Origin of the sequence: Allobosea sp. TAB14 (assembly GCF_052113865.1) — a bacterium.
GTDB classification, from domain to species: domain Bacteria; phylum Pseudomonadota; class Alphaproteobacteria; order Rhizobiales; family Beijerinckiaceae; genus Allobosea; species Allobosea spartocytisi.
In genome coordinates this window covers 1-51,897 of sequence record NZ_JBFRDQ010000036.1, presented here as the reverse complement: position 1 = coordinate 51,897, position 51,897 = coordinate 1, and the positions used below count along the sequence as shown (strand labels likewise).

The window sequence follows — 51,897 nt, the reverse complement described above, 5'->3', positions numbered from 1 at the left end:
GCATCCGGCACGGCGCATTCAAGCTTGACGGTCGCGCGAAAGCGCTCGCCCGTCGGCTGGGCGCTGATTTCGTGGCCGAGGGCCCGGCAGCGAACGCGTTTGCTTCCGGCGATGATGAATTTCGCCATCAGCCGTCTGATCTCGGGGGCCGACGGGTCTCCCCGAGCGCTCAAGCTTGCGATTCGCCTGAGTTGCCATGCGGCGGGATCGGCGATCATCCCGAGATCGACGAGATCCCGTCCGCCGGTTTCCGGGCGCAGCGCCGTGTTGAGCTGAACGGCAGCGGCGCGGTCGTAGTTGAGCCAGGCGCGGTAATAGAGCTCCGCCACTTGCTCGGGTGTCCGGTCGGAGGCCTGTGCAGGCAAGGATCCGAGGACGAGAACGGCAAGGGTTGAAAGAATCGAAACCAGACGCGTCTTGGTCATCTCGGAGATCTCGGCGCTCGGATGCGGCGATGCTGGGTTGCGGCCAGAGACATCTCTGCCGATTCTCAAACGGCCGTCTCGGCCGCATCCGGCTTGCGCCTGTACCCCGTTGCCAGCACGTAGAGCTCCGAGGAATCGGCGCGGCTGGCCGCCGGCTTGACGTTGCGCACGAGCGTGAAGTCGCGCTTCAGGCCCGCGAGCAGTTCGGCGCTGTCGCCGCCCTGGAACAGCTTGGCGAGGAAGAAGCCGCCCGGTGCCAGCACGTCATGCGCGAATTCGAGCGCAGCCTCGGCCAGCGCGATGATCTTGAGATGGTCGGTCTTCTTGTGGCCGGTGGTGTTGGCGGCCATGTCCGACATCACGCCGTCGGCCCGCCCGCCGAGCCGTTCGGTCAGCAGGGCCGGGGCCTCCTCGGCCATGAAATCCATCTGGATCAGGTCGACGGCCGGGATCGGGTCGACCGGCAGCAGGTCGATGCCGACGATATGGCCCTTGCCCTGTTCCAGCCCGATGCGCTTGGCCGCGATCTGGCACCAGCCGCCCGGCGCGCAGCCGAGATCGACCAGGCGCTGGCCGGTTTTGAGGAATTTGTAGCGGTCGTCCATCTCCTCGAGCTTGAAGGCCGCGCGCGAGCGATAGCCCAGCTCTCTCGCCCGCTTCACATAGGGGTCGTTGAGCTGGCGCTCGAGCCAGAGCTGCGAGGAATGCTTGAGCTTGCCGGCCTTCTTGACCTTGACGCGCATGTCGCGCGCGCCTGCCGACGCCTTGCCACCGGCGCCGCCTCCCGATTTTCCGCTGCTCATCGCCGTCCAAGCCTATCTGCGCCGCCACCAGGCGCGATCCTCATGCATCATCCGCAGCAGGATGCCTTCGCGCAGGCCGCGATCGGCGATCCGGACCCGCTCGCTCGGAAAGGCGCGGCGGATCGCCTCGAAGATCGCGCAGCCGGCCAGCACGAGATCGGCGCGCTCGCGGCCGATGCAGGCATTCGCTGCCCGTGCGGCATAGTCCATCGCGATCAGCCGGTCGATGACCGCGAGGATATCGTCCTGGCGCATCCACAGCCCGTCGACCTCGCGCCGGTCGTAGCGGAGCAGGCCGAGATGGATGCCGGCGACGGTGGTGACCGTGCCGGAGGTGCCGAGCAGATGGAAGGCGCGCGCCTGACGGGCGGGCGCGGCCCGCTTCACGAAGGGCTCGAGCGCCTGCGCGCAATCATCGACCATGCGCTCGAACAGCTCGCGGCTGACCTCGACGCCGCCATAGCGTTCCGCCACCGTGACGACGCCGATCGGCAGCGAGGCCCATTCGCGGATCCGGGCGGCGGGGTCGCGCGCCTCGCTGCGGTTGCCGAGCCAGACGATCTCAGTGGAGCCGCCGCCGATGTCGAAGACGATGACCCCTTCGGCCGCCGGGTCCGCCAGCGCGGCGCAGCCCGAGACGGCCAGGGAGGCCTCGGTACGCTGGTCGATGATCTCCAGCGCCAATTCGGCCTCGGCCGCGACGCGGCGGACGAAGTCGAGCCCGTTCGTGGCGGCGCGGCAGGCTTCCGTGGTGACGAGCCGGGCGCGGGTGACGCCGCGATTCGCCATCTTGCCCCGGCAGATCTTCAGCGCCTCGACGGCCCGGTCCATGGCGGCATCGCCGAGGCGGCTGCTCGCCGCCAGCCCTTCGCCCAGGCGCACGATCCGCGAGAAGGCGTCGACGACCCGGAAACCGTGCTGGGCCGGGCGGGCGATCAGCAGCCGGCAATTGTTCGTGCCGAGATCGAGGGCCGCATAGGTCGCGGGCGCGGGGAAGAGCCGATGTCCGTTATGGGAACGGGCGGTGGCACCAACGGCGGCGCCGCCGGCCCTGAGCGGATCGGCGTCATGTCGATGTGGCGGCGCCGCGGATGCGACGCCTCCCTGCTGCCGGTCCTCGACCGCCGCCATTCCAATCCCCCGACCTGCCGCACCCGCATGAAGCGATCCGGCAGGGGCCGCGCAAGGCGCAGCCATCTGCTTCGTCAGCAAGCTAACTACAGCGCAAGCCGCGTGCCAAGCAGAACCTTGCCATGGGGACAGGCAAACAGGCCCTCGCGCGGCAGGCCGGGAGCCGAAATCAGGGCCATGCCCTTGCGCGGAAGCCGCGGCTTCGGCAAGTCTCCGCCCGCTGCGCCGCAGAGCGCGGGATGGGTTATCGCATCGGCTTCTTCCGGAAAGGGGATTCCGCTTTTCGGTCCGATGCTCATGGGACAGGGCAGGAAGCAGAGCATGGCCGCCAGACATCTCCTCGCGATCGACCAGGGCACGACCTCCTCGCGGGCGATCCTGTTCGATGCTTCGCTCGCTCCGGTGGCCAGCGCGCAAAGGGAGTTCCCGCAGCATTTTCCAGCCTCCGGCTGGGTCGAGCACGAGCCGGAGGATATCTGGGACACCGTGCTTGAGACGGCGCGCGAGGCTCTCGCCAAGGCCGGGCTCGGTGCGCGGGACATCGCCGGAATCGGCATCACCAACCAGCGCGAGACCACGCTGATCTGGGACCGCCAGACGGGCAGGGCGATCCACCGCGCCATCGTCTGGCAGGACAGGCGCACCGCCGAGGCCTGCGCGCAGCTCGTCGCCGCCGGCCATGAGGAGCTCGTCGCCAGCCGCACCGGCCTGCGCATCGACCCCTATTTCTCCGGCACCAAGATCGCCTGGCTGCTCGATAATGTTCCCGGTGCCCGCCGCCGTGCGGAAGCGGGCGAGCTCGCCTTCGGCACCGTCGATTCCTTCCTGCTCTGGCGGCTGACGGGCGGTGCGGTGCATGCGACCGACGCGACCAATGCGGCGCGCACCATGCTGTTCGATATCGGCCGTGGCGTCTGGGACAAGGACCTGCTCGCGCTGCTCGACATTCCCGAGGCGATCCTGCCGGAGGTCCGTGATTGCGCGGCCTATTTCGGCGACACCGCGCCGGAGCTGTTCGGCGGGCCGATTGCGGTGCGTGGCATCGCCGGCGACCAGCAGGCCGCGACGATCGGGCAGGCCTGCTTCGACCCCGGCATGGTGAAATCGACCTACGGCACGGGCTGCTTCGCGCTGCTCAACACCGGCGACACGCCGGTCCGCTCCAGGAACCGGCTGCTCGGCACCATCGCCTACCAGCTCGGCGGCAAGCGCTCCTACGCGCTGGAGGGCTCGATCTTCATCGCGGGCGCCGCGGTGCAATGGCTGCGCGACGGTCTCGGCATCATCGAGAAGGCGAGCGATACCGGCCCGCTCGCGGAAGCGGCCGACCCGGCGCAGGACGTCTATCTCGTGCCGGCCTTCGTCGGGCTCGGCGCCCCGCATTGGGATGCCAATGCGCGCGGCGCCCTGTTCGGGCTGACGCGCGGCACCGGGCCGCGCGAGTTCGCCCGCGCCACGCTGGAAAGCGTCTGCTACCAGACGCTCGACCTGATCGAGGCCATGCATGCCGACTGGCCCGAAGCCGGGCAGGGCGGCCGCTCGGTCCTGCGCGTCGATGGCGGCATGGTCGCCTCCGACTGGACGATGCAGCGCCTCGCCGACATCCTCGACCTGCCCGTCGACCGCCCGACCGTGCTGGAGACGACGGCGCTGGGCGCGGCCTATCTCGCCGGGCTCGATGCCGGGCTGCTGCCCGAGCCCGACCGCTTCGCCGATCTCTGGCGGCTGGAGCGGCGCTTCCTGCCGGCGATGGCGGCGAGCCAGCGCACGCGCAAGGTCGCGGGCTGGCGCGACGCCGTGCGGCGGACGCTGAGCGACGCATAGAGCCTGCCGATTTCGCACGGCTCCACCTCGGTCATCCCGGGCCTGACCCGGGATCCATGCCGGAGCGCTTCGGATCGACGTTCGGGCATGGATCCCGGATCTCCGCTTCGCTCCGTCCGGGATGACCCGCGTTTCCGTGGAAATGCAGCAAACTTTCGAAGAGCCTTCCGTGGGGCTTCGGAAGGCAAGCGCCGCTGTCACCGTCGCTCGGGACGTGGCGCGTCATCGACGAGACCGGCCTCCATCCGTTCGAGAGCCGCGAGCAGGGGCGCGGCATGCGGGCCGAGCTCGGCCAGAAGAGCAGCCTCGAAGGCGAGTGCGCGCGGCACGATCTCGGCATAGCTGCGCAGGCCCGCTGCCGTGAGCGTGAGGCCCTCTTCCCGACGATCGAGCTCGCTCCGGCTACGCACCAGCCAGCGCCGCTCCTCCAGCGCCCGCACGGCCCGGCTGACCTTGGTCTTGTGCATGGCCGAATGGGCACCGATGGCCTTCGCGGTCATCGTCCCGAATTGCGCGAGCGTCGCCAGCACGCGCCATTCCGGCACGGTCAGATCGTGATGCGGGCCGTAGACCGTGCGGAATTTCAGCAAAACCACCGAAGCGAGCCGGTTGAGGCGATAGGGCAGGAAGCTTTCGAGGGCGAGAGTGGTCATGCCTTGTTAGTTACAAAATGGACAGTTACCAAAGCAACTATCCTGTGGCGCGTCCGCGCCCCCTGGCGCGCCGCGCGTTTCGACCGGCTTGCTGGGGCAGGGCAGTTTGGTGTGCGGCCGGCGCGGGCCGGGCGCGTCCGCGGAAAGGCTCCAGATCATGAACGTTCAGAAACCGGGCGGCGCCAAGACGAATGATGGCAAGACCAACGACGGCAAGCTCCGGAGCGCGATCGCGGCCGGTTACATGTCCGGTTTCGGGAATGGCTTCGAGACCGAGGCGCTGCCGGGCGCGCTGCCGCTCGGGCGCAATTCGCCGCAGAAATGCGCCTATGGCCTCTATGCCGAGCAGCTCTCCGGCTCGCCCTTCACCGCGCCGCGCACCACCAATGAGCGCTCCTGGCTCTACCGCATCCGGCCGACCGTGGCGCATTGGAATACGTTCCGGAAGGTCGATGCCGGGTTCTGGCGCACCGCGCCGGCGCGGGAGGTCGACATGCCGATCGCGCCGCTACGCTGGAGCCCGCTCCCGATTCCCGCAGAGCCGCTCTCCTTCATCGAGGGCATCCGCAGCATGACCACCGCCGGCGATGCCGGCAGCCAGGGCGGCATGGGCGCGCATGTCTACCTGATCACGCGCTCGATGGTGGACGCGTATTTCTACAATGCCGATGGCGAGATGCTGTTCGTGCCGCAGCAGGGCAGCCTCAGGCTCTGGACCGAGTTCGGGATCATCGACATCGAGCCGGGCGAGATCGCGGTGATCCCGCGCGGCGTGAAGATCCGCGTCGAGCTCCGCGACGGCCCGGCCCGCGGCTATATCTGCGAGAACTATGGCGGCGCCTTCACCCTGCCGGAACGCGGGCCGATCGGCGCGAACTGCCTCGCCAATCCCCGCGATTTCCTCACCCCCGTCGCGGCCTATGAGGACCGCGACGCGCCCTCGAAGATGTATGTGAAATGGGGCGGCAACCTCTGGGTTGCCGATATCGCGCATTCGCCGCTCGACGTCGTCGCCTGGCACGGCAATTACGCGCCCTACAAATACGATCTCAGGCGCTTCTCGCCGGTCGGCCCGGTGCTCTACGACCACGCCGACCCCTCGATCTTCACGGTGCTGACCTCGCCTTCAGAAACGCCCGGCACCGCCAATGTCGATTTCGTCGTCTTCTCCGATCGCTGGCTGGTGGCGGAGAACACCTTCCGGCCGCCCTGGTACCACATGAACGTGATGAGCGAGTTCATGGGGCTGGTCTACGGCGTCTACGACGCCAAGACGGGTGGCGGCTTCGTGCCCGGCGGCATCTCGCTGCATAATTCGATGCTGCCGCACGGCCCCGATGTCGACGCTTTCGAGAGGGCCTCCACTGTCGAGCTGAAGCCGCACAAGCTCGAGGGCACGCTCGCCTTCATGTTCGAGACGCGCTTTCCTCAAGCCGTCACGGCCTTCGCCGCGCGGACGGAGGCGCTGCAGAGCGACTATGGCGGCTATGGCCACAAGCTGACGAAGCACTTCGATCCGACCAGGCCCTGATCTCTCGCGGCCAGTTCCTGCTGCTTGCGCGTTCCGGCGGCGAGGGCTCGCGCGATAGGCGGGCGGCGGGCGTGGCGAGGGCGTTGCGCCCGAGCGCGCAGGAGGGGAGCTGAACGACGGCGCCGCGACATTGCGGCGTCATCACATCATGAGAGCTTCCACCGCTCTTGCGCATTTCTGCTCTTGCCAAGGCGAGAAGCATTGATTAGACCGCCGCTCACCAACGCGAACGCACAGGCCGCGCCGTTGGGGGATCGTCTAACGGTAGGACCCCAGACTCTGACTCTGGTTGTCTAGGTTCGAATCCTAGTCCCCCAGCCACTCCTCGGTGGCGCTGCAAAACAAGCTCAATCATCGACAGAGAGTAGAGGTCGCTCCCGTAGCCCAGCGGCGGTGCATTTTGGTGTCCATCCTCTGGGAAGGAAACCGATAGGCGCCTGTCTTGGGATGCTTGAACGGACGCGTCATCGAAAAGACCATTCGGATTACCCGTCGCATCGTACGGGAATCTTCAGGCCTCTGATCTTGCTGATTTCTTTGGCTGATCGACCGCTTAGCGGAAGAATGGTGCCCAGGGGCGGAATCGAACCACCGACACTGCGATTTTCAGTCGCATGCTCTACCAACTGAGCTACCTGGGCGCCCCGGTGGCGCGCGGCGCCTTCCGTGTTGGTCGGGGCGATATAGAGGCTGGCGCCAAGCCTGTCCAGTCACTTCAGCCGGCTTTCTACAACTCGCCTCGTCATGTCCCGCGATAGGCCGCCAAGAGGCGCGTTTAACGGTCTATGGCGCCGCTGCCATCGCTCGATCGCCACCGTCCTGCCGGACGCGGCGATGGTGATCGATGGATGTCGCATCGCATCGGAGGGGTCCGAAGAGGGGATTCCGCTGTCGGGCCGACGCTGGAGAGCTGGGTGCGATCCGGCTGATTCGACCTGATCGGGTCATGCGTGCTCCGGCCTCGCCCGGGCGAGGAGCTGCGCCAGCCGGTCGATGCTTGCCAGGGCCTGCCGCCGGGCCGCTTCCAGTTCGGCGATCGGGGCCTGGCCATAGAGCGACCGCGCGAAGGCGATGATGCTGGTGAGCGTCTGAAACGAGGCCTCGTCGAGCTCCGGCGAGGGCGGCAGGACGCAGCCGAGATTCGCGACATGGTTCTCGGCGCTTGCCTGCAGCGCCTTGGCGTTCAGCACGCCGGCCTTCAGGACGTCGCTTCGCAGCGTTTCGATGTCGTCGAAAGGCCGGAATTCTGCCGATTCAACCATGTTCTTCTCGAGGGCGAGGCGAGGTCTCCGATCTGAGAAAGACTATCTCCGAACAGGATCGAAGGCAGCATGGTCATCGCATCGTGGTTACGCAGGCGTCTACGTGAGGGAGTGCTACATGTCTCAGCGGAAGGCGGCGGTTCTCATTCCTCCGTATCCTGCTCGATCGGTGTATCGGCAGGCCGGAATTGCTGGCCGCTGAGAGAACGCACCAAGGTCCTGACCAAAGCCGCGACGACCACGACCAGAGGCAAGGCCATGACGGCATTGCCATCCAGCGCCATCCAGATCGCCAGGCCGCAGCTGATGGCGATCCCCAGGACGAGCAGCAGCTTCATGCCGCGATGCTGACGCCGACGGGCGCTTTCGGCAAGGGTCGGCTGCTGATGCGGCTGATCTTTCATCGCCGGCTTTCCTGGCCGGCAGCCTGCTGCTCACAAAAACGCGCATTGACGGCAGGAGAGTGGCGGGAAAGGATGCGGACGTGCTCGCCATGGTTGCTCCCGAGTTTCGGGGCGCATCAGGATCGGTTCGGGGGCCGAAGCGCCGTCTTCGGGCGCTGGCGGTCGGGCTGGTTCTCGCTCTTCTGCCCGGCGCCGGCAGAGCCGGTGACCTCCAGCCCTGGTCCAGCCCCGCTCCGCCGGAGCTGGCGCTCACGCGCCTCGATGCGGCAGCGCTCGATCTTGCCGATATGCGCGGCGAGCCCGTCATCGTCCACTTCTTCGCGACCTGGTGCGGCCCCTGCATCGAGGAGATGGCTTCGCTGAACGCGCTGGCGCAGCGTCGCGACCCGGCCGTCGCGATCCTCGCGGTCAATGTCGGCGAGGTTCCGGCGCGGCTGCGCAGCTTCTTCAAGGCGCGTCCTGTCGATTTCCCGGTGCTGCTCGACGAGGACCGTGCGGCGATGAAGCGCTGGCAGGTGCTCGGCCTGCCGACGAGCTTCGTGCTCGACGGGCAACTGCGCCCGGCGTTCAAGACGGAGGAACCGCTCGACTGGACGAGCCCGGCCGTTCTGCGCGCCCTCGCCGCCGTCGCGAAACCGGGTGAAGAGAACCCTTCGGAAGAACGCCCCGAGGAAGAAAGACCCAAGCAAGACCTGTCCAGGACAACCGCTGACAAAAACGAGGGAGGAGCCATCCAATGATCAATCGCCGCGACATGCTCAAGACAGGGGCCGCCGCTGCCGGCGCGGCCCTGCTGATGCCGCATCAGGCTCTCGCGCAGGCTCCGGCCTTCGCGCCGAAGCCCGGCAAATGGCGGGATTTCGAAGTGGTGACGCGGCTCGACCTGGCCGGGCAGGGCAAGGCGCAGGCCTGGATTCCGCTGCCCTCCGTCGATCAGCCGGAATGGATCAGGCCCGGCAAGAGCGACTGGACGACCAACGCGGCATCGGCGGAGATGGTGCGCGATCCGAAATACGGCGCGCAGATGCTGCATGTCGTCTTCAAGGAGGGTGAGGCCGCGCCTTCGGTCGAGCTCCGCAGCCGCTTTTCGTTGCGCGACCGGGCGGAGGATTTTGCGGCGGGCGGCAAGCCCGTCCTCGGCGAGGCCGAGCGCAAGCTCTATCTCGAGGCGACCGAATTGATGCCGACCGATGGCATCGTCCGGGAGACCGCCGAGAAGGCGGCCGCCGGCAAGACCGGCGACGTCGAAAAGGCCCGTGCCATCTATGAGTGGGTGGTGGCCAACACCTTCCGCGATGCCAAGACGCGCGGCTGCGGCACGGGCGATGTCGCCTCGATGCTGCGCACCGGCAATCTCGGCGGCAAATGCGCCGATCTCAATGCCCTCTATGTCGCGCTGGTGCGCTCCGTCGGCATTCCCGCGCGCGACATCTACGGCATCCGCGTCGCGCCCTCGCAATTCGGCTATGCCAGCCTCGGCGCCGGCTCGGCGACGATCACCAAGTCGCAGCATTGCCGCGCGGAGGTCTGGCTCGAAGGCCATGGCTGGGTCGCGACCGACCCCGCGGATGTCCGCAAGGTCGTGCTCGAGGAGCCGCCCGGCAACAACGCCATCGACAACCCCAAGGTGGTCGCGGCGCGCGAGACGCTGTTCGGCGCCTGGGAGGGCAACTGGCTCGGCTACAACATGGCGCATGACCTCGAATTGCCGGGCTCGCGGCACAAGGTCGGCTTCCTGATGTATCCGCAGGCCGAGGTCGCCGGCGCGCTGCTCGACTGCCTCGACCCGGACACGTTCCGATACATGATCAGGTCCGCCGAGATCACGGCCTGATCCAGATGGCCGGGCAGGGAGCCCGGCCGCCGCTTTCCGGAGATGAGACGATGAGCGAGACAATCGAGCGCGAGGCCCCGGCGCGGGCGGCCGCTCCGCGCCTGACCAGCCTCGCCCATGGCGGCGGCTGCGGCTGCAAGCTTGCCCCTTCGGTGCTCCAGCAATTGCTGGCCGAGCACCCGGCGGCGGGGCCGTACAAACAATTGCTGGTGGGAACCGAAACCGGCGACGACGCCGCCGTCTGGCAGATCGACGACGAGACCTGCGTCGTCGCCACGACCGATTTCTTCATGCCGATGGTCGATGATCCCAGCGATTTCGGCCGCATTGCCGCGACCAACGCGATCTCCGACGTCTACGCCATGGGGGGCAAGCCCATCATGGCGCTCGCCATCCTTGGCATGCCGCTCGACAAGCTGCCGGTGGAGATGACCCGCGAGATCCTGAAGGGTGGCGCCTCGATCTGCGCCGAGGCCGGCATTCCCGTCGCCGGCGGCCATTCCATCGACGCGCCCGAGCCGATCTACGGGCTTGCCGTCATCGGCCTGCTCAACCCGAAGACCCTGCGGCGCAACAGCGGCGCGCGGCCGGGCGACGCGCTGATCCTGACCAAGGCGCTCGGCGTCGGCATCTATTCGGCCGCCTTCAAGAAGGGCGAGCTTTCGCCGGCCGCCTATGACGAGATGATCGCCTCGGTGACGCTGCTCAACCGCGTCGGTGCCGAATTGGCGAAGGACGAGGACGTGCACGCCATCACCGACGTCACCGGCTTCGGCATCCTCGGCCATGGGCTGGAAATGGCGCGCGGCTCCGGCGCGACRCTGAAGCTTCGCCTTGCCGACCTGCCGTTCCTGTCGCAGGCGGAAAGGCTGGTGCAGGCAGGCCGGGTGACCGGAGCCTCCCATCGCAACTGGGCGAGCTATGGCGAGGGCGTCGTTCTGCCGGCCGGCCTGCCGGAGTGGCGCCGGCACCTGCTCACCGATCCGCAGACCTCTGGCGGGTTGCTGGTCTCCTGCAAGGCGGAACGGGCAGGAGATGTGCTCGCGCAGACCAAGGCGGCGGGCTGCCCGGCCGCGCGGATCATCGGCGCCGTGGAGGCAGGGCCGGGGCGGGTGGCAGTGGTTTGATGCGCCTCACGCCGCCTCGACCTTGAGGTTACGGCCCCAGACGTCGAAGAAGGCGCCTTCGTTCAGCACCAGCCGGTTCTCCTTGAGCGCGCTTTCCAGGTCCCGCAGCCGGACGCGGGCGGTTTCGTCGGGCACGAGCCCGCCATCCGCGTCGCGGGTGGGGAAGAAGGCGGCGCCGTCCCAGCTCGTGCCCGCGCCGCGCAGCATCAGCACGATGTCGCCCCAGTCGATCTCGTCGCCGACGACATGGACGAAGGTCGAGCGCAGCGGCTCCACCTTCGGTGGGGCGATCCTGACGAGCACGATCAGCGCCGTGAACGGGCCCTTGCGGAAGAGCTTGCCGAGCCAGCGATCGAAATCGGTGCCGAGCCCTCTAGAAGTCGACACGCGGCGTCTCTGGCATGTAGCGCTCGAACAGCGCGTAGAAGTCGCTGCCGATCTCGGCGCGATACCAATCCTCGAAGCCGCGCAGCGCCTCCGCGGCGCTTTCGGTGGTGGAGGCGGCTTCCGTCGACAATTCGGTCCGTAGCGCTTCGAAAAAAGGCGTCAATCGATCGAGGACGAGCTCCTGCCGGGGCCCGATCTCCTCCCAGCCGAGCGCTTGCGCGATGACGAAGCGGGCGCGTGCGACGGCTTTCTCGGGCTCGTCGGCTTCGGCAAGGGCCTTGACGGCGCCGCGCACGAGATTGAGCCGCCGGAAGGCCGTGGCGCGTTCGAGAGCGAGCGCGGCGATCCGTGCCGCCGCCTCCTTGCGATAGGCGTCCTCGGCCTCCCCAGCGGCTTCGGCGGCGTGTTCGAAGCCGGCGATCAGATCGAGGGCGGGGGCTTCGCTGTCGGTCATGCGGCCTCTCGAGCTTTGCCCGGACAATGACTTTCGATACTCAGAAAATATAATAAAAACAAATCATTGCGGCATCGGCTTGAATCAGGAACTCAGTTCGATGCCGTAAAAACTGGCGGAAGAGAATGGGAGTCGAACCCACCAGAGACCGTCTGACGGCCCCTCCCGGATTTGAAGTCCGGACGCCCCACCGGGGACGTTTCTCCTCCATCGGGCACCCCCAGTGGCGGCCCGAACAGGTCGAGCCGCTGCCGGTTGATGCGCCGGAGATCGCCGCGGCGGATGGTGACGCCGTGGCGGTCGAAGAATTCGAGAATCTGGATAGCGACCTTTCGGCCGTTGTCGAGCCTGTCGCGGAATTGCGCGGCGTTGAAGCCGGCCGGATGCTGGGCGGCAAGCGCGCTCGCGATGCCGACCATCTCGACCAGCGTGTCGCGCTGGAAGAAGTGATCGAGCGCGATTTCGTGCACGTCGCCGCGCCGTCCGATCAGCCGGAACAGCCGACGGATTTCCTCCTCGCGCCGGCCGAGCATCTGGCCGATGTCGCGCACGCGCGGCGGGCGGAAGCGCTCATCGCCGCCGACCAGCGGTGCGATGCGGGTCCACAGGGTCTCGTCCTCCGGCGAGAGCCGGACTTCATGACCGGGCCGCCTGATCCAGGAGCCGGAGGCGGCGACCACGCCGTCCTCCGTGAGCCGCGCCAGCGCCTGGCGGAACAAGGGCGCCGGCTGGCGCGGCGCCACAGCGAGCCGCAAACGCTCCAGCCCCATGCCGGGCAGGTCGGGATGCTCAGCGTGATAGGCAACGAGCGTGTCGGCCACGGCTTTAGCCAGCGCCTGCCAATGCTCGGGCAGCATCGCAAGCGCGCCGATCCTGACGAGGTGGAGCCGTGCGGTCAGTTGCTCCGCGGCGTCAGCACCCAGCGCGCGGTCGCGGACGAAGCTGTCGATCTCGACATGGTAGGGCGCGACCCCCAGCAGGGCACGCAAAGCCTCATCCGGATCGGCGAGGCCGAGGGCGGCAAGCTGCGCCAGCCGCTCCGGGCTGCGGCGCCTGCGCTCCGGAGCGCGCAAATCGAGGAAGCGACCGCCGCCGATGCTGCGCGAGGCCGAGATGTCGCGCAGCACGAAGCGGTCGAGCGCCGCCGCGGCGAGCGGGCTGTCGAGAACGAGCTGGACCGGGGCGGTCGCGCCCGGCGCGATCTCCTCGCCCAGCAGCACGATGCGGGCGCCGACTTCCGCCGCGGCGTGATGGAGCCGCACCGGCTGCCACATGGCGAGGGGCTTGGTTTCAGAGGCGAGCAGCGTGATCTCGGCGTCGATCCGGCTTGCCGGTGCGTGCAGGGTCGGCACCAGAACCATGTCGCCATGCCGGATCGCCTCCTTCGCGATGCCCGGTCCGGCAAGGTTGAGCGCGCAGCGGTCACCGGCATGGCCGGTCTCGGCCGGACGGTTCTGGGCATGGATCGAGCGGATGCGTGCCGGCAGGCCGGCCGGCGAGACGACGACGCTGTCGCCGACGCGGACGGAGCCCGACAGCACCGTGCCCGTCACCACCGTGCCCGTGCCCTGCAAGGTGAAGCAGCGATCGACAGCGAGGCGGAAGGCGCCGTCACCCCGCCTGCCTTGCGCCTGACGCGCCTTGGCCGCGAGCAATTCGCTCAATTCCGGGAGCCCGTCGCCGGTCACGGTCGAGACCGGCAGCGTCGGTGCGTCGGCGAAGGGCGTGCCCGCGAGCAGGTTGGCGACCTCGTTGCGCACGGTGGCGATCCGCTCCGCACCGACGAGATCGGTCTTGGTGAGCGCGACCACGGCRTCGCGGATGCCGAGCAGGCGGGCGATGGCGACATGCTCGCGCGTCTGCGGCATGACGCCGTCATCGGCCGCGACGACGAGCAGGATGAGGTCGATGCCGGAAGCGCCGGCCAGCATCGTATGGACCAGCTTCTCATGGCCGGGAACGTCGATGAAGCCGATCACGGAGCCGTCGGCCTGCGGCCAATAGGCGAAGCCGAGCGCGATCGAGATRCCGCGCGCCTTCTCCTCCTTCAGCCGGTCGGTATCGACGCCGGTGAGGCGCTTCACCAGCGAGGTCTTGCCATGGTCGATATGTCCGGCCGTGCCGATGATCATGGCGCGGCCTCAAGCGGGGAGGCGGCGCGCGCGGCCTTGATGAAGGGCGCGGCGAGGCGGCTGCCCTTGGCTTCGGCCGAGAGCAGCAGGGAAAGCGCGCGCTCGGAATCCTGAGCCACGCCCTGGCCGAGCAGGGTCGCTGCGCCGAGCATGGCTTCGGAATCGGGATCGCCGGCCGCCATGCCGCGCCGCCACCATTCGGCCGCCGCAGCCGGATCGCGCTCCACGCCAAGAGCGTCATGGAACATCATSCCGAGCCGGGTCATGCTGGYMGMGATSCCGGCCYCGGCSGCGGCTTYCGCCCAGCGCAAGGCTTCCGCCCGTGCCTCGGGCAGGCCGCTTTCGAGCAGCATCCAGGACAGCATGTCCTGTGCCGGGGCATCGCCCTGTTCTGCCGCCAGCCGGTAGAGCCGCATCGCTTCTTCGTCGCTCTGCGCGACGCCGTCGCCCCTGAAATGGAGCGCTGCGAGATTGCGCTGCCCGACCGGATCACCGCCATCCGCCGCAAGCGTCAACCAACGCAGCGCCAGCGCCAGATCGCGCTCCACCCCAAGCCCTTCGGCGAAACAGGCGCCGATATTGTTCTGGGCCCGCGCGATGCCGGCATGGGCGAGCGGCCCCCAGAGCGCCAGCGCGGCACGATGGTCGCCGCGCTCGACGGCATCAGTGGCGTGCGCCATGGCGGCAGCCACATCCTCCGCGCCGGAGTTGTCCTTGCGGCGCAGCCGGTCAAGCCAGCCCATCGCCGCCTCCGGGCGTCAACGCCGCGAGCTGTGCGGCGAAGAGCGCTTCGTCTTCGAGGCAACGCAGATCGAGGACGAGCGCGCCTTGTGCGATGCGCCCGATCACCGGCACCGGCACGGCCCGGAAGGCGGCGGCCAAGGCCTCGACGGCGCCGCCGCTGGCCTTGCCGGCCGGCGCGATCGCCAGCCCCGCGCTCGGCAGCGTCTCCAGCGGCAACGCGCCGGAGCCGATCTGGCTGGCGCAGTCGATCGTCTCGACCTCCCAGCCGGCACCGAGCGCGGCCGCTACCTGTGGCCGCAGCCGCTCGGCCAGCGCGCGCAGCTCCGCGGCCTTGCGCGTGAACAGGCGCAGCGTCGGCAGGCGCTCGGCCAGCCGGCCGGGATCGCGATAGAGCCGGAGCGTCGCCTCCAGCGCCGCGAGGCGCAGCTTGTCGAGCCGGAGCGCGCGCTTCAGCGGATTCCTGGCGAGCCTGGCGATCAGATCCTTCCGCCCGGCGACGATGCCGGCCTGCGGCCCGCCGAGCAGCTTATCGCCGGAGAAGGTGACGAGATCGGCGCCGCCCTTCAGCGCGTCCTGCACGGTCTTTTCGTGCCGCAGCCCCCAGCGGGCGAGATCTATCAGCGTGCCCGAGCCGAGATCGTCGACGAAAGGCAGGTCGTGGGTGCGGGCGAGCTTCGCCAGCTCCGCCGGCTCGACCTCCGCCGTGAAGCCCTGCACGACATAGTTCGAGGTGTGGACCTTCAGCAGCAATCCGGTCTCAGGGCCGATGGCCTCGGCATRGTCCTTGAGATGCGTGCGATTGGTGGTGCCGACCTCGCGCAGGATCGCGCCGGCGCGGCCCATGATATCCGGCATGCGGAAGGCGCCGCCGATCTCGATCAGTTCGCCGCGCGAGACGATGGCCTCGCGATCCCGGGCGAGGGTGTTGAGCACGAGCAGAACCGCCGAGGCATTGTTGTTGACCAGCACCGCATCCTCGGCGCCGGTCAATTCCCGGATCAGGCCGCGCACATGCGCGTCACGCTCGCCGCGCTGCCCGGCCTCGATCTCATATTCGAGATTGGTCGGTGCGCGCATCGCGGTGACGACGGCTTGAACCGCCTCCTCGGCCAGCAGGGCGCGGCCGAGATTGGTGTGCAGCACCGTGCCGGTGAGGTTGATCACCGGGCGCTGCGACGGCCGCCCGCGCTCCTCCAGCACATCGAGCGCCATGCGCGCGATGGCATCGGCCGAGGCGGAGTGAGAGGTCTCGCTCTGCCGCATCCGCTCCAGCACCTGCCGCACGGCCTGCGTCGTCTCGCTGCGGCCATGGCGGGCGATGGCGAGGGCGCCTTCGCCGCTGCGCAGGATCTCGTCGACCGAAGGGGGGCGGAAGCGTTCGGGTCTGTTCATCAGGCTCCCTCCGGGAGACGCATGATCGTCAATAGCCGAGCAGGAACGGATTCACCCCCGCCCGTTTCCAGCCGGCCTCCGTCACCAGCAGATCGAGGCCGAGGCTCGCGATATCGTCCGCGACGGGTTCCAGCTCCGTATCCTTGCGGCGGTTCAGGATCTTCASRTAGGTCCGGCAYTCGTCGCAGGTCTCKGCCTTGATCGTGTCRGCGATSCCYTCGATSGCCTGATAGGCGATGCCCTTGGTCGAGCCGCAGGTGACGCATTTCACCCGGACATGGTTCCATTGCGCCGCGCAGAGCGAGCACTGGACATAGCGCACACCCTCGACATTGACGTCGGCGACGATCGAACTCGTTACCGGCGGCCCGCCGCAACAAGGGCAGACGCCATCCGCGACCGGCTGCGGCAGCAGCGGGTCGAGCTGCGCCACGCAGCGGGCCGCGACGACCTGCAAGGCCGCGGCGGCGAAGATGTGCTCGGCCACCGCCTCGACCGGGATCGCATCGGCCAGCACCGCGGCGAACATCGCGCGGCGGCCTTCGTCATCCACCGCCATGGCCCGTTCGAGGGCCGCGCGGGCGAGGTCCGGCATGGCGACGCCTTCCAGCAGCTTCGCCAGCCCGTCGAGCGCGGCCGAGGCGGCCGGATCGTCGGCAAGATCTTCGCGGGGCAGGAGCGGCATGGCATTGGCGGCTCGCATCCGAAGCTCGCCCAAGGCGGGAAGGGTGGGGAGCGGCAGTGCGCGCGCGAGCTCGTCCTGCGCCTTCGACAAGGCCGCCAGGAAGCTCAGATAGGGCTCGAGCTGGTGGCCGGGCGCGAGCGCGGCGAAGCGCATGGCGCGCAGCCCGAACAGCGTTTCCGGCAAGGGCAGGCGGATGAAGGGCGGCTTGTCGCGCTCGGCGATGCCGACTTCCTCGAAGGGCGCGAAGCCCGGAGCATCACTCATTCTGGTCCTCTCGAACCGCACGGGTCACGGGAGGCGGAGCGGCCGGGCCGCCCCGCATGCAAGGATATTGCTACTCGGCCGGGCCGACAGTGTGGCGGCGCGGTGGTGTCTGGCGTTCGTCGACGACGCCCTCGCGCGCCTCCTGGCGCAGCCAGAGCCGATGATGGCGGAAAGCCCAGCCGCCCGTCACCTTGCCCTCCGTCATCGCGCCCATCGTGCCGCGCACATAGAAGCCGGCATAGATATGGACGATGACGACCAGCAGCATCGCGACCGCCGCCAGCGCGTGGATGATATGGCCGAAGCGCTGCTGCTCGATGGTGAAGCTCGCGCCGAAATACTCGTACCAGATCATGATCCCCGTGCCGAACAGGACGAGGATCAGCAGCGTCATCAGCCAGAAGACGATCTTCTGGGCGCCGTTGTACTTGCCGATCTCGGGCAGGTTCTCCTCATGGCCCGACATCACCTCGCCGATATGGCGCATCCATTGCGTGTCGACCTTCTGCCAGAAATTGTATCTGACCATCTGGACGAAGAGGATGGCGAAGCTCGCCAGCAGCACGACGCCCATCCAGGGATGCAGGGCGCGGGTGTTCGCGCCGCCGCCGAACAGGCCCGACAGGAAGAACAGCGAGGGATGGAACAGCGCCGCCCCGCTGAGAGCGAGCAGGATCAGCGAGATCGCGGTGACCCAGTGATTGACGCGCACGCGGCCGGGATAACGGTCGACGGTCGTGCGCTCCTCTTCACGCCTGACGACCACGGGCTGCCTCCTCGTCGATCACATGCTCGGCCTCGCGGTCCTCGGCGCGGCTGACATCGTTGCGCCGCGCCACGATGCCATGGACGAAGGCGAAGGCGGCGGCGAAGCCGATCGCCGCCATGCCGGCATATTTGGTCAGGCCCTTCCACAATTCGACGACCTGGCTGATCCGCGGATTGTTGGGCAGCCCGGCATAGAGCTGCGGCTGGTCGGCATGGTGGAGCACATACATCACATGCGTGCCGCCGACGCCCGGCGGGTCGTAGATGCCGGCATTCTGGAAGCCGCGCGACTTGAGATCCGCCACACGCGTCTGCGCGAAGGTGAGCTGCGCCTGCTTGGTGCCGAAGGTGATCGCCCCCGTCGGGCAGGCCTTGGCGCAGGCCGGCGCCTGGCCGACCGAGACCCGGTCCGAGCAGAGCGTGCACTTATAGGCCTTGTGATCGGTCTGGCTGATGCGCGGGATGTTGAAGGGGCAGCCCTTCACGCAATAGCCGCAGCCGATGCAGTTCTCCGAGACGAAATCGACGATGCCGTTGTTGTACTGCACGATCGCGCCCGGCGAGGGGCAGGCCTTGAGGCAGCCCGGATCGGCGCAATGCATGCAGCCATCCTTGCGGATCAGCCATTCGAGATTGCCGCTCTGCGGGTTCTCCCATTCGGTGAACCGCATCAGCGTCCAGCTGTTCGGCGTCAGATCGTGCGGATTGTCATAGGAGCCGGTGTTGAAGCCGACCTCCTCGCGCAGATTGTTCCATTCCAGGCAGGCCGACTGGCAAGCCTTGCAGCCGATGCATTTCGAGACGTCGATGAGCTTCGCCACCTCGAAATCGTGGCGGACATCCGGCGGCCGCATATTGGTCGCCGAGATGCGGGCGAAGTCCTGGCTCTGCAATCCCATGGTCTTCGCCTCCCTAGCTCGTCGCCGGCCCGTTCGACGGCTCGACATTCACGAGGAACGCCTTGAACTCGGGCGTCTCGATATTGGCGTCGCCGACGAACGGGGTGAGGCTGTTCGGGCCGAAGCCCTTGCGCGCCGCACCGGTGAAGCCCCAATGGAGCGGGATGCCGACGATATGGACGGTCTTGCCGTCGCAGATCAGCGGCTTGATGCGCTTGGTCACCATCGCCTTGGCATAGACCGAGCCGCGGTTGGACGAGACCTTCACCCAGCCGCCCTTCTGGATGTTCTTCTCCGCGGCGAGCTGCTCGCTGATCTCGACGAAGAACTCCGGCTGCAGCACCGCATTGACCCAGACATGCTTGGTCCAGAAGTGRAARTGCTCGGTCAGGCGGTAGGAKGTCGCSGCATARGGGAACTTGTCCGAGGTTCCGAGCGCCGCAAGATCGTCCTTGAAGATGCGCGCGGCCGGGTTGCCGCGGATCTTCGGGGCGAGCACGTTGGCGACCGGGCTCTCGAAGGGCTCGTAATGGGCCGGGAAGGGGCCGTCCTTCATCATCGCCCGGGCGAAGAGCCGTGCGGTCCCCTCCGGATTCATGATGAAGGGGCCGACATCCTGCGGCTTGGCGCCGGGCGCGATGTCCGGCACGTCGAAGCCCGCCCAGGCCGTGCCGTTCCACTCGATCAGCTTGCGCTTCGGATCCCAGGCCTTGCCGTCGAGATCGGCCGAGGCGCGGTTGTAGAGAATCCGGCGGTTCGCCGGCCAGGAGAAGGCCCAGTTCGAATAGGCGCCGGTATTGCCGGGGTCGCTGGTGTCCCGGCGGGCCATCATATTGCCCTTCTCGGTCCAGCAGCCGGAATAGATCCAGCAGCCGCAGGCGGTCGAGCCGTCGTCGCGCAATTGCCCGAAGGTGTCGACCTGCTTGCCCTTCTCGAGGATGACCTTGCTCGGGTCGACCGGGTCGGTCACCGTCGAGACGACATAGCCGTTCATCTCCTTGGCCATCTCGTCCGGCTCGGGCTCGCCCGGATCGCGATAGGGCCAGTGGAGATTGACGATCGGATCGGGGAAGGCCCCGCCCTCCTTCTGGTAGAGCGCGCGCAGGCGCATATGGAGCTGCGCCATGATCCAGTTGTCGTGCTTGGCCTCGCCCGGAGGCTCGGCGCCCGGCCAGTGCCATTGCAGCCAGCGGCCGGAATTGACCAGCGAGCCCTCGTCCTCGGCGAAGCAGCTCGTCGGCAGCTCGAAGACCTCGGTCTTGATGTCCTCGGGCTTGACGTCGTTATGGACGCCCTCGTCCTTCCAGAACCGCGCCGTCTCGGTCTGCAGCGGGTCCATCACCACGAGGAATTTCAGCTTCGACAGCGAGGCCGTGACCTTGCCCCGGTTGGGGAAGGAGAGCAGCGGGTTGAAGCCCTGGCAGAAATAGCCGTTGACCTTGCCCTGGCTCATCAGCTCGAAGGTGCGCAGYACGTCGTAGCCGGGCACGTCGAGCTTCGGCAGCCACTGATAGGCGAAGTCGTTCTCCGCCGTCGCCGCCGGGCCCCACATCGACTTCAGGAAGCTCACCATGAACTTCTTGTAGTTCTGCCAGTAGCTCATCTGGTTGGGCCTGAGCGGCTTGAAGCCGCGCGTCGACATATAGGTCGAAAAATCGACCTCCTTGTCGGTCCCGAGCGTCAGATAGCCCGGGATCAGGTTCGACATCAGGCCGATGTCGGTGAGCCCCTGGATGTTGGAGTGCCCGCGCAACGCATTCATGCCGCCGCCGCGCATGCCGATATTGCCGAGCATGAGCTGCAGCATCGCCATGGAGCGGATGTTCTGCGAGCCCTTGGAGTGCTGCGTCCAGCCGAGCGCGTACATCGAGGTCATGACCTTGTCGCGCGCCGAGGTCTCCGCGATCATCTTGCAGATCGTGAGGTATTTGTCCTTTGGCGTGCCGCAGATGCGCTCGACCATCTCCGGCGTGTAGACCGCGATATGCTTCTTCAGGAGCTGGTAGACGCAGCGCGGATGCTGCAGCGTCTCGTCGATCTGSACRTARCCGTCCGGMCCGAGCTCGTATTCCCAGCTCGAGCGGTCATAGTCGCGCTTGGCCTCGTCGTARCCGGTGAACAAACCGTCCTGATAGCCGAAGCCCTCCTTCACGATATAGGGCGCGTTGGTGAAGGCGCGCACATAGTCGTGTTGGATCTTGTCGTTATCGATGCAGTACTTGATCACCCCGAGCAGGAAAGCGATGTCGGTGCCTTGCCGGATCGGCGCGTAGAAATCCGCGACCGAGGCCGTGCGCGTGAAGCGCGGATCGACGACGATCAGCTTGGCGCCGCGCTGGGCCTTCGCCTCAGTGACCCATTTGAAGCCGCAAGGATGCGCTTCGGCGGCGTTGCCGCCCATGACGACGATGAGGTCGGTGTTCTTGATGTCCGTCCAGGAGTTGGTCATCGCACCGCGACCGAATGTTGGGGCCAGACTGGCCACCGTYGGTCCGTGTCARACRCGCGCCTGGTTGTCGAACGCCAATATCCCGAGACTTCGGACGACCTTGTAGGTCAGGAACGCCGTTTCGTTGGTGGTCGCCGATGCCGCGAGGAAGCCCGTCGTCAGCCAGCGATTGACCGTGACGCCGTCCTGGTTCGTCTTGATGAAGTTCTTGTCGCGATCGTCCTTCATCAGTCGCGCGATGCGGTCGAGCGCCTCGCCCCAGCTGATCTGCCGGAATTCGCGCTCGCCCGGCCCCCGATATTGCGGGACCTTGGTGCGCGTCTCGGAATGGACGAAGTCGAGAAGGGCGGAACCCTTCGGGCAGAGCGTGCCGCGATTGGTCGGATGGTCGGGGTCGCCCTCGATATGGATGATCGCGGGATGGGCGTTCTTGGACCCGTCGCCGAGGCCGTACATGATGACGCCACAGGCGACCGAGCAGTACGGACAGGTGTTTCGGGTTTCCGTCGTGCCCGTCAGCTTGAAAGGTCGCACGGCCTGGGCGAGGGCTTCCTCAGCCCCGCCGAATCCGAGCGCGGCGACGGCAGATCCGCCGATCCCCGCCCCTGCGGCTTTCATGAACTGGCGGCGCGAGAGCTCATGCAGCATCTCAACCTCCCAGGCGAACAATCACGTATCGTTCAATTTGGAATAGTGAAACTCTGGCCAGGGGGCGTCAAGCTGCCTCTTGCTTGGGCATTGCGTCGCATGGCTAGACTTTTGTCGTAGTCCGTTGCCGGCGAAACCTGCGGTTCGCGCTCGCGGTGAAGGCCCGTCGCGACGGGGCGCGTTATGCCGATTCCCTGCGTTTGGCCGGCTGCCTCGCTCCGCCCGATGGGATGGCCGTGCTGGTGCGCCGCGCCCGCTGCCAGGCGGCGGGCGTCTCGCCGGCGATGCGGCGGAAGACGCGGGTGAAATGCGCCTGATCGGAAAAGCCGATCTCGGCCGCGATCTCCGTCAGGGTGCGGTCGCCGGCCGCCAGCATCTCCTGGCCCTTCCGCACGCGCGCCTGCAATTGCCATTGGTGCGGCGGCAGGCCGGTCGCCGCCTTGAAGGCATGGCTGAAATGCGATTGCGAGAGGTCGACCAGCGCCGCCAGCTCCTGCAGGCGGATGTTGTCGCCGCAATGATCGGCGATGAAATCGGTGACGCGCCGCAATTGCTCGCCTGTCAGCGACGAGCGCCGGCGCGGCTCGCGGCGCCGGACCTGGAAGAGATCGATCAGCAGGGCGAGCACGAGCCCGTCGCCATAGAGGTCGTGCCGCCGCTCCGGCTCCGCGCATTCGGCCGCGATCATCCGCGCCAGCGCCATGATGCGCTCGTCGCTGAACATGATGCGGGGGCGCGCGAGGATGGCCCGGTCGAGCGGCTCGGCGAGCCGTTCCGCGATCTCCTGCGCGTCGAAATGCAGGTCGAGATGCTTCAGCCGCAGCCGCTCGTCGATGCGTGTCCAGACCGGCATCCCGGCCGGCATGTAGCTGATCGATGATCCCCCGGGAGCGCTCGCAATGCCGGGCCCGCCGGGCGAGAGCCGCGTCTCGAACGATCCGCCCTCCGTCTCGAGCACGATGAACAGCCGCGGATGCTGCGAGACATATTCGCCGCGCGCGCCCTTTTCGCAGCGCGCCTGCCAGAGATCGGCGATCACGCCGTTGAAGGCGCGCCATTTCAGCGTGCCGATGACGCTGATGCCCTCCCGGACGGAATTCATGCGCGGCTGGAACGACATCGACTTCTTCCGTCGGTGGCGATGGAAAGGTGGCGAGAATGCAACACCGTGGCCGCATGATACGGGACAGAACAAAAACGTTCAATGCATAGCAGAAACGATCAATCCGGCTGTTGGTGTGAATGTTAGGGAAAATCGTCCCGAGATAAGCGTCGTTTTGAATTATTCTAAATCTCGAATATTCGAATACGGCATCATTCATTCTGGTAGAAGCGAATTATGCGTTATACTGATCGCATGAAGATTGGATTTATTCTTGGATCGGCCACTTCGCTTCTGGCGATCGCTGGCCCGGCCTTTGCCCAGGGTCAGCAGGCCCAGGCTCAGCCGGCAACGGTGCAGCTCGACACGATCACGGTCGAAGGCCAGGCCGAGACCGCGACCGGCCCGGTCAACGGCTACGTGCCGCAGCGCACGGGGACGGGCTCGAAGACCAATACGCCGATCACGGCGATCCCCCAGGCCGTCTCGGTGATCGGCCGGCGGGAGCTCGAGGACCGCAACGTCCAGAAGGTCGACGAAGCCCTGCGCTACACCGCCGGCGTCACGGCCCAGCCCTTCGGCCCGGACCCGGACACTGACTGGGTCTTCATCCGCGGCTTCCAGGCGACGCAGACCGGCATGYATCTCGACGGGCTGTCGAACTATGCCTTCGGCTTCGGCGGCTTCCAGATCGACCCGTTCCAGCTCGAGCGCGTCGAGGTGCTGAAGGGACCGGCCTCTGTCCTCTACGGCGGCGGCAATCCCGGCGGCATCGTCAACATGATCAGCAAGCGCCCGAACGGCAGGAATTTCGGCCTGGTCGAGACCGGCATCAACAATTTCGGCAACGCCTACACCAACATCGACATTGGGGTCAGCGACAAGCAGGGCATCTGGAGCACGCGCCTCACGGGGCGCATCTCCGGCGGCGACCAGTACACCGACGTCGCCAAGGATTTCCGCGGCTTCATCCTGCCGCAGATCACCTACAAGCCGAACGGGGCGACCAGCTTCACGGCCTATGGCTATTATTCGGCGCTTGACCAGATCCATGTCGGCGGCGGCTTCCTGCCCTGTGTCGGCACGGTGGTGAACGCGCCCTTCGGCCGCATCCCGCGCAAGGCCTTTCTCGGCGAGCCGGATATCGACAGCCAGAAGCGCGTCCAGACCATGCTGGGCTGGGAGTTCAAGCACGAGTTCGACAATGGCTGGACCTTCAGCCAGAACGCCCGCTACGGCCATATGCGCGGCTCGCAGCTCGGCCCCTATGGCTACGGCTATTACGGCGCGGACGCGCTGTTCGGGAACCGCTTTCAGCCGCTGGCGCCCGATTACCAGCTCTACCGCATCGGCTTCCAGGAACGCACGCAGGTCAACACTTTCCTGCTCGATAACCGGCTGGAGCGGAGCTTCCGTACCGGGCCGGTCGAGCATTCGCTGCTGCTCGGCGCCGACTACAAATACTTCAACATCGACCAGACGCAGGCATCGGGCGGCGCGACGCCGATCAGCGTGACCAACCCGGTCTACGGCGCGCCGCAGGGCGTGCCCTCGGTCTATCTGAACCAGGAGCTGGATCATCACCAGTTCGGGCTCTATCTCCAGGATCAGCTCCGCTTCGGCGATGGCTGGCTCGTCACGCTGAACGGCCGCTACGACTACACCAAGAAGAAATCCGTCAGCGCGCCCGGCCTGCTGTTCTCGCCGAGCTACAGCAAGAACGAGGCGGCCTTCTCCGGCCGCGCCGGCCTGGCCTATGAGTTCGCCAACGGCTTGACGCCCTATGTCAGCGCCGCGACCTTCTTCAACCCGGTCTTCGATGCCGTGCCCAACCTGACGGGCGGCCCGGCGACGCCGTTCCAGCCGGAGAAGGGCCATCAATACGAGGCCGGCGTGAAGTACAAGCCGGGCTTCATGGACGCGCTGATCACGGCCTCGGTCTTCCGGCTGGTGAAGCAGAACGTCGTCACCCCGTCGCCGACAGCGCTCAACCCCTTCGCCTCGACCCAACTCGGCGAGGTCACCTCGACCGGCTTCGAGCTCGAGGCCAAGGCGAATATCGACGAGAACTGGAAGGTGCTGGCGAGCTTCACCGCCTTCGACCTCAAGACGACGAAGGACACCCGCGCTGCCTATATCGGCAAGACGCCCTTCATCRTGCCGGAGGTGACCGCCTCGGGCTGGCTCGACTACACCGTCACCGAGGGGCCGCTGAGGGGCCTCGGCCTCGGCGCCGGCCTGCGCTATGTCGGCAAGTCCTGGGCCGACAACGAGAACACGCTGAAGGTGCCGGCCGTGACGCTGGTCGATGCCGCGATCCGCTACAAGATCGACGACTGGTCCTTCGCGGTGAACGTCACCAATCTCCTCGACAAGGTCTATGTGAAGAGCTGCCAGGGTTATTCCGGCTGCGGCTATGGCGATGCCCGCACCGTCACGGTCTCGGCCAGCTACAAATGGTAGGTCGCGCGCGGCGAGAGCATCGGCCCAAAAAAGCGGAATGCGGTTTTCGGAAAAAACCGATGCAATGAACCAAATATCGCATGATGCGAGGCCGGGGCAAAAGCCGCGGCCTCTTCGCCGTTCCCGAGCACTGGACCACATATCGTCTTGCCGTCAACCCTATCCAGCGAACAGGCCATTCGAGCCGCCGGCATGACCCGGCGCGCGATGCTTGCTCTGCCCGCGCTGCTCGGCCTGGCATCGCCGGCGCGGGGGCAGGCGCCGCTGCGTGTCGCGACGATCGACTGGGCGGTGCTGGAGACGTTGCTGGCGCTCGGCCGCCCGCCGGTGGCCGCGACCGAGCTCGTCCAGTTCCGCGAGGTCGCGGTCGAGCCGCCGGTGCCGGAGAGCGTTGCCGATCTCGGCTTGCGCGGCACGGTCAATTTCGAGGTGCTGCAGCTCGCCCGGCCGGAGCTGATCTACATCTCTCATTTCTATGAATCCTCAGTGCCGCGCCTGCGCCTGATCGCGCCGGTGGAGAGCTTCACGCTCTATGCACCGCGCGTCGATCCGTTCCCGGCGGCGGAGGCGATGATGCGCGCGATCGGCGAGCGCCTCGGCATCGCCGAACGGGCCGGGCGCTATATCGCCGAGACCCATGCCGAGCTCGATGCCTGCCGGCAGCGGCTCCAGGCGCTCGACGGCCTGCCGGTCATCCCGATCAATCTCGGCGATGCCCGCCATTTCSGCGTCTTCGGCGCCGACAGCATGTTCGGCGCGGTGCTGGCCCGGCTCGGCATCGCCAATGCCTGGACCGAGCCGACCAATTATTCCGCCATGGCGCCGGTGGGGCTGGAGGAACTGGCGCGAGTGCCCGAGGCCTGGATCGTGATGATCCCGCCCGTGCCGGCCGATGCCTCGCGCCTGCTCGGCCGCAGCGCCTTCTGGAACGCCCTGCCGAATGTCCGGGCCGGGCGCGTCCTGACGCTGGGCTCGATCGACCCCTATGGCGGTCTGCCGGCGGCGCGTCGCTTCGCCCGCCTGCTGACGGCGGCCCTCGAACAGGCGGGAGCGGCGAAGCGTGATTAGGCCGCTCTTCCTGCATCGGCCCTTCGCGGCCGCGCTGGCGGCGCTCGCGCTCGTCGCGCTGCCCTTCGCCGCCGTGCTCGTCACCCGCGCGCCGCTGCCGGGCGATCCGGCCATCGTCGCGCCGCTGGAGCAGATCCTGCTCTGGCACAGCTTGCTGCCGCGCTTCGCGCTGGGCGCGGCCGTGGTGCTGGCCAAGGGCGATTATCTCTTCTCCCTCTTCATCTGGGGCGCAGGCTCCCTCAACCAGCAGAGCTGGGACGTGCCACTCGCGCTGGCTCCACGTCTCCTCCTCGGCTTTGCCGCTTCCTTCGCCCTGCTGCGGCCCCTGACCCTGCTCGCGCTCGACGATGCCAGCGCCCGCAGTCTCGGCGTCGCGCTGCTGGCGGCGCGGCTGGCCGTCCTCGTCGTCGCGGTCTGGCTCGCGGCGACGGTGGTCGCGCAAATCGGCATCATCGGTTTCGTCGGACTCGCCGCCCCGATCCTGGCGCGGGCGCTCGGGGCGCGGCGCCTGCGCGATCGCCTGATAGCGGCGCCCTTGGCCGGTGCCGTCCTGGTCTCCTTCACCGACAGCGCCGTGCAGATCCTCGGTTCGGCCACGGCCGATCTCGCCCCGACCGGTGCGGCAACAGCGCTGCTCGGTGGCCCGCTGCTGCTTTGGATGCTCGGGCGCATCCCGCCGACCGTGCCGCCGCAGATGACATCCGGCTGGCGCGAGTCGAGCCGCGTCCGCCGGCCCGTGCTGGCCGTGTCCACCCTCATGGCCGTGGCGGCCATCGTCACCCTCGGCGCGCTCGTGCTCGGGCGCGGTCCGAATGGCTGGAGCCTCGCGACAGGCCAGCTTTTCGCCGATCTTTTGCCCTTCAGGGGCCCGCGCATCGTCGCCGCGGGCTTCGCCGGCGCGATGCTGGCGGCGGCCGGCACGCTGATGCAGCGCCTCACCGCCAATCCGCTCGCCGGGCCGGACGTGCTCGGCGTCAGCGCGGGCGGCGGCGTCGGTCTGGCGCTGGTGCTGTTCCTGAGCAGCACCGTCACGCCATGGACGATGGCGCTCGGGGCCGGCGGCGGCTCGCTCGCCGTGCTCCTCGCCATGCTGCTGATCGCCGGCCGGGCCGGGACGGGGCCGTCGCGCCTGCTGCTGGCCGGTATCGCGCTGGGCGCGCTGTCGATGGCGGTCGTCTCGACGGTGCTCGCCCAGGGCGATAGGCGCGGCTACCTGCTGCTGGTCTGGATGTCCGGCTCGACCAACCGGGTCGGCGCCGCCGAGGCCTGGATCGCGGTCGCGAGCTGCGTCGCCCTCTGCCTGCCGCTGTTCCTGTTCTCGCGCTGGCTCGACATCCTGCCGCTGGGGGAGGGGGTGAGCCTTGCGGTCGGCCTGCCGCGCCGCGTTGGAAGGCTGACGCTGGCGACCTTCGCCGCCTTGCTCACCGGCCTCGCCTCGCTGCTGATCGGGCCCTTGAGCCTGATCGGCCTCGTCGCGCCGCATCTGGCGCGGCTCTCCGGCTTCGCCCAGGGCCGTCATCAGCTTGCCGCGGCGATGGCGCTGGGCGCAGGCGTCATGGTGCTGGCCGACTGGCTGTCGCGCGTCGTCATCTACCCCTACCAGATCCCGGTCGGGCTCTTCGCCGCCCTGATCGGCGGCCCCTACCTGATCTGGCTCTTGAGCCGCGGAGCGGAAAGCCATGACTGAGACGATCCTTTTCACCGCATCGACCTCGATCGCGCTGCCCGATCCGCATGCGCTGCTGGATCGTCTCTGCGAGCGTCTCACGGAGCGCGGAACCGTGACGCGGGACGGACCCCGCGGCCGCTTCGAGAGCCGGATGGGCTCCGTCGAGATGGAGGCCGGGGCGCAGGCGCTGCACCTGCATGCCGCGTCGGATCAACTGAATTACCTGTTCATCGCCCGCTCCTTGCTGGCCGAACACATCGCCGAATGCACTGAAGGGTCGGCACCCGCTTTCCTCTGGAGCGGCGATGGCTGCGACCTCACCGCGATTCCGTATTTCCATCAGGCGACCGTGCGTGCGAGCCGCCCGGTCACCCCACGCATGCAGCGCGTCACGCTTGCGGTCGCGGATGTCGGCCAGCTCGAGACGGGCGGCCTGCATGTCCGGGTGCTGATCCCGCCGCAGGGCAGGGCGCCCGTCTGGCCGTCGCTGGCGCCCGATGGCCGCGTGCTCTGGCCGAAGGGCGAGGACGAGCTGACGACGCGCGTCTACACCATCCGCAGCCTCGACCATGCCCGCGGCGAGGTCGATATCGATGTCGTGCTGCATGAGGACACGCCCGGCTCCGTCTGGGCGCGTACGGCCGGGCCGGGCGACACCGTCGGCCTGATGGGGCCGGGCGGCGGCGAGATCGTCCCGGCCGATTGCTACCTGCTCGGCGGCGACGAAACTGCGCTTCCGGTGATCGCGCGTTTCGCGGAAAGCCTGCCGGCTGGTGCGAAGGCGATCTTGCGTATCGAGGTCGCCGATGCGCGGGAGGAGCAACCGATCGCTTCCGCCGCCACGCTCGATCTGCGCTGGCTGCATCGCAACGGCGCCGAAGCCGGCTCGACCGATCTGCTCGAACGGGCCATCCGGGCGGTGGAATGGCCGCAAGGCGGGGCGCATTATGCCCTGATCGGCAGCGAGCAGGCCTCCGCCCGTGCGATCAGGACCTATCTGCGCAAGGAGCGCGGCATGGCCAGGGATCGCCACCTCGTCGCGGCGTATTGGCGCCGGGGCCACGCCGCGGTCGAGCGCGAGCGCGACTGAACCGGGTTCGACCGCCTACGGATCGGACCGAATATCGTATTCAGTCCGATGCCGTAGCTCTTTGTTTTTGCATCGGCTTTTTTCCGAAAACCGCATGCCACTTTTCGGGCCGATGCTCTAGAAGGAACGATGATGCACATGCTCGAGACAGCCTCTCCTTCCGCCGCGCTCCAGCCGGCCGTGCCGCAGCCGCTCTTTGCGCTGGACGCGGTGAGCTTCGCGATCCCCGGCCGCGTGCTGCTGGAGCCGCTGAGCCTGACCTTGCCCGGCCACCGCGTCGTCGGGCTCATCGGTCACAACGGCTCGGGCAAATCGACCCTGCTCAAGCTTCTGGCCCGCCAGCAGCCGGTGTCCGGCGGAACCATCCGCTTCGAGGGCAGGGCGCTGCCGGAATGGGGCGACCGCGCCTTCGCCCGCAAGGTCGCTTATCTGCCGCAGCAGACGCCGCCGGCTTCCGGCATGCTGGTGAAGGAGCTCGTCGCGCTCGGCCGCTATCCCTGGCACGGCGCGCTCGGCCGGTTCGGTGAGCGGGACCGCGATAAGGTCAGGGAGGCGATGGCGCTGACCGATGTCGCGCGCTTCGCCGACCGGCTGGTCGACACCTTGTCGGGCGGCGAGCGCCAGCGCGTCTGGCTCGCCATGCTGGTGGCGCAGGATGCGGAATATCTCCTGCTCGACGAGCCGATCTCGGCGCTCGATGTCGCGCATCAGATCGAGGTGCTCGCGCTGGTGCGGCGCCTCTCGCAGGAGCGCAATATCGGCGTGGTCGTCGTGCTGCACGACGTCAACATGGCGGCGAATTATTGCGACGAGATCGTCGCCCTGCATTCGGGGCGGATGATCGCGCGCGGAGCGCCCGACGCGATCATGCGTCCTGCCGAGCTCGAGGCGATCTACGGCGTGCGGATGACGGTGCTGCAGCATCCGCAGACGGGCCGCCCGCTTGCCTTCGCGCCCTGAGAGCGCTGTCGGCGGCGCGAGCTGGCGTAAGTGAGTGCAGGATGATTTCAGATGGAATCACAAGTGTTTCCATCTGAAATCTGAATCCGTCTCTCATCAAAAAGTAAGAGCAGGATGCACGCTGTCATTCCGGACCAGGCGCGAGAGCTGCGCCCGGAATGACGGAGCGGTTTCGACCAAGGGCAGAGCCTCAGGCCGCCGTCTCGGCTTCCTTGGTATCCTTGCCCTGACCGCGCAGCCGCCGGACGAGGCGGACCACGGCGACATAGAGCAACGGCACGAAGAAGACGCCGATGGCGGTGGCCGCGATCATGCCGCCCATCACGCCGATGCCGATCGCGTTCTGGCTGCCGGAGCCGGCGCCGGTCGCAACCGCGAGCGGCAGCACGCCGAGGATGAAGGCGAAGGAGGTCATCAGGATCGGGCGCAGGCGCTGGCGCGCCGCTTCGAGCGTCGCCTCGATCAGCCCCTTGCCGGACGCCTCCTGCTCGATCGCGAACTCGACGATCAGGATGGCGTTCTTCGCCGCCAGCCCGATCGTGGTGAGCAGGCCGACCTTGAAGTAGACGTCGTTGCTCTGGCCGAACAGCGTCGCCGCCGCGAGCGCGCCGAAGATGCCGATCGGCACGCACAGCATCACCGCGAAGGGAATCGACCAGCTCTCATAGAGCGCGGCGAGACACAGGAAGACGACGAGCATCGACAGCGCATAGAGCGCGACGGCCTGGCTGCCCGACAGCCGCTCCTGATAGGACAACCCCGTCCATTCATGCCCGAAGCCGGTCGGAAGCTGGCTCGCGATCCGGTCGATCTCGTCCATCGCCGCGCCCGAGCTGACGCCGGCCGCGGCCGCCCCCTGGATCTCGACCGCCGAGGCGCCGTTATAGCGTTCGAGGCGTGGCGAGCCGTAGCTCCATTGGCCGGAGGCGAAGGCCGAGAACGGCACCATGCCTCCCTCCTGGTTGCGGACATACCAGCGCCCGACATCCAGAGGCTGCATGCGGAAGGGCGCATCCGACTGGACATAGACCGATTTGACGCGGCCGCGATCGATGAAGTCGTTGACATAGGCCGAACCCCAGGCCGCCGAGAGCGTCGTGTTGACGTCCGCGAGCGAGAGGGTCAGCGCGCTCGCCTTCTCCTGGTCGATGGTGACGGAGTATTGCGGCTGGTCCTCCTGCCCGTTCGGCCGGGTGCCGGTGAGCAGCTTGCTCTGCCCGGCGAGGCCGAGGAGCTGGTTGCGGACCTGCATCAGCCGCTCATGGCCGGCGCCGGCGACGTCCTGCAGGTAGAAATCGAAGCCCGACGTGTTGCCGAAGCCCTGCAGGGCGGGCGGTGCCAGCGCGAAGGCGAAGCCGTCCTTGAGCGTGCGGAACGCGCCCATCGCGCGCCCGGCGATGGCCTGCGCCGTCGCCTGCTTGCCGGGCCGCTGCTCGAAGGGCTTGAGCCGCACGAAGGCGAGGCCGACATTCTGCCCCTGGCCGCTGAAGCTGAAGCCGCCGACCGTCAGGACGCCCTCGACCAGATCCTTCTCCTTGGTCAGGTAGTGCTCGCGCACCTCGTCGAGCACCTTGAGCGTCCGGTCCTGTGTCGCTCCGACCGGAAGCTGCACGAGCGTGAACAGCACGCCCTGGTCTTCGTCGGGCAGGAAGGAGCTGGGCAGCCGCGCGAACAGATAGCCCATGCCGCCGCCGATCAGCAGGAAGACGAGCAGGAAGCGCATCGGGCGCTTGATCATCCCGCCGACACCGTTGCGGTAGCCATTGGTGGTGCGGTCGAAATTGCGGTTGAACCAGGCGAAGGGAGCCCATGTCTTGCTGTGCTCGCCGGGCGCCTTGAGGAGCGTGGCGCAGAGCGCGGGCGTCAGGATCATCGCGACGAGGACCGACAGGATCATGGCGGTGACGATCGTCACCGAGAACTGCCGGTAGATCACGCCGACCGACCCGCCGAAGAAGGCCATCGGCACGAACACCGCCGAGAGCACCGTGGCGATGCCGACGAGCGCGCCGGTGATCTCGCCCATCGAGCGGATCGTCGCTTCCTTGGGGCCGAGCTTTTCCTCGTGCATCACGCGCTCGACATTCTCGACCACGACGATCGCGTCGTCGACGAGCAGGCCGATCGCCAGCACCATGGCGAACATGGTGAGGGTGTTCACCGAATAGCCGGCGGCGGCGAGCACGCCGAAGGTGCCGAGCAGGACGACCGGCACGGCGAGCATCGGGATCACCGTCGCGCGCAGGCTCTGCAGGAAGACGAACATCACCACGAAGACGAGCAGGATCGCCTCGAACAGCGTGTGCACCACCTTCTCGATGGAAAGCTGGACGAAGGGCGTGGTGTCGTAGGGATAGACGACCTCGACCCCCTCCGGCAGCGTCGGCGCCAGCCGCTCGATGGTGGCCTTGACCTTGGCCGCCGTGTCGAGCGCGTTCGCGCCGGTGGCGAGGCTGATCGCGAGGCCGGTCGTCGGCTTGCCGTTGTAGAAGCTGACCGTGTCGTAGCTCTTGGCGCCGAGCTCGACGCGCGCGACGTCGTTGATCCGGACGATCGAGCCCGAGGTGCCGCTCTTGAGGATGATGTTCTCGAACTGCTGCGGCGTCTGCAGGCGGCTGAGCGCGGTCACGGTCGCGTTGAGCTGCTGGCCCTTGACCTGCGGCAGCCCGCCGAGCTGGCCGGCCGAGATCTGCACGTTCTGGGCCTGGATCGCGTTGATCACGTCGCCCGGCATCAGCGCGTATTTCTGCAGCTTGTCGGGGTCGAGCCAGATGCGCATCGCGTAGCCGGCGCCGAAGAGCTGGGTCGTGCCGACGCCTTCGACGCGCTTCAGCGTGTCGTTGAGCGTCGAGTCGACATAGTCGGCGAGGTCCGTGGTCGAGAGCCGCCCGTCGCTGGAGACGAAGGCTGCGACCATGAGGAAGCCGGTCGCGGCCTTGGCGACGGTGACGCCGGTGCTCTGCACGACCTGGGGCAACTGGCGCGTCACGAGCGCGAGCTTGTTCTGCACCTGCATCTGCGCCACGTCCGGATCGGCCGCGTTCGTGAAGGTCAGCGTGATCGTGGCGTTGCCGGTCGAGGTCGAGGTCGCCGTCATGTATTGCAGGTTGTCGACGCCGGTCATGCCCTGCTCGATGACCTTGGTCACCGAGTTCTCGACGGTCTGGGCGTCGGCGCCCGGATAATTGGCGCTGATCTGCACGGTTGTCGGCGCGATCTGCGGATATTGCGAGACCGGCAGGGTCCGCAGGGCGAGCACGCCCGCCAGCATGATCACGATGGCGACGACCCAGGCGAAGATCGGCCTCTCGATGAAGAAGCGCGACATGGTCAGTTCTTGACCGTGCTGGGGCTGGCTTCCGCCCGCCGGTTGGCCGATTTGAGCTCACCCGTCGCTTCGTCGATGGAGACCTCGCTGACGGTCACGGTCTGGCCCGACCGGACGAGCTGGCCGCCCTCGACGATGAGCTGCTCGCCGTCCTTGACGCCGCTGTCCACCAGCCAGTTGTTGCCGATGTTGCGGCGGGTGGCCAGCACGCGCTCCTCGACCTTGCCGTCCGGCCCGACGAACTTGCCCGTCGCCTCGCCCTTGGTGTTGCGGCCCACGCCGCGCTGCGGCAGCAGGAAGCTGTTCTCGGCGACGCCTTCCTGGATCACGGCCCGCACGAACATGCCCGGCAGCAGGATGCGGTCGGGATTGGGGAACTCGGCGCGCACCGAGAACGTCCCGGTCGTCGGGTCGATATTGGCCTCGGCGAATTCGAGCTTGCCGGACTGGTTGTATTCGGTGCCGGTGTCGAGCTTCAGCTTCACCGCCACGTTGAGGCCCGTGAAGCGCAGCTTCCCCGAAGCGATGTCGTCGCGGAAGCGCAGCAGGTTGGTGCTCGACTGCGTAACGTCGACATTGATCGGCTCGAGCTTCCGGATCGTCGTCAATGCGGTGGCCTGGTTTGCGGTGACGAGCGCGCCGGGCGTCAGCGCCGACTTGTCGATGCGTCCGTCGATCGGCGCCGTGACCTTCGTGTAGGCGAGATTGATCCGGGCGGTCTCCACATTCGCCTTGGCGGAGGCGACATCGGCCTGGGCCTGCGCCAGCGTGGCGTTGGCGTCGTCCATGTCCTGGCGGCTGCCGGCGTTGCGCTGGAACAGCTCCTGATAGCGGTTGGCCCGGATCTGGGCGTTGGCGACGGCCGCTTCCGCCTTCTGCTGGGCCGCGACCGCGCTGTCGAGGGTGGCCTGGTAGGGCGCGGGGTCGATCTCGTAGAGGACGTCCCCGGTCTTGACCTCGCTGCCCTCCTTGAAGAGGCGCGATTTGATGATGCCGTTGACCTGCGGCCTGACCTCGGCGACGAGATTGGCCGAGACGCGTCCGGGCAGCTCCGCGGTGATCGCGACCGGCTGCGGATGCAGCACGACGACGCTGACCTGGACCTGAGGCTGCACCGGAGGCGCCGCCTTTTCCTGATTGCAGCCGGCCAGGGCCGTGGCGCACAGCAGAAGACCGGGCAGGGCGAAACGCGACGGGGAGCGGGCGCGCTGGGCCGACATGGACAGTCCTTCTTGCAGGCGGTCGATAACGTTCAATTCCCGATTGCGCCTATCGCGTCAATACGGCGGAATACGGGTGAGACGATACGACCCGCCCCTTGCGGAGAGGCCAGCGCCTCACGCAAAGCGAGCCTGGAGCGCGACAGAACGCGCCCAGTGCCGCTGGGGCCCGAGGCAAGCCGATCGTGATGGATTGATCCCGTTCCGGCTTCGGAACCATCGCCCGGACTGGACCGTTCCTTCCTCGCAATCATTGCTCTGATGCCGAGGCTGGAGACATGGCGCCGCGCGCAATCTGGAAGGGCGTCTTCAAAGTCGCCGAAATCACCTGCCCGGTGGCGCTCTACACGGCGGCCTCGACCAGTGAGCGCATCTCCTTCCATATGTTGAACCGCAAGACCGGGAACAGGGTCCACCGCCAGTTCGTCGACGAGGTCTCGGGAAAGCCGGTCGAGAAGGAAGACCAGGTCAAGGGCTATGACCGCGGCGACGGCGACTACATCGTCCTGGAGCCGGAGGAGATCGCCGAGGCCATTCCCGACAGCGACAAGGTTCTCGACGTCGCGACCTTCCTGCCTTGCGACGAGATCGACGATTTGTACCTCGATCGGCCCTATTACGTGACGCCGAGTACGCCGGTCGCCGCCGAGGCCTTCAGCCTGATCCGCGACGCCATGGCGCGCCGGGATGCGGCCGCCCTGGCGCGCACCGTGATCTTCCGGCGCATGCGATCGATCCTCATCCGGCCGCATGAGGCCGGCATGGTCGCGACGACCCTTCATTTCGACTATGAGGTCCGGCCGGCGCAGAGCGCCTTCGACGACATTCCGAAGCTGAAGATCGAGGGCGAGATGCTGGAGCTCGCCGAGCACATCATCCGCACCAAGGCAGGTCGCTTCGACCCCAAGGCCTTCGACGATCGCTACGAAAGCGCGCTGGCCGAGCTGGTCAAGGCGAAGATCGAGGGGCGGACAATCAAGCCGGCGAAGCGCCCCGAGCCGGCGAAGGTCGTCAACCTGCTCGACGCCCTCCGGCGGAGCGCCAAGGCCGGCCAGACATCCGGCGTCAAATCGACCGCGAAACGCAAACCCGCCAAAGCCGAGCCGCGGCGCAAGGCAAGCTGATCACTTCCGCGGTTCGAGGCTTCGCTTGAGCGCATCCATGATGCTGACGACGTTGCCCTCGCTGGCCACCGGCGTGGCTTTCCGGGCCGGCCTGCGGCCCTTCTGCTTGGCCTTGATGATGCTCAACAATTCGTCCTGGACAGGATCCTGCACCAGATCGGGCGACCAGTCCCTGGTGCGCGACGTGATCAGCTTTTCCATGAGCGCGCGCATGTCGGGCTCGGGCTTGGCTGTCTTCACATCGGCGAAATACTCCTTCTCGTCGCGGACCTCGTCGCCATAGCGCAGCGTCCACAGCACGATGCCTTTGTCGCGCGGCTCCAGCAGCACGGCCCGCTCGCGCCGATAGAGCACGACGCGGGAGATGCCGACGGTCTTGGTCGCCTTCATCGCCTCGCGGATGACCGAGAAAGCCTCATCGCCGATCTTGCCGTCGGGCACGAGGTAATGCGGCGTGTCGTACCAGATCCAGCCGACGGAAGAGCGCGGCGCGAAAACCTCGATATCGATGGTGCGCGTGCTCTCCAGCGCGACGGCGTCGAGCTCGTCATCCTCCAGCATGACATAGTCGTCATCGCCCTTGGGATAGCCCTTGACCTCGTCGTCCTCGGCAACCGGCTTGCCGGTGACGGCGTCGACGAAGCGGCTCTGGATGCGATGCCCGGTCTTGCGGTTGAGCGTGTGAAAGCGGACCTTCTCGCTCTCCGAATGCGCCGGCATCATCGCGACCGGGCAGGTCACGAGCGAGAGCTTGAGATAGCCTTTCCAGAATGTCCGCTGGGCYATGTTTGCTCACTCCAGTCCGACGCGAAACGCATCGTCTCCCGATCCGTTCCGCCCGGCATCAGGAGCGACCGAGCTTCCTGATCGCCTCGGCGAGAGGCCGCTCGGATTCGTCGTAATCGTCCCAGGCCTTGCTCGTGGTCAGGAGCTTCGGAACCGTGCGGATCGTGTAGCGGGCGGGGGCGAGCCCCGCCTTCACTTGCGCCCAGGTCAATGGCATCGAGACATGGGCGCCGGGCCTTGCGCGCGGCGAGAGCGGCGCCACCGCCGTCGCCATGCGATCGTTGCGGAGATAATCGAGGAAGATCCGCCCCTTGCGCAGGCGCTTGGCCATGTTGACGACATAGCGCTCCGGCTCATCGGCAGCGATCGCCGCGCAGAGGCGGCGGGCGAAGTCCTTGGCGGCCGGCCAGTCCAGGCCTCCGCGACCGGGCTTCGCCAGCGGCGTCACGACATGCAGCCCCTTGCCGCCGGTGGTCTTGCAGAAGCTGACGAGGCCGAGCGCTTCGAGCCGTTCCTTCATGGTCCTGGCCGCCGCGATCACCGCATCGAAGGAAACGCCCGGCCCCGGGTCGAGATCGAAGACCAGCCGCCCCGGCACCTCCGGCTCGCCCGGCCGGCAATTCCAGGGATGCAGTTCGATTCCGCCGATCTGGGCGGTCGCGATCAAGGCCTCGATCCGGTCGATCTGGAGATAGGATTTCTTGTCTCCGAAGATCTTCACCAGCTCGAACAGGTTCGATGTGCCGAGGCCCGCGTGGCGCTGGAAGAACACCTCGCCCTCGATCCCGTCGGGCGCCCGCAGCAGCGAGCACGGCCGGCCCTGGATATGCGGCAGCAGCCAGGCGCCGACAGCCTCGAAATAACGGGCGAGGTCGAGCTTCGTGACGGGCCTGCCGTCCTCGGCATCCGGCCAGAGCGGCTTGTCGGGCTTGGACAGCGGCACGCCGAGAATATCGACCCGCCCGCCGCGTCCCGATACGGGCTTTGGCGGCGCGGTTTCCGTGGGCGGCGCCGGCAATTCGGTCTCCACCTCCGCCGCCGGCTTGTCCTCGCGCAGCCCCTTGAAGGCAGCTTGCCGGACCATGCCGTCGCCGGTCCAGCCCGCGAACTCGATCTCGGCGACGAGGACCGGCTCGACCCAATGCACGCCCGGAGCCCGTCGCGGTGCGCCCTTGCCGGTGAAGGGCGAGCTCTTGGCCGCGTGCTGCTTCAGCCGCGGCAGCAGCGCGTCGACCTTGGCTGCGCCATAGCCGGTGCCAACCCGGCCGATATAGATGAAATGCGGACCGCGATGGACGCCGACGAGCAGCGAGCGGAACTGGCCTGCCGTCGTCGCCCAGCCGCCGATGACGACCTCGTGGCCGGCCCGGCATTTCGCCTTGGCCCAGCTGTCGCTACGGCCGGAGACATAAGGCGCGTCGCCCCGCTTCGAGACGATGCCCTCCAGTGAAAGCCGGCAGGCTGATTTCAGCACCGCATCGCCGCCGGTCTCGAAATGCTCGACATAGCGCAGGGTGACGCCGTCAGCCGCGTCGCGCAGCAGCGCCTCCAGCCTCTCCTTGCGGGCGAGGAGGGGCCGCTCGCGCCAATCCTCGCCGTCGAGGAAAAGCAGGTCGAAGGCGAAGAAGACGAGGTTCTCGGTCTTCTCCTCGGAGAGGGCTGCCTGGAGCGCAGCAAAATCCGGCGCGCCATGGACGTCCAGCGCGACGATCTCGCCATCGATGATGCCGTCCGGCAGGTCCTTGAAGGCCTTGGCCACGGCGCCGAATTTCTTCGTCCAGTCGAGGCCCTTGCGCGTCTTCAGCGTGGCCCTGCCCCCGGTGACGCGCGCCTGGATGCGATAGCCGTCGAACTTGATCTCATGGATCCAGCCGCTCCCCGCCGGCGGCCGCTCGACGCTCTGGCAGAGCTGCGGCGGAACGAAATCGGGCAGGCCGGCCGGAGCGGTGTGCCCCGCTTTTGAAGATCGGCTGGCCGGCTCGGTCCGTGCCGGCTTGCCCGCGCGCGCATCCGCCGCCGATCCCTCGGTGCTGTCCCAGACGGCGCCCGCATCGATGGCCTGTTCGGCCAGCAGGAAAGGCTTGGGCGAGCGTCCACGCCCGGCCGCGATGGCATCCATCGTCCGGCCCGAGGCCACCGAGGTCTCGGCCTTCAGGACGGCGTCGCCGCCGGAGTCGACCGCATGTGCGTCGCGGTGCTTGATCAGCAACCAGTTGGTACGCTTGCCGCCATCGCGGTCATGCTTCATCCGCACCAGAACGAAGCTGCCCTTCAGCCGCTTGCCGTCGAGCGTGAATTTGAGATCGCCCTTTTCGAGCTGGCGCTGCGGACTCAGCTTGCCTTCCGGCTCCCAGTAGCCGCGATCCCAGAGCTGGACCGTGCCGCCGCCATATTGCCCTTTCGGGATCGTCCCCTCGAAATCGCCATAGGCGAGCGGGTGATCCTCGACCTCGACGGCGAGGCGCTTGTCGGCGGGGTCGAGCGACGGGCCCCGGGTCACCGCCCAGGACTTGAACACCCCGTCCAGCTCCAGCCGGAGATCGTAATGAAGCCGCGTCGCGTCGTGCTTCTGGATGACGAAGCGCAGGCGGTTGGAAGGAGCCACCGCGCTCGCATCGCTCGGCTCCTTCGTCTTCCGGAAATCGCGCTTGGCGCGATAGGCTTGCAGCTTTCCGGCCAAGGCTTCGCCCTCGTCTTTCGGATGTGCCTCAGATGATCGGGTGGCCGCCGGTCACGGCGATGGTCGCGCCCGAGACGTAGCTGGAGAGCGGATCGGCCAGCATGACATAGGCCGTCGCGAGTTCGGCCGGCTGGCCGGGGCGCTGCATCGGCACCTGCTTGCCGAATTGGCTCACGCTCTCCGCCGGCAGCGTCGAGGGGATGAGCGGCGTCCAGATCGGCCCCGGCGCCACCGCATTGGCGCGGATGCCCTTCCCGGCGAGCATTTGCGCCAGGCCTCCGGTGAAATTCTGGATGGCGCCCTTGGTCGCCGCATAGGCGAGCAGGCTCGGATTCGGCTTGTCCGCATTCACCGAGGCCGTGTTGATGATCGAGGAGCCCGGCCTCATGTGAGGCACGGCCGCCTTGGTCAGGTAGAACATCGCGTGGATGTTGACGGCGAAGGTGAGCTGCCACTCCTCGTCGGAAATCTCCTCGATCGCATCGAAGCTCGCCTGATGCGCGGCGTTGTTGACGAGGATGTCAATCCCGTCGAACTCATCTGCCGCCCGCTCGACGATGGCCCGGCAATGGGCGGGGTGCTGGATATCTCCGGGCATCAGCACCGCCTTCTGCCCGGCCTCCTCGATCCAGCGGGCGGTCTCGGCCGCATCATCGTCCTCGCTGAGATAGGAGATCAGGAGATCGGCTCCTTCCCGCGCGAAGGCGATGGCGACGGCCCGGCCGATGCCGCTGTCGCCGCCGGTGATGATGGCCCGCTTGCCCTTGAGGCGCCCCGAGCCGACATAACTCGTTTCGCCATGGTCGGGCCGCGGCGTCATCGCGTCGGTTCGGCCCGGCATCGGTTGCTTCTGCTCTGGAAAGGGCGGTTCGAAACGGACGGTCATCACGGCTCTCCTGCTTGGCGGAGCCCGGCTCGGCCTCCGCGCCTAGGCGGTCAGTGCTTGGAAGCGTGTTCCTTCTTCCCCTTGCGCTTGGTCGAGGCCATCTTTTCCAGCTCGGCCTCGCTCATCGATGCCTCCATCGATTTCGATGCGCCCTTGAGCCCGCTCTTCTTCATGGCGCCGCGCTTGGCCGCCAAAGCGGCGCCGGCGGCTTTCTGCTGCGCAGCCGATTTTGCAGGCATGATCTCCTCCTTCACAGGGGCGTCGATTGCCATTCCGACTGGTCAAAGCGCCCGAATTGGCGAATCACATCCGGATATGGCTGATGTGAAGACGAACACGCCGGGGGGCAGCAGGTTCCCGCTGCACTCGACTCTGGCGCACACCCTGCGCTCGACCGTGCTGTTCGCAATGGGGAAGTTCGAGGAATTCGAGCGGGCGGGGCGGCGAGCCATAGCCCCGAACCCGGGATCCGCCGGGCAATCGCCTCTACGTCATGGAGCGCTATGAAGAGGGCGTCGAATTCGTCCAGCGTGCGAACGCATGCGAATAATGCCGTCCTGCAATGGCATATGGTGTTCCGATTCTGGAATAGAATCTCAAGCGCGATTACGAAGATAATTTTAAGATTTCTATAAATACAAGCATCGATGAGAAGCACTATTTCGTACGCGTTATGCTTACGGGCGTCTGTGAGTATCTCGGTGTCAGGGCCAGGGAAGAGACGAATATCCCAATTATTCGCCATTTCAGGCCAAAATACGCCATTGAAATCTATGTTGATTGGTGCGGGCGCGCGTTCCAGGAAGATTAGATCGCCCATATCGTGGAGGGCCTGGGCAAGGCCGGGTTCGCGCTGACCGATACTCGTACCGATCCTTGAAAGAGCCGGAAAGCCGCGAATCTTTCCGTGCCCGACGCACGGCTTAAAATAGACATCCCGTCAAGAGGAGTCAGGAGCAGATACTGTCGCTGCTCTGGTCAGACGTCCGAAATGTGTTCCGCTCCGGCAGAGGTCGCGGTGTGACTACTGCGATCAGGGGGGGCGAACATGCTCGATCACGGCATCAAGGGTAAGACGGCTCTCATCGCCGGTAGCGAGAAGAATTTGCGAGCCGGGTGCTCTGCGCTGGCTATTGCCTGTGCCGTCTGGTCGATCACACCGGCGCAGGCGCAGGGCGTCTCCAATGAGCAATTGTTCAGGCTCGTCACCGAGCTTCAGGCCAAGCAGAGGTCGCTTGAAATCAAGCTGAAGGCCGCCGATGCCGAAATCTCGCGGCTGAAGGGTCCGTCTGGCAGTAGAGGTGCTCCTCAGCCGCGGCACCTCGTCACGAAAGGCGATGGCGTTATGCCGGGCGCCCAGCGCGGAACCGGCMCYCAGGCCGTCAGCGCCMCCAATRTCCGGCTCGAAGCSGGCGGYGGCTACAACGGCCGYTCCGGATTTGGCGAGATCAGYGGCCTGCTCGCAWTGCCGCTYGGCTCCKCCTTCGGGTTYCAGGTCGACACCATMGGYGGCATGGCCTCCAACACRGCCCTGGGCGGCGCTGCGGCGCATCTGTTCTGGCGCGACCCTGGGGTCGGCGCGCTTGGGCTTTACGGCAGCTATCTGTATGGCACCGGGAGCTGGGGAGCGAATATCTCCGGCGCTGGCAATACCGGCATGTACAACGCCAAGGGCGGCATCGAAGGCCAGCTCTATTTCGGCCGCTTCACTCTGGAGGGCCTCGCGGGCGTCGAGTGGAACAATTATAGCGGCKTCRSCAATASCKTCCTGGTSGCCARCAACGACAAAACCAGATTCTTCGATGATGTGCGCCTTGCCTGGTACGTGACCGATAACYTCAAATTGAACATCGGCCACCGCTACACYRGCGGCCGCAACCAGYTSGTGGGCGGCGCGGAGTATCTCACCAATTTCGGCAATACCGCCGCCGCGCTGTTCGCCGACGCCGCCTATGGCAAGAAGGCGGATGGCGGCTTCGGCCGCTCCTCCGGAAACGACTTCAGCTTCCTGGCGGGCTTGCGGGTCTATTTCGGCTCCAGTGGCACGAACGACGTGTCGCCGTGGCTTGGCGAGAAGACCCTCATCCGGAGGGATCGCGAAGACTATATGCCCACTTATATCGGCCGCGATGCGGGCGACCTGCCGAAGGCGCGTCAGAACACGGCAGCCGGCCAACCCGGCGCTCCTGGTACTCCTGGCACTCCTGGCGCTCCTGGTACTCCTGGCGCTCCTGGTACTCCTGGCGCTGCCGGTACTCCTGGCCCTGCCGGCCCTGCCGGCCCTGCCGGTCCTGCCGGTCCTGCCGGCCCTGCCGGTCCTGCCGGTCCTGCCGGCGCGGATGGTCCTGCCGGTCCTGCCGGCCCTGAAGGCCCACAAGGTCCTGTCGGCCCTGTGGGCCCTCCCGGCCCCTGATATCTCGAAGGGCCGGAGCTCGGCGACGGTGTTCCCCGGTGACGAAGGTCGTTCCGAAAGCACAATGATGACAGGACCCAGACTGGACTGTTACGCGTTGAGCGATCGGGTACCACAGCTCGTCGCAGCTCCGACCGGTCGCGATTGGATGCATGCGACGAGCGAGCACTTCGCCTATCGGCGAACGCCGCTCGCAATAGCCAGCGCCAATGGCTGGGAGCTGCTCAACCCGGCTGGCTTCTGCCACCTGGAACGGCAAGAAGGACGTTACGATTCGTCCTCACCAGCCGGGCGCCACATCGAAGAGGTGTCGTGGTGCCCGAAAAGGCCGGGTCTCTCGACGCCATGGTGCCGCTCCACCGCTGCTTAGCTCGAAAACCTCAGCAGGCTTGCTTGAGCAGACGTGCCAGGCGCCGGTYTGGGCCAATTTTACACGCCGGCCAAATGGCGGCGAACCTGCGACCTGGTCGAAAGCGGATCAAGCATCTCCGAACGAGGGCCGTATCTTTTCGTTCAGGTGAAGCTCAGGGCGCCGTCGAGTTTTGTCTGACAGTGACATTTGCGCGCCCGCATTAAAATCGGTGAAACGACGTGCTCGAGAACGACGTGGAATTGTGGGAAGAGTTATCGGTCGCGGAGCAAGATCGTGAGATTTGTCTGGCCTCTCAAGAATATGCTGAATTAGTGCGTCGGCTTTCCCCGACACAGCGCTGGGCAAAGCGGAGACGGGCCGAATTGAATGTCGCCATGGCATATAGAGCCGCTTTTGGCGAAGTTCGGATCGAGCCATTCTATGAAGGGCTTAAGCGCTCTCAGACGCGCCTGTTGAAGTTACGGATCGAGCGCTCCACCGGCATAGTGCCTGGCCAAGCCTAGCCGAAGCCCGGGACGATCATAGGTCTGCGACGGGTCGGAAGCAGACGCGCCGACCTAGCCCCGCAGCCCGCAGATAAGCCCCATTCACCGCCCGCCTCGAGCGGGCTTTTTATTGCCCGGAGTTCTCATGCAACCAGTCCCCAACTGGCGGCGCGTGCTGCGCTATGCTTGGTCGATCAAGCGTAAGACCGTATGTCCGCTGARCCGGAGTGGCTCGCCCTACACTGCGCTTCGAGGGTTGCTCGGAGTGGCCGAGCCGATCCTCAGCGCAGGAGGGCGAACCGTGGAGCAGCATACACGTGTCTTCTGACACCGAAGAGGAGGACCGGCGCTCCCGCGTTTCCGGCGGCGTCTATCACTCCGTCTCTGGCGGATAGGCCTCCGCCCGTTTCCGTGCCWCGCGTCAAACCTCTGGAACGCAGATGCCTAACCAACGTTGAGTTGCCGGCGCACGGATCAATTGGGAGGCAATCATGACGCTTGGCGAGATCATGGTCCTGCGCAAGGCGATGGGCATGTCTCGGAGTCAGCTGGCCGAGGAGCTGGGCATTCCACCCCCAGATTGGCAAGCCGTCGAATGCGGGAGAGCCGAGCTGCAAAGGATCCACATCTTGGCCATCGAGCGTCTCAGCCTAAGGTTCGCCGCTTCCACAGGATCGACCGAGGCCATCCCGGCTGACGTAAGGGACGACGCCTGTGCGGTCATCCGGAGGGAACTCGATGACGAGAACTTCCGAAAACTATTTCTCAGTGATCTCGAGCGGTAGCGGTTGTGCGGGGAGGAGCGGGTCTCCCCCGAGAGATCATGGACACCGTCGGCCATACAGATATCAAGCACGCCGAGCTTTACTCGCGCGAAGCGAAATAGGCGCTCTTGGCGAGCCGGCATGGGTAAGGTTGTGAGGTTCGTAAAAAGGCCGAAAAAGGTTGCTGGATACCGTTGGCGAACCATGCCGGCAACCCGGCCGGGAATCCTTTGAAATCAATCAATCCGCGGTCCTCGGCTGATAGCCAATATTTGAGAGCGATAGTGCTGGCGAGCTGGCCGCCCACTCGGAGCGTCTGGTAACGCGGCCTGATCGGCCCATTCTGGCAGCGAGGGCAGGGCGACGAGCTTGAACTTGCGCTCGCCACCGCCGAGAAGCACCGCAACCAAAATGACCATATGGTCAGAATATAAGAAGGCCGGTGGTTTGGTCGATGCATTGTGCTCCAGCGCGGCTTGCGCCGGTCGCCTGACGAGGAACGCTCGCTAGGGGTTCGGTCACGGAGCGTGGGGGCGCTCGAAATCTCYACCAAAGCTWCGGCTTTRTRTCGGATCAGCCTGATCCGGGACGTTCGGTGCCTCGCCTCGAATCGACTCGCGCTCCAATCCTGAAATCTGGYGTTGCGGYGTGCCGGGCAAAGCGTTCCAACAAGGAACGCCGCCATCCGAGTCTGAAGCTCGACAAGCCCAGCTTCACGGCCCCGTTTCTCGCCTGCATCTTCAATGACGATTATAGCTCCATCAAATCTCCGCGGCATTGCAGAAACAGGTGCCAACGCCATTTTCGCCCGACATTCTCGGTTCGAAAGTTCTGGGCTGGCTCAAGTCTGATCGGACCGTTTGGCTAAGCGCACGCCGACGCCGCCACCATTCTCAGCAATGAACTCAATCCCCGCAGTCTCAAGGGCGCGCCGAAGCGCTTCAATCGTGACCTTGTTCGCTCTTAGTGGCCCAATCGTAGGCTCCAATCGCTTTATCGTGGCGATCGACACGTTCGACAGTTCCGCGAGCGACTTTTGATCCATCTGCAGCAGAGCTCTCGCAGCACGGAGCTGTGCTCCGGTGATATTTATACCAAAAGTATCATTTGATGCCATAGGGCTTGATTTTCGTCCCGCATGCTCTTAGGCTTCCAATGTCACACGCGCCAACTGCCTTCTTTGGAGGTGTGTGCGGTCGAGCAGGGTGGTTGCAACACCATGCCCGACCTAACCAAAACCAAGCTGTCTGGAGCTCGGATCATGGCTGATTCCGACAATACCACGACTTTGCCTTTCGTCACGCGTGGACGGGAGAGTTGGACGACGCCCGTGGCTCGCTCTGCGGGTTGCGAGCCAACTCATGCCACGACGTTGGCGGACCCGGCCTTGGCGTTGTCATTGGCATGGACCGAGGCTCACGCCGTAACGGCCGAGCAGTGTTTGAAGCAGCAGCGGCTCGAGACCGCGCTGTTGGAGCGAGGGCCTTCTTCGGAGCGCGTCGACGGAAAACCTGCGAGCAGGGCAGGGGGCCGCGACGGCCTGAGGCGGGCCTACTCGAAAGCAAAGACCGCCGAGACACTGGCTGCCGAGCACCAACAAGAGCTCTTGGAGCGCCTAGCCCGGACGCCCGCTAGCTCGCTGGCTGGGATCGCCGCGAAGCTCTCTGTCATCGCGATCGAAGCGGAGGACAATACGGACCTGGCGGATTTTCCAGTGTCGCATGTTCGGTCCGCTCTGGAGGATCTCCGGCGTTTGATGGGCCGGACGATCGTCGATTCATGCCCGGCTCCGAAGAGCGACCGCGAAGACGTCGGCGGAACCGACCCTTGCCGGGCGCAAGGTCAAGTCATCCAACGGGAGAGGTGAAATGGCAGCACGGGCTGTGAAAGGGATCGGGCTGTTCGGGATCGCGGCTGCCTTGCTGTTGATCTCGAACGCAAGCAGCGCGTTTGCCGAAACGACCAAGGAACGGATCCTGCGCGAGGGTAGGATCGTCGTCGGTATCCATAACCGCTCGCCTTGGGGCTTTCGCGACGAGAAGACAGGCGAACCCACCGGATGGCACCCGGACATTCTCAAAGCTGCCTTCGCCGATCTGGGCGTGAAGAACCTCGAGTTCCAGGTGACCGAGTTCGGAGCGCTCATTCCGGGCCTCCTGGCGGGCCGTTTCGATGCTGTCGCATCCGGACTTTCGATCACCCCTGACCGCTGCAAGCAGGTCGCCTTCGGTGCGCCGGACCTCCAGGCCCCGGACGCAGCCATCGTCCTGGCTGGCAATCCAAAGAAGATCCATGGCTATGCCGATATCGCCGCTCGCGAAGACATCGTGATGGGAGCTGGTCGCGGCAGCGTCGTCACCACCAACGCCGGGGCGGCTGGCGTGCCTAACAGCCGGATGCTGCTGTTTCCGGACATCGAATCCAACCTCTCCGCGCTACGCGCCGGCCGGATCGACACGGCACTCATGGCATCGCCGACGGTCATCGGTCTTCTGGCCGGGAAGGGCGCGGACGGCCTCGAACGCGTCGCGCCATTTGACGTAGGCAAGGCACATACCAATTTCGCGGCGATCGCCTTCCGAAAACAGGATGTCGATCTGCGCGCCGTCTACGACGAGCAACTGGCCAAGCTGAAAGGCACCAAGGCCTTCGCGTCGATCATGCAGAAATATGGCTTCGGCGAACAGGAAGCCGTGCCGCCGGGCATCGCCACCGCCGACCTCTGCAACCGGAAGCAATAGGGATGCCGATGAGCCTGCTCGACATCTGGCTGGGCATTCTGCAAGGGCTCGGCACAACGGCCGCCGTCACTGCCTATGGCCTTGTTTTCGCCGTTCCCTTCGCGCTCGTATTCGGCGTCGCTCAATATCTGACGCACGGCGTCACCCGTCTGCTGGTGACCGGCATCATCGAATTCTGGCGCAGCTCCGCCGTCATCATCCTGCTGTTCGTCTTCTATTATGCGCTGCCCGTCGTCGGGATCACCTTGTCGGCCCTCACGGTGAGCGCCATGGTTCTCGGTCTGAACGCGGGCGGCTATGCCAGCCAGGCGGTGCGGGCCGGTCTTCAGGCGATTCCGGCCGGCCAGAAGGAAGCCGGCGCGGCCCTCGGCCTGTCGCGCCCCGCGATCCTTCTCTTGATCGAGCTGCCACAGGCGCTCGTCGCGATGAGCCCGACCTTCGTCAACACGCTGATCCAGCTGGTGAAGGCGACAGCGCTGGTCTCGCTCGTGACACTGACCGACATGACTTTCCGCGCCAAGGAAATCGCGCAGGTCGAATACAATCCCGTCGCGATCTACACCGCGCTGCTCCTTGCCTTCTTTGTCGTTTGCTACCCGATCGCCCTGGCCGGACGCTGGCTGGAGGCGCGTGTCGCCACACCCGGGAGCCGGTCCGGTGGGATTTGATCTGGCTTTCGCCTTGTCCAGCGTGCCGACAATTCTCGGCGCGATCGGCATGACCCTTTACGTGGCGCTCTTGAGCTGCATCGGTGCCGCTGCCATCGGCTTTCTCTTCGAGCTGGTGCGACGCGTCGGGGGCGTCGCCGGCCTCATGACCGGTTTCGTGATCGACTTCATCCGGTCGACACCCGTGCTGGCCTGGCTCTATTTTCTCTACTTCGTCCTGCCATTCTACGGCATTCGCCTCGGCTCGATGACAGTCGGCGTCATGGGCCTCAGCCTCTATTACAGCGGCTATCTGGCCGAGGTCTTCAAGGCCGGGATCGACGCCATTCCGAAAGGCCAGTCGGAGGCGGCCCGGGCGCTGTCCCTCAGCCGGCGCGATGCGCTCATCTACGTGATCGCGCCACAGATGCTGCGCAATATCGTGGCCCCGCTCGGCAATTATTTTGTCTCGATCCTCAAGGCGACGCCTTACCTGGCCGTTCTGGCGGTTCCCGAAATGCTGGGGCGGGGACGACGCTTGGCGTCAACGCCAGGGAGACGGCTGCCGCGCGCCGCCTGACCGGCATGGTATTCCAGAGCTTCAACCTGTTTCCACATTTGACGGTGCTGTCCAACTGCACGCTGGCGCTGCGGCGCGTTGCCGGCCGGAGCCGCGGCGAGGCGGAAGACATCGCCATGGCTCATCTGGAAAAGGTCAGGATACCGGAGAAGGCCATGTCCTATCCCGCCCAGCTCTCCGGTGGGCAGCAGCAGCGCGTGGCGATTGCCCGCGCACTCTGCCTCAACCCCCGCGTCATGCTTTTCGACGAGCCGACCTCGGCGCTCGACCCCGAGATGRTCAAGGAGGTGCTCGACGTCATGGTCGCGCTGGCCGGTGACGGCATGACGATGATCTGCGTCACCCATGAGATGAGCTTCGCCCGCGAAATCGCTGATCAGGTCGTCTTCATGGATCAAGGATGCATCATCGATCGCGCATCCGCGCGCGACTTCTTCGGCAGGTCGGGCCACCCCCGCTCACGACTTTTCCTGGAAACGATCCTGAAGCACTGAGAGGGCGTCGATGACGGGTTACACACAGGTCTGGACACCGCTCGACTTCGAGGCGGATGGGAAGCAATGCGACTGGCTGCGCGTGCCCCATTCGACCGATTTGTCGGGTTATGGCGTCGTGCCGATCCCCATCCTGTGCATCCGGAACGGAGCGGGTCCCACGGCCCTGCTCMTGGCTGGCAGTCATGGCGACGAATATGAAGGGCAGATCGCGCTGGCCGCGCTGGCGCGTCAAATCGATCCGGCCGATGTGAGGGGCCGGATCATCATCCTGCCCGCGCTCAATGCCCCTGCCGTCGAGGCCGGCCGGCGCGTCTCGCCGCTGGACGCGGGCAACCTCAACCGTTCCTTTCCAGGGGATCCCGTTGGCGGCCCGACGGCCATGATCGCGCATTACGTCGCCACCGTGCTCCTCGCCATGGCGGACCTTGCGATCGACCTTCACGCCGGCGGACGCTCATGCGACTACCTGCCATGCGCCCTGATCAGAAGCGGGGGAAGCGAGAAGGAGCAACGGGAGCTCGTCGAGCTGGCGGTCTCGTTCGGTGCTCCGATCACCTCCATCAGTGACGGCTCCGGCGGCGGCGGCAGGACGACATTCTCGGCGGCGGGGCAGAAGGTGGGGGTGCCGGTGCTGACCACTGAACTTGGCGGCGCCGCCGCGCTGTCGCGGGAAGGCCTCGCGATCGCGGAGCAAGGGCTGCGCCGCGTTCTGCAACGCTATGGCCTGTTGTCCGGCACAACCGCCGATCCTGGCTCGCCAACGCGCTTCATGCGTGTTCGGGGTAGGGGGGCTTTTGTCTACGCCATGCGCAAGGGGCTGTTTGAACCGGCAGCGGAACTGGGCGATGTCGTCGAGGCCGGCCAGCTCGCCGGTGTGATCCATGCCGTCGATCGGCCGTGGCAGGCACCGGAGCCAGTCTCCTTCACCGAAAGCGGGATGGTTGCCTGTCGACGTGCTCCGATGCTGACCGAGCCCGGCGATTGCCTTTACAAGCTCCTTGTCGACGTCGATCCCGGCTGATCGCTGCAAAGGCGCCTGATCGGAGCGATCATGATCCGCTGATGACCGATGCGCCCTTCGACGACCTGTCCCGTGGGCGTCAGTCCACAGGCCAGGTTCAGGTTGAAGGCGGCGAGGTTGGCGACGTTCACACTCGACATGACATGTGTGACGGCCGGCCGTTCCCGTGCGATCCATTGTGCGGCGAGGCGGATTGCCGCCTTGCCATAGCCACGACCCTGGAGGCGCGTGTCGATCCGCAGATTGTTCAGCGTCATGCAGCCTTTCTCCGCCCAGGCGGGCAGAGCGGCTTCTTCCCGCGCGACGATGAAGCCCACGGCTCTGTCGCCATCGCAAAGCGCGAAAGGAATCTGGCGTGGCGGGGAGGCTCGCAACTGATCGAAGACGTCGCCGATCGGCCCGCCGGAATAGGGTTCCTTGTCGGGGTCGACAGCGATGCCGGCGACGACGACCTCATCGTCAAGACCGAGCACACGCAACGAGACTGCCATTTGATTGATCCCCTCCGGACCGTCAGACCCGTGATCAGTCTTGGGCCCGTTCTTCAAGGCTGGGCCTGACGGAATCCGGGGATGGACTTGACGTGCTGCCGATCGGGACGAAGGCGCATCTGGCTGCCGGATCGTCCAGATGACGTCATGGCCGATGTCCGGGAACAGTCTGGCTCCGGAGACCGATCACCTGCTCCGCGACTCTGCCAGCTCCCAGGGACAGCATGCCCAGCTGCGCACGACGGGTCAGCCCGTCGTCGCGGCGTCGGCCAATATCGGTTCGCGAATGCCATAGGCTCGGCGGGCGCTTGCGATCGCTTCTGGTGTGACGTCGATCAACAGCGCGACGATGTCGCCGTCTTGGTGCTGCAGGATCTCTCCCAGCTCGACAATGCTCCACCCGAAGCCCCGCAGACGCTTCGGCCAGAATGATTCACAGACGACGCTGATTTGCCGGATGCCGAGTTTGTGAGCAGCCTCCAGCACGCCGCACAGGACGACGCCGGCAATCGGAGACGATCCGCCTCGGCTGCGCAGGGCGGGGCTGATGAAGAAACGCGTCCATTCGAAGATGTCCGGCGCCCGCGGCGGCCCGGCGGGTGCGAGTCCAGGAAACACGTTGCCGAGCAAATGGGGCTGCAGCGTCGGGACAAGCCGCGAGCCACCGACGATCTTGCCGACGCTGTCGAGCGCCAGCAAATAGACGGCATGCTCGGTGTCGAACGCATCCATCTCTATATTGATGGGTCGCGCCAATGCATGCCATTGCCGCCGTTTGACATAAATATCGTAGCGGATACGAAAATATCGCTCCAGTTCACGTCTGTATTGGCTTCTGTTTCTCCAGGTGACCACGTGAATTTTAGCCATGACCGCTCCCGACGATACAGGAACGGGGTAGGTCAACGCTGCTGGAAAAATTATGCCGGGATTCCGGGATTGCTAGACCTGGATTTCATATCTGCGCAGAGCTTTTACGATGGCGTGGGCGACGTTGATCGCATCGAGCTTGTCGCGAATGTTGCGCTGGTGGCTCTCGACGGTGTTCGTCGAGATCCCGAGAATACAGGATATGTCTTCTGTCGTTTTGCCTTGCGCGCTCCACTGCAACAGCTCGCGCTCGCGCGGCGTCAAGGGGGAACCCGCCTCGTTATCCGATGTGCTCTTCAAGCTCAGTTTGCGGAAGATGTGGACGCAAAGCACTTCGATCAGAGGCATGGCGCTGGGTGGTACCTCGACGCGGTCACTGCCTGCCGTCACCACCGCCGGGCCGGCAAGCGGAACATGGATCGGAACACAAATTCCATCCTTCATGCCGAATTCAGCGGCCTCATCCATGACGAGACGGCCTCGCGGCGTCAAACTGCCCCTGGGCAATTGATGCCAGAGGAATGGCTCCGCCGCGAGGCGGCAGTGAGCGGCGCAAGGGTCGTAAAAGAAGTGACCCGCGGACTTGTAACGGGCGAACCACTCGCTCCTCCATCCATCATGCAGGATCGCACGATGCCACTGCCTGTCGTGAGGGACCGGCAACCTGGCGATCAGGAAACTGTGCAGGCCATAACGCTCGAGAAGCCCCTGAAATATCTCGATGGCGCGTTCGGACGAATCTGCGGCGTCGATCTCGGTTATCGTCGCGAAAAGCTCCAGAACGGCCGCGCTCTTCATCGATAGACCTCGGCAGGTCCTGCAA

43 protein-coding genes, 3 tRNA genes and 4 pseudogenes are annotated in these 51,897 nt (G+C 66.3%); 22 read left to right on the top strand and 28 right to left on the bottom strand.

The window, feature by feature from the left end; translation table 11 throughout:
• The 4 genes and pseudogenes from AB4Y99_RS07800 to AB4Y99_RS07785 form a co-directional block, all read right to left on the bottom strand.
• Window positions 1–425, bottom strand: a pseudogene (locus tag AB4Y99_RS07800) (hypothetical protein); the annotation flags it as partial.
• Window positions 426–490: 65 nt separating this feature from the next.
• Window positions 491–1,228, bottom strand: a complete 738-nt coding sequence (locus AB4Y99_RS07795) for an RlmE family RNA methyltransferase (protein ID WP_441522922.1) — start codon at window positions 1,226–1,228, stop codon at window positions 491–493.
• Between the two features lie 12 nt (window positions 1,229–1,240).
• Window positions 1,241–2,359, bottom strand: coding sequence for a Ppx/GppA phosphatase family protein (locus AB4Y99_RS07790; protein WP_248312437.1), 1,119 nt, complete (start codon window positions 2,357–2,359; stop codon window positions 1,241–1,243).
• Window positions 2,360–2,445: 86 nt separating this feature from the next.
• Complete coding sequence (locus AB4Y99_RS07785) at window positions 2,446–2,682, bottom strand: hypothetical protein (protein WP_441522921.1); 237 nt, start codon at window positions 2,680–2,682, stop codon at window positions 2,446–2,448.
• Here AB4Y99_RS07785 and glpK point away from each other — a divergent pair.
• Complete coding sequence (gene glpK / locus AB4Y99_RS07780) at window positions 2,681–4,183, top strand: glycerol kinase GlpK (protein ID WP_133561407.1); 1,503 nt, start codon at window positions 2,681–2,683, stop codon at window positions 4,181–4,183. The two genes, AB4Y99_RS07785 and glpK, sit on opposite strands and share 2 nt — an antisense overlap.
• Window positions 4,184–4,380: 197 nt before the next feature.
• On the opposite strand, the gene AB4Y99_RS07775 is transcribed toward glpK, so the two are convergent.
• A complete protein-coding gene (locus tag AB4Y99_RS07775) occupies window positions 4,381–4,836 on the bottom strand; it encodes a MarR family winged helix-turn-helix transcriptional regulator (RefSeq protein WP_441522920.1) in 456 nt (151 codons plus the stop codon).
• Window positions 4,837–4,993: 157 nt separating this feature from the next.
• Between AB4Y99_RS07775 and hmgA the strand changes: the two genes are divergently transcribed.
• Together hmgA and AB4Y99_RS07765 are read left to right on the top strand one after the other, a co-directional pair.
• Window positions 4,994–6,367: a homogentisate 1,2-dioxygenase gene (hmgA, locus tag AB4Y99_RS07770; RefSeq protein WP_441522919.1), complete on the top strand. Its 1,374-nt coding sequence runs from the start codon at window positions 4,994–4,996 to the stop codon at window positions 6,365–6,367.
• A 247-nt stretch (window positions 6,368–6,614) separates the two neighbouring features.
• Window positions 6,615–6,688, top strand: a tRNA-Gln gene (locus AB4Y99_RS07765).
• Between the two features lie 244 nt (window positions 6,689–6,932).
• Here AB4Y99_RS07765 and AB4Y99_RS07760 read toward each other — a convergent pair.
• The 3 genes from AB4Y99_RS07760 to AB4Y99_RS07750 all read right to left on the bottom strand — a co-directional run bounded on the left by AB4Y99_RS07760 (window position 6,933) and on the right by AB4Y99_RS07750 (window position 7,967).
• Window positions 6,933–7,008, bottom strand: a tRNA-Phe gene (locus tag AB4Y99_RS07760).
• A 303-nt stretch (window positions 7,009–7,311) separates the two neighbouring features.
• Complete coding sequence (locus tag AB4Y99_RS07755) at window positions 7,312–7,629, bottom strand: hypothetical protein (RefSeq protein WP_162719947.1); 318 nt, start codon at window positions 7,627–7,629, stop codon at window positions 7,312–7,314.
• Window positions 7,630–7,772: 143 nt separating this feature from the next.
• Complete coding sequence (locus tag AB4Y99_RS07750) at window positions 7,773–7,967, bottom strand: hypothetical protein (RefSeq protein ID WP_162738026.1); 195 nt, start codon at window positions 7,965–7,967, stop codon at window positions 7,773–7,775.
• Between the two features lie 155 nt (window positions 7,968–8,122).
• Here AB4Y99_RS07750 and AB4Y99_RS07745 point away from each other — a divergent pair, with 155 nt between their 5' ends.
• Genes AB4Y99_RS07745 through selD form a run of 3 tightly spaced genes read left to right on the top strand, consistent with a single transcriptional unit; the run spans window position 8,123 to window position 10,994 of the window.
• Window positions 8,123–8,773 carry a TlpA disulfide reductase family protein gene (locus AB4Y99_RS07745; protein ID WP_441522925.1) on the top strand — a complete coding sequence of 217 codons (651 nt, stop codon included), beginning with the start codon at window positions 8,123–8,125 and terminating at the stop codon, window positions 8,771–8,773.
• Window positions 8,770–9,867, top strand: coding sequence for a transglutaminase-like domain-containing protein (locus tag AB4Y99_RS07740; protein WP_441522918.1), 1,098 nt, complete (start codon window positions 8,770–8,772; stop codon window positions 9,865–9,867). Before AB4Y99_RS07745 ends, AB4Y99_RS07740 begins: the two co-directional genes overlap by 4 nt.
• Before the next feature lie 50 nt (window positions 9,868–9,917).
• Window positions 9,918–10,994, top strand: coding sequence for a selenide, water dikinase SelD (gene selD, locus AB4Y99_RS07735; protein ID WP_441522917.1), 1,077 nt, complete (start codon window positions 9,918–9,920; stop codon window positions 10,992–10,994).
• A gap of 6 nt (window positions 10,995–11,000) precedes the next feature.
• On the opposite strand, the gene AB4Y99_RS07730 is transcribed toward selD, so the two are convergent.
• The 11 genes and pseudogenes from AB4Y99_RS07730 to AB4Y99_RS07680 form a co-directional block, all read right to left on the bottom strand.
• Window positions 11,001–11,381: a hypothetical protein gene (locus AB4Y99_RS07730; protein WP_441522916.1), complete on the bottom strand. Its 381-nt coding sequence runs from the start codon at window positions 11,379–11,381 to the stop codon at window positions 11,001–11,003.
• Complete coding sequence (locus AB4Y99_RS07725; protein ID WP_441522915.1) at window positions 11,368–11,835, bottom strand: hypothetical protein; 468 nt, start codon at window positions 11,833–11,835, stop codon at window positions 11,368–11,370. Before AB4Y99_RS07725 ends, AB4Y99_RS07730 begins: the two co-directional genes overlap by 14 nt.
• Before the next feature lie 113 nt (window positions 11,836–11,948).
• Window positions 11,949–12,044: transfer RNA gene (locus AB4Y99_RS07720), tRNA-Sec, on the bottom strand.
• A gap of 108 nt (window positions 12,045–12,152) precedes the next feature.
• A pseudogene (selB, locus tag AB4Y99_RS07715) lies at window positions 12,153–13,967 on the bottom strand (selenocysteine-specific translation elongation factor); the annotation flags it as partial.
• Window positions 13,964–14,710: a tetratricopeptide repeat protein gene (locus tag AB4Y99_RS07710; RefSeq protein ID WP_441522914.1), complete on the bottom strand. Its 747-nt coding sequence runs from the start codon at window positions 14,708–14,710 to the stop codon at window positions 13,964–13,966. The gene AB4Y99_RS07710 and the pseudogene selB, both read right to left, overlap by 4 nt.
• Complete coding sequence (gene selA / locus AB4Y99_RS07705; RefSeq protein ID WP_441522913.1) at window positions 14,697–16,103, bottom strand: L-seryl-tRNA(Sec) selenium transferase; 1,407 nt, start codon at window positions 16,101–16,103, stop codon at window positions 14,697–14,699. The genes AB4Y99_RS07710 and selA overlap by 14 nt, the downstream gene beginning before the upstream one ends.
• Before the next feature lie 28 nt (window positions 16,104–16,131).
• On the bottom strand, window positions 16,132–17,052 hold the full coding sequence (fdhE, locus tag AB4Y99_RS07700) for a formate dehydrogenase accessory protein FdhE (protein WP_441522912.1): 921 nt from the start codon (window positions 17,050–17,052) through the stop codon (window positions 16,132–16,134).
• Window positions 17,053–17,122: 70 nt separating this feature from the next.
• Window positions 17,123–17,818, bottom strand: coding sequence for a formate dehydrogenase subunit gamma (locus AB4Y99_RS07695; protein WP_441522911.1), 696 nt, complete (start codon window positions 17,816–17,818; stop codon window positions 17,123–17,125).
• Window positions 17,802–18,719 (bottom strand): formate dehydrogenase subunit beta, encoded by a 918-nt coding sequence (gene fdxH / locus AB4Y99_RS07690; protein WP_038368440.1) that lies wholly within the window; start codon window positions 18,717–18,719, stop codon window positions 17,802–17,804. The genes AB4Y99_RS07695 and fdxH overlap by 17 nt, the downstream gene beginning before the upstream one ends.
• A gap of 13 nt (window positions 18,720–18,732) precedes the next feature.
• Window positions 18,733–21,816: a formate dehydrogenase-N subunit alpha gene (gene fdnG, locus AB4Y99_RS07685; RefSeq protein WP_113255102.1), complete on the bottom strand. Its 3,084-nt coding sequence runs from the start codon at window positions 21,814–21,816 to the stop codon at window positions 18,733–18,735.
• A gap of 181 nt (window positions 21,817–21,997) precedes the next feature.
• The gene (locus tag AB4Y99_RS07680; protein WP_441522910.1) at window positions 21,998–22,936 is read right to left on the bottom strand and encodes a helix-turn-helix domain-containing protein; all 939 of its coding nucleotides are present in this window, start codon (window positions 22,934–22,936) and stop codon (window positions 21,998–22,000) included.
• 219 nt (window positions 22,937–23,155) lie between these two features.
• On the opposite strand from AB4Y99_RS07680, the gene AB4Y99_RS07675 reads away from it, so the two are divergent.
• The 5 genes from AB4Y99_RS07675 (at window position 23,156) to AB4Y99_RS07655 (ending at window position 30,168) form a co-directional block, all read left to right on the top strand.
• Entirely contained in the window at window positions 23,156–25,381 is a 2,226-nt protein-coding gene (locus AB4Y99_RS07675; protein WP_441522909.1) for a TonB-dependent siderophore receptor, read from the top strand.
• A 192-nt stretch (window positions 25,382–25,573) separates the two neighbouring features.
• Window positions 25,574–26,449, top strand: a complete 876-nt coding sequence (locus tag AB4Y99_RS07670; RefSeq protein ID WP_441522908.1) for an ABC transporter substrate-binding protein — start codon at window positions 25,574–25,576, stop codon at window positions 26,447–26,449.
• Window positions 26,442–28,136 carry an iron ABC transporter permease gene (locus AB4Y99_RS07665; RefSeq protein WP_441522907.1) on the top strand — a complete coding sequence of 565 codons (1,695 nt, stop codon included), beginning with the start codon at window positions 26,442–26,444 and terminating at the stop codon, window positions 28,134–28,136. Before AB4Y99_RS07670 ends, AB4Y99_RS07665 begins: the two co-directional genes overlap by 8 nt.
• On the top strand, window positions 28,129–29,208 hold the full coding sequence (locus AB4Y99_RS07660; RefSeq protein ID WP_441522906.1) for a DUF2218 domain-containing protein: 1,080 nt from the start codon (window positions 28,129–28,131) through the stop codon (window positions 29,206–29,208). Before AB4Y99_RS07665 ends, AB4Y99_RS07660 begins: the two co-directional genes overlap by 8 nt.
• A gap of 138 nt (window positions 29,209–29,346) precedes the next feature.
• Window positions 29,347–30,168, top strand: a complete 822-nt coding sequence (locus AB4Y99_RS07655) for an ATP-binding cassette domain-containing protein (RefSeq protein ID WP_441522905.1) — start codon at window positions 29,347–29,349, stop codon at window positions 30,166–30,168.
• A 190-nt stretch (window positions 30,169–30,358) separates the two neighbouring features.
• On the opposite strand, the gene AB4Y99_RS07650 is transcribed toward AB4Y99_RS07655, so the two are convergent.
• Window positions 30,359–33,496 carry an efflux RND transporter permease subunit gene (locus AB4Y99_RS07650; protein WP_441522904.1) on the bottom strand — a complete coding sequence of 1,046 codons (3,138 nt, stop codon included), beginning with the start codon at window positions 33,494–33,496 and terminating at the stop codon, window positions 30,359–30,361.
• A 2-nt stretch (window positions 33,497–33,498) separates the two neighbouring features.
• On the bottom strand, window positions 33,499–34,716 hold the full coding sequence (locus AB4Y99_RS07645) for an efflux RND transporter periplasmic adaptor subunit (RefSeq protein WP_051988521.1): 1,218 nt from the start codon (window positions 34,714–34,716) through the stop codon (window positions 33,499–33,501).
• A gap of 278 nt (window positions 34,717–34,994) precedes the next feature.
• On the opposite strand from AB4Y99_RS07645, the gene ku (AB4Y99_RS07640) reads away from it, so the two are divergent.
• Window positions 34,995–35,840, top strand: a complete 846-nt coding sequence (gene ku, locus AB4Y99_RS07640) for a non-homologous end joining protein Ku (RefSeq protein WP_441522903.1) — start codon at window positions 34,995–34,997, stop codon at window positions 35,838–35,840.
• Here the strand turns inward: ku (AB4Y99_RS07640) and ku (AB4Y99_RS07635) are convergent, their stop codons facing one another.
• Genes ku (AB4Y99_RS07635) through AB4Y99_RS07620 form a run of 4 tightly spaced genes read right to left on the bottom strand, consistent with a single transcriptional unit; the run spans window position 35,841 to window position 40,431 of the window.
• Window positions 35,841–36,626, bottom strand: a complete 786-nt coding sequence (gene ku / locus AB4Y99_RS07635; protein WP_441522924.1) for a non-homologous end joining protein Ku — start codon at window positions 36,624–36,626, stop codon at window positions 35,841–35,843. It lies immediately after the preceding gene.
• A gap of 58 nt (window positions 36,627–36,684) precedes the next feature.
• Window positions 36,685–39,306, bottom strand: a complete 2,622-nt coding sequence (gene ligD, locus AB4Y99_RS07630; RefSeq protein WP_441522902.1) for a DNA ligase D — start codon at window positions 39,304–39,306, stop codon at window positions 36,685–36,687.
• Between the two features lie 28 nt (window positions 39,307–39,334).
• On the bottom strand, window positions 39,335–40,192 hold the full coding sequence (locus AB4Y99_RS07625; RefSeq protein WP_441522901.1) for an SDR family oxidoreductase: 858 nt from the start codon (window positions 40,190–40,192) through the stop codon (window positions 39,335–39,337).
• Between the two features lie 50 nt (window positions 40,193–40,242).
• Window positions 40,243–40,431 (bottom strand): DUF3008 family protein, encoded by a 189-nt coding sequence (locus tag AB4Y99_RS07620; RefSeq protein WP_038368869.1) that lies wholly within the window; start codon window positions 40,429–40,431, stop codon window positions 40,243–40,245.
• Between the two features lie 809 nt (window positions 40,432–41,240).
• Here AB4Y99_RS07620 and AB4Y99_RS07615 point away from each other — a divergent pair.
• The 10 genes and pseudogenes from AB4Y99_RS07615 to AB4Y99_RS07570 all read left to right on the top strand — a co-directional run bounded on the left by AB4Y99_RS07615 (window position 41,241) and on the right by AB4Y99_RS07570 (window position 49,713).
• Window positions 41,241–42,605 carry a hypothetical protein gene (locus AB4Y99_RS07615; RefSeq protein WP_441522900.1) on the top strand — a complete coding sequence of 455 codons (1,365 nt, stop codon included), beginning with the start codon at window positions 41,241–41,243 and terminating at the stop codon, window positions 42,603–42,605.
• Entirely contained in the window at window positions 42,532–42,975 is a 444-nt protein-coding gene (locus tag AB4Y99_RS07610; protein ID WP_441522899.1) for a DUF6065 family protein, read from the top strand. Before AB4Y99_RS07615 ends, AB4Y99_RS07610 begins: the two co-directional genes overlap by 74 nt.
• Before the next feature lie 979 nt (window positions 42,976–43,954).
• Window positions 43,955–44,248: a helix-turn-helix domain-containing protein gene (locus AB4Y99_RS07605; RefSeq protein WP_038366308.1), complete on the top strand. Its 294-nt coding sequence runs from the start codon at window positions 43,955–43,957 to the stop codon at window positions 44,246–44,248.
• Window positions 44,249–44,250: 2 nt separating this feature from the next.
• Window positions 44,251–44,349, top strand: a pseudogene (locus AB4Y99_RS07600) (tyrosine-type recombinase/integrase); the annotation flags it as partial.
• Window positions 44,350–45,488: 1,139 nt separating this feature from the next.
• A complete protein-coding gene (locus tag AB4Y99_RS07595; protein WP_441522898.1) occupies window positions 45,489–46,094 on the top strand; it encodes a hypothetical protein in 606 nt (201 codons plus the stop codon).
• 1 nt (window position 46,095) lies between these two features.
• Entirely contained in the window at window positions 46,096–46,968 is an 873-nt protein-coding gene (gene ehuB, locus AB4Y99_RS07590; RefSeq protein ID WP_441522897.1) for an ectoine/hydroxyectoine ABC transporter substrate-binding protein EhuB, read from the top strand.
• 8 nt (window positions 46,969–46,976) lie between these two features.
• On the top strand, window positions 46,977–47,636 hold the full coding sequence (locus AB4Y99_RS07585) for an amino acid ABC transporter permease (protein WP_441522923.1): 660 nt from the start codon (window positions 46,977–46,979) through the stop codon (window positions 47,634–47,636).
• A complete protein-coding gene (locus AB4Y99_RS07580; protein ID WP_441522896.1) occupies window positions 47,626–48,195 on the top strand; it encodes an amino acid ABC transporter permease in 570 nt (189 codons plus the stop codon). The genes AB4Y99_RS07585 and AB4Y99_RS07580 overlap by 11 nt, the downstream gene beginning before the upstream one ends.
• Window positions 48,144–48,689: pseudogene (locus AB4Y99_RS07575) on the top strand (amino acid ABC transporter ATP-binding protein); the annotation flags it as partial. The gene AB4Y99_RS07580 and the pseudogene AB4Y99_RS07575, both read left to right, overlap by 52 nt.
• A gap of 82 nt (window positions 48,690–48,771) precedes the next feature.
• Window positions 48,772–49,713 carry a succinylglutamate desuccinylase/aspartoacylase family protein gene (locus AB4Y99_RS07570; protein ID WP_441522895.1) on the top strand — a complete coding sequence of 314 codons (942 nt, stop codon included), beginning with the start codon at window positions 48,772–48,774 and terminating at the stop codon, window positions 49,711–49,713.
• On the opposite strand, the gene AB4Y99_RS07565 is transcribed toward AB4Y99_RS07570, so the two are convergent.
• The 3 genes from AB4Y99_RS07565 to AB4Y99_RS07555 all read right to left on the bottom strand — a co-directional run bounded on the left by AB4Y99_RS07565 (window position 49,680) and on the right by AB4Y99_RS07555 (window position 51,872).
• Entirely contained in the window at window positions 49,680–50,261 is a 582-nt protein-coding gene (locus AB4Y99_RS07565; protein ID WP_441522894.1) for a GNAT family N-acetyltransferase, read from the bottom strand. The two genes, AB4Y99_RS07570 and AB4Y99_RS07565, sit on opposite strands and share 34 nt — an antisense overlap.
• Before the next feature lie 189 nt (window positions 50,262–50,450).
• Window positions 50,451–51,074 carry an acyl-homoserine-lactone synthase gene (locus AB4Y99_RS07560; RefSeq protein ID WP_441522893.1) on the bottom strand — a complete coding sequence of 208 codons (624 nt, stop codon included), beginning with the start codon at window positions 51,072–51,074 and terminating at the stop codon, window positions 50,451–50,453.
• A 72-nt stretch (window positions 51,075–51,146) separates the two neighbouring features.
• The gene (locus AB4Y99_RS07555; RefSeq protein ID WP_441522892.1) at window positions 51,147–51,872 is read right to left on the bottom strand and encodes a helix-turn-helix transcriptional regulator; all 726 of its coding nucleotides are present in this window, start codon (window positions 51,870–51,872) and stop codon (window positions 51,147–51,149) included.
• Between the last annotated feature and the right edge of the window lie 25 nt (window positions 51,873–51,897).

Excerpts from the sequence above, each read along its gene's own strand:
- fdxH (WP_038368440.1), bottom strand. The coding sequence starts at position 18,719 with ATGGGATTGCAGAGCCAGGACTTCGCCCGCATCTCGGCGACCAATATG.
- AB4Y99_RS07645 (WP_051988521.1), bottom strand. The coding sequence starts at position 34,716 with ATGTCGGCCCAGCGCGCCCGCTCCCCGTCGCGTTTCGCCCTGCCCGGT.
- AB4Y99_RS07755 (WP_162719947.1), bottom strand. The coding sequence starts at position 7,629 with ATGGTTGAATCGGCAGAATTCCGGCCTTTCGACGACATCGAAACGCTG.
- AB4Y99_RS07775 (WP_441522920.1), bottom strand. The coding sequence starts at position 4,836 with ATGACCACTCTCGCCCTCGAAAGCTTCCTGCCCTATCGCCTCAACCGG.
- AB4Y99_RS07790 (WP_248312437.1), bottom strand. The coding sequence starts at position 2,359 with ATGGCGGCGGTCGAGGACCGGCAGCAGGGAGGCGTCGCATCCGCGGCG.
- hmgA (WP_441522919.1), top strand. The coding sequence starts at position 4,994 with ATGAACGTTCAGAAACCGGGCGGCGCCAAGACGAATGATGGCAAGACC.
- AB4Y99_RS07585 (WP_441522923.1), top strand. The coding sequence starts at position 46,977 with ATGAGCCTGCTCGACATCTGGCTGGGCATTCTGCAAGGGCTCGGCACA.
- AB4Y99_RS07745 (WP_441522925.1), top strand. The coding sequence starts at position 8,123 with ATGGTTGCTCCCGAGTTTCGGGGCGCATCAGGATCGGTTCGGGGGCCG.
- ku (WP_441522903.1), top strand. The coding sequence starts at position 34,995 with ATGGCGCCGCGCGCAATCTGGAAGGGCGTCTTCAAAGTCGCCGAAATC.
- AB4Y99_RS07660 (WP_441522906.1), top strand. The coding sequence starts at position 28,129 with ATGACTGAGACGATCCTTTTCACCGCATCGACCTCGATCGCGCTGCCC.
- AB4Y99_RS07555 (WP_441522892.1), bottom strand. The coding sequence starts at position 51,872 with ATGAAGAGCGCGGCCGTTCTGGAGCTTTTCGCGACGATAACCGAGATC.
- AB4Y99_RS07560 (WP_441522893.1), bottom strand. The coding sequence starts at position 51,074 with ATGGCTAAAATTCACGTGGTCACCTGGAGAAACAGAAGCCAATACAGA.
- AB4Y99_RS07610 (WP_441522899.1), top strand. The coding sequence starts at position 42,532 with ATGGTCCTGCCGGTCCTGCCGGCCCTGAAGGCCCACAAGGTCCTGTCG.
- AB4Y99_RS07795 (WP_441522922.1), bottom strand. The coding sequence starts at position 1,228 with ATGAGCAGCGGAAAATCGGGAGGCGGCGCCGGTGGCAAGGCGTCGGCA.
- AB4Y99_RS07620 (WP_038368869.1), bottom strand. The coding sequence starts at position 40,431 with ATGCCTGCAAAATCGGCTGCGCAGCAGAAAGCCGCCGGCGCCGCTTTG.
- AB4Y99_RS07740 (WP_441522918.1), top strand. The coding sequence starts at position 8,770 with ATGATCAATCGCCGCGACATGCTCAAGACAGGGGCCGCCGCTGCCGGC.
- AB4Y99_RS07605 (WP_038366308.1), top strand. The coding sequence starts at position 43,955 with ATGACGCTTGGCGAGATCATGGTCCTGCGCAAGGCGATGGGCATGTCT.
- AB4Y99_RS07595 (WP_441522898.1), top strand. The coding sequence starts at position 45,489 with ATGGCTGATTCCGACAATACCACGACTTTGCCTTTCGTCACGCGTGGA.
- AB4Y99_RS07785 (WP_441522921.1), bottom strand. The coding sequence starts at position 2,682 with ATGCTCTGCTTCCTGCCCTGTCCCATGAGCATCGGACCGAAAAGCGGA.
- AB4Y99_RS07625 (WP_441522901.1), bottom strand. The coding sequence starts at position 40,192 with ATGACCGTCCGTTTCGAACCGCCCTTTCCAGAGCAGAAGCAACCGATG.
- AB4Y99_RS07650 (WP_441522904.1), bottom strand. The coding sequence starts at position 33,496 with ATGTCGCGCTTCTTCATCGAGAGGCCGATCTTCGCCTGGGTCGTCGCC.
- AB4Y99_RS07655 (WP_441522905.1), top strand. The coding sequence starts at position 29,347 with ATGCTCGAGACAGCCTCTCCTTCCGCCGCGCTCCAGCCGGCCGTGCCG.
- AB4Y99_RS07725 (WP_441522915.1), bottom strand. The coding sequence starts at position 11,835 with ATGACCGACAGCGAAGCCCCCGCCCTCGATCTGATCGCCGGCTTCGAA.
- AB4Y99_RS07750 (WP_162738026.1), bottom strand. The coding sequence starts at position 7,967 with ATGAAGCTGCTGCTCGTCCTGGGGATCGCCATCAGCTGCGGCCTGGCG.
- ehuB (WP_441522897.1), top strand. The coding sequence starts at position 46,096 with ATGGCAGCACGGGCTGTGAAAGGGATCGGGCTGTTCGGGATCGCGGCT.
- glpK (WP_133561407.1), top strand. The coding sequence starts at position 2,681 with ATGGCCGCCAGACATCTCCTCGCGATCGACCAGGGCACGACCTCCTCG.
- AB4Y99_RS07680 (WP_441522910.1), bottom strand. The coding sequence starts at position 22,936 with ATGTCGTTCCAGCCGCGCATGAATTCCGTCCGGGAGGGCATCAGCGTC.